The sequence below is a fragment of the Bradyrhizobium sp. Kon37 genome, assembly GCF_055807535.1.
Genome location: NZ_JBVVOY010000003.1, coordinates 57672 through 113434 on the forward strand (window position 1 = coordinate 57672; position 55763 = coordinate 113434).

The 55763-nt window shown below is 64.7% G+C and carries 57 protein-coding genes (2 of these 57 cut by a window edge); 33 read left to right on the forward strand and 24 right to left on the reverse strand.

Going from position 1 to position 55763, the window contains the following annotated elements; all coding sequences use genetic code 11:
• The 3 genes from AC0L3J_RS08260 to AC0L3J_RS08270 form a co-directional block, all read right to left on the reverse strand.
• On the reverse strand, positions 1-866 hold the 5' portion of the coding sequence (locus tag AC0L3J_RS08260; protein WP_456769668.1) for an MFS transporter. 325 nt of this gene lie to the left of the window's left edge; 866 of the gene's 1191 nt are visible here — the first part of the coding sequence; its start codon is at positions 864-866; its stop codon lies beyond the left edge, outside the window.
• Positions 867-981: 115 nt separating this feature from the next.
• On the reverse strand, positions 982-2349 hold the full coding sequence (locus AC0L3J_RS08265; RefSeq protein ID WP_456765160.1) for an NAD(P)-binding domain-containing protein: 1368 nt from the start codon (positions 2347-2349) through the stop codon (positions 982-984).
• Between the two features lie 51 nt (positions 2350-2400).
• Positions 2401-2718 carry an ArsR/SmtB family transcription factor gene (locus AC0L3J_RS08270; RefSeq protein ID WP_456769669.1) on the reverse strand — a complete coding sequence of 106 codons (318 nt, stop codon included), beginning with the start codon at positions 2716-2718 and terminating at the stop codon, positions 2401-2403.
• Positions 2719-2844: 126 nt separating this feature from the next.
• On the opposite strand from AC0L3J_RS08270, the gene AC0L3J_RS08275 reads away from it, so the two are divergent.
• From AC0L3J_RS08275 to arsC, 3 genes are read left to right on the forward strand one after another with little or no spacing between them, the layout of a single operon-like run.
• The gene (locus AC0L3J_RS08275; RefSeq protein WP_456765161.1) at positions 2845-3207 is read left to right on the forward strand and encodes an ArsR/SmtB family transcription factor; all 363 of its coding nucleotides are present in this window, start codon (positions 2845-2847) and stop codon (positions 3205-3207) included.
• Positions 3200-3904 (forward strand): aquaporin, encoded by a 705-nt coding sequence (locus AC0L3J_RS08280; RefSeq protein WP_456765162.1) that lies wholly within the window; start codon positions 3200-3202, stop codon positions 3902-3904. The genes AC0L3J_RS08275 and AC0L3J_RS08280 overlap by 8 nt, the downstream gene beginning before the upstream one ends.
• Positions 3901-4302 (forward strand): arsenate reductase (glutaredoxin), encoded by a 402-nt coding sequence (arsC, locus tag AC0L3J_RS08285; protein WP_456765163.1) that lies wholly within the window; start codon positions 3901-3903, stop codon positions 4300-4302. The genes AC0L3J_RS08280 and arsC overlap by 4 nt, the downstream gene beginning before the upstream one ends.
• Before the next feature lie 16 nt (positions 4303-4318).
• Here arsC and AC0L3J_RS08290 read toward each other — a convergent pair whose 3' ends face one another.
• From AC0L3J_RS08290 to AC0L3J_RS08300, 3 genes are all read right to left on the reverse strand, one after another.
• Positions 4319-5296: a tripartite tricarboxylate transporter substrate binding protein gene (locus tag AC0L3J_RS08290; RefSeq protein ID WP_456765164.1), complete on the reverse strand. Its 978-nt coding sequence runs from the start codon at positions 5294-5296 to the stop codon at positions 4319-4321.
• Positions 5297-5372: 76 nt separating this feature from the next.
• Complete coding sequence (locus tag AC0L3J_RS08295; RefSeq protein ID WP_456765165.1) at positions 5373-6278, reverse strand: VOC family protein; 906 nt, start codon at positions 6276-6278, stop codon at positions 5373-5375.
• Positions 6279-6294: 16 nt separating this feature from the next.
• Entirely contained in the window at positions 6295-7287 is a 993-nt protein-coding gene (locus tag AC0L3J_RS08300; protein ID WP_456765166.1) for a zinc-dependent alcohol dehydrogenase family protein, read from the reverse strand.
• Between the two features lie 111 nt (positions 7288-7398).
• Here AC0L3J_RS08300 and AC0L3J_RS08305 point away from each other — a divergent pair, with 111 nt between their 5' ends.
• The 3 genes from AC0L3J_RS08305 (at position 7399) to AC0L3J_RS08315 (ending at position 9688) form a co-directional block, all read left to right on the forward strand.
• Positions 7399-8100 carry a GntR family transcriptional regulator gene (locus AC0L3J_RS08305; protein ID WP_456765167.1) on the forward strand — a complete coding sequence of 234 codons (702 nt, stop codon included), beginning with the start codon at positions 7399-7401 and terminating at the stop codon, positions 8098-8100.
• A gap of 94 nt (positions 8101-8194) precedes the next feature.
• The gene (locus tag AC0L3J_RS08310; protein WP_456765168.1) at positions 8195-9058 is read left to right on the forward strand and encodes a fumarylacetoacetate hydrolase family protein; all 864 of its coding nucleotides are present in this window, start codon (positions 8195-8197) and stop codon (positions 9056-9058) included.
• A 9-nt stretch (positions 9059-9067) separates the two neighbouring features.
• Positions 9068-9688, forward strand: a complete 621-nt coding sequence (locus AC0L3J_RS08315; RefSeq protein WP_473346775.1) for an amino acid synthesis family protein — start codon at positions 9068-9070, stop codon at positions 9686-9688.
• Positions 9689-9782: 94 nt separating this feature from the next.
• On the opposite strand, the gene AC0L3J_RS08320 is transcribed toward AC0L3J_RS08315, so the two are convergent.
• Positions 9783-10544 carry a hypothetical protein gene (locus AC0L3J_RS08320; protein ID WP_085395547.1) on the reverse strand — a complete coding sequence of 254 codons (762 nt, stop codon included), beginning with the start codon at positions 10542-10544 and terminating at the stop codon, positions 9783-9785.
• Positions 10545-10559: 15 nt separating this feature from the next.
• Positions 10560-10748 (reverse strand): hypothetical protein, encoded by a 189-nt coding sequence (locus AC0L3J_RS08325; protein WP_027516916.1) that lies wholly within the window; start codon positions 10746-10748, stop codon positions 10560-10562.
• A 254-nt stretch (positions 10749-11002) separates the two neighbouring features.
• Between AC0L3J_RS08325 and AC0L3J_RS08330 the strand changes: the two genes are divergently transcribed.
• The gene (locus AC0L3J_RS08330; RefSeq protein WP_456765169.1) at positions 11003-11989 is read left to right on the forward strand and encodes a DUF2336 domain-containing protein; all 987 of its coding nucleotides are present in this window, start codon (positions 11003-11005) and stop codon (positions 11987-11989) included.
• On the opposite strand, the gene AC0L3J_RS08335 is transcribed toward AC0L3J_RS08330, so the two are convergent.
• The 3 genes from AC0L3J_RS08335 to AC0L3J_RS08345 all read right to left on the reverse strand — a co-directional run bounded on the left by AC0L3J_RS08335 (position 11986) and on the right by AC0L3J_RS08345 (position 15028).
• Positions 11986-12330 carry a DUF1491 family protein gene (locus AC0L3J_RS08335; protein ID WP_456765170.1) on the reverse strand — a complete coding sequence of 115 codons (345 nt, stop codon included), beginning with the start codon at positions 12328-12330 and terminating at the stop codon, positions 11986-11988. The two genes, AC0L3J_RS08330 and AC0L3J_RS08335, sit on opposite strands and share 4 nt — an antisense overlap.
• 69 nt (positions 12331-12399) lie before the next feature.
• Positions 12400-13110 carry a peptidoglycan-binding domain-containing protein gene (locus AC0L3J_RS08340; RefSeq protein WP_456765171.1) on the reverse strand — a complete coding sequence of 237 codons (711 nt, stop codon included), beginning with the start codon at positions 13108-13110 and terminating at the stop codon, positions 12400-12402.
• Entirely contained in the window at positions 13103-15028 is a 1926-nt protein-coding gene (locus tag AC0L3J_RS08345; protein WP_456765172.1) for a PAS domain-containing sensor histidine kinase, read from the reverse strand. Before AC0L3J_RS08345 ends, AC0L3J_RS08340 begins: the two co-directional genes overlap by 8 nt.
• A gap of 384 nt (positions 15029-15412) precedes the next feature.
• Between AC0L3J_RS08345 and AC0L3J_RS08350 the strand changes: the two genes are divergently transcribed.
• Both AC0L3J_RS08350 and AC0L3J_RS08355 read left to right on the forward strand, forming a co-directional pair.
• The gene (locus AC0L3J_RS08350; RefSeq protein WP_456765173.1) at positions 15413-15838 is read left to right on the forward strand and encodes a DUF5330 domain-containing protein; all 426 of its coding nucleotides are present in this window, start codon (positions 15413-15415) and stop codon (positions 15836-15838) included.
• A 68-nt stretch (positions 15839-15906) separates the two neighbouring features.
• A complete protein-coding gene (locus AC0L3J_RS08355; RefSeq protein WP_456765174.1) occupies positions 15907-16338 on the forward strand; it encodes a SufE family protein in 432 nt (143 codons plus the stop codon).
• Positions 16339-16342: 4 nt separating this feature from the next.
• Here AC0L3J_RS08355 and AC0L3J_RS08360 read toward each other — a convergent pair whose 3' ends face one another.
• Both AC0L3J_RS08360 and AC0L3J_RS08365 read right to left on the reverse strand, forming a co-directional pair.
• Entirely contained in the window at positions 16343-16759 is a 417-nt protein-coding gene (locus tag AC0L3J_RS08360) for a Ros/MucR family transcriptional regulator (protein ID WP_027569063.1), read from the reverse strand.
• 173 nt (positions 16760-16932) lie between these two features.
• Positions 16933-17799: a DUF308 domain-containing protein gene (locus tag AC0L3J_RS08365; RefSeq protein ID WP_456765175.1), complete on the reverse strand. Its 867-nt coding sequence runs from the start codon at positions 17797-17799 to the stop codon at positions 16933-16935.
• A 313-nt stretch (positions 17800-18112) separates the two neighbouring features.
• Here AC0L3J_RS08365 and AC0L3J_RS08370 point away from each other — a divergent pair, with 313 nt between their 5' ends.
• Both AC0L3J_RS08370 and AC0L3J_RS08375 read left to right on the forward strand, forming a co-directional pair.
• On the forward strand, positions 18113-19762 hold the full coding sequence (locus AC0L3J_RS08370; protein WP_456765176.1) for a glycosyltransferase family 39 protein: 1650 nt from the start codon (positions 18113-18115) through the stop codon (positions 19760-19762).
• 181 nt (positions 19763-19943) lie between these two features.
• Positions 19944-20723 (forward strand): class II aldolase/adducin family protein, encoded by a 780-nt coding sequence (locus AC0L3J_RS08375; protein WP_007593534.1) that lies wholly within the window; start codon positions 19944-19946, stop codon positions 20721-20723.
• Between the two features lie 205 nt (positions 20724-20928).
• Here AC0L3J_RS08375 and AC0L3J_RS08380 read toward each other — a convergent pair whose 3' ends face one another.
• The 3 genes from AC0L3J_RS08380 to AC0L3J_RS08390 all read right to left on the reverse strand — a co-directional run bounded on the left by AC0L3J_RS08380 (position 20929) and on the right by AC0L3J_RS08390 (position 25466).
• Complete coding sequence (locus AC0L3J_RS08380; protein WP_456765177.1) at positions 20929-22323, reverse strand: M20/M25/M40 family metallo-hydrolase; 1395 nt, start codon at positions 22321-22323, stop codon at positions 20929-20931.
• A 52-nt stretch (positions 22324-22375) separates the two neighbouring features.
• Positions 22376-23704, reverse strand: coding sequence for a glycosyltransferase family 87 protein (locus AC0L3J_RS08385; protein WP_456765178.1), 1329 nt, complete (start codon positions 23702-23704; stop codon positions 22376-22378).
• Positions 23705-23837: 133 nt separating this feature from the next.
• Positions 23838-25466, reverse strand: a complete 1629-nt coding sequence (locus AC0L3J_RS08390) for a helicase HerA-like domain-containing protein (protein WP_247359878.1) — start codon at positions 25464-25466, stop codon at positions 23838-23840.
• A 346-nt stretch (positions 25467-25812) separates the two neighbouring features.
• Here AC0L3J_RS08390 and AC0L3J_RS08395 point away from each other — a divergent pair, with 346 nt between their 5' ends.
• The 15 genes from AC0L3J_RS08395 to AC0L3J_RS08465 all read left to right on the forward strand — a co-directional run bounded on the left by AC0L3J_RS08395 (position 25813) and on the right by AC0L3J_RS08465 (position 40613).
• Positions 25813-26178 (forward strand): DUF2267 domain-containing protein, encoded by a 366-nt coding sequence (locus AC0L3J_RS08395; protein WP_247399217.1) that lies wholly within the window; start codon positions 25813-25815, stop codon positions 26176-26178.
• A 26-nt stretch (positions 26179-26204) separates the two neighbouring features.
• Entirely contained in the window at positions 26205-26612 is a 408-nt protein-coding gene (locus tag AC0L3J_RS08400) for a DUF4332 domain-containing protein (RefSeq protein ID WP_007608193.1), read from the forward strand.
• Positions 26613-26846: 234 nt separating this feature from the next.
• Positions 26847-27707, forward strand: coding sequence for a dihydropteroate synthase (gene folP / locus AC0L3J_RS08405; protein ID WP_456765179.1), 861 nt, complete (start codon positions 26847-26849; stop codon positions 27705-27707).
• A complete protein-coding gene (gene folB / locus AC0L3J_RS08410; protein ID WP_027516901.1) occupies positions 27704-28072 on the forward strand; it encodes a dihydroneopterin aldolase in 369 nt (122 codons plus the stop codon). The genes folP and folB overlap by 4 nt, the downstream gene beginning before the upstream one ends.
• 1 nt (position 28073) lies before the next feature.
• Positions 28074-28565, forward strand: coding sequence for a 2-amino-4-hydroxy-6-hydroxymethyldihydropteridine diphosphokinase (gene folK / locus AC0L3J_RS08415; protein WP_456765180.1), 492 nt, complete (start codon positions 28074-28076; stop codon positions 28563-28565).
• An 82-nt stretch (positions 28566-28647) separates the two neighbouring features.
• Positions 28648-30519, forward strand: a complete 1872-nt coding sequence (locus AC0L3J_RS08420; protein ID WP_456765181.1) for a methylmalonyl-CoA mutase family protein — start codon at positions 28648-28650, stop codon at positions 30517-30519.
• Positions 30516-30980, forward strand: a complete 465-nt coding sequence (locus AC0L3J_RS08425) for a GFA family protein (RefSeq protein WP_456765182.1) — start codon at positions 30516-30518, stop codon at positions 30978-30980. The genes AC0L3J_RS08420 and AC0L3J_RS08425 overlap by 4 nt, the downstream gene beginning before the upstream one ends.
• A gap of 23 nt (positions 30981-31003) precedes the next feature.
• Positions 31004-33160, forward strand: a complete 2157-nt coding sequence (gene scpA, locus AC0L3J_RS08430; protein ID WP_456769670.1) for a methylmalonyl-CoA mutase — start codon at positions 31004-31006, stop codon at positions 33158-33160.
• A 53-nt stretch (positions 33161-33213) separates the two neighbouring features.
• Entirely contained in the window at positions 33214-33981 is a 768-nt protein-coding gene (locus AC0L3J_RS08435) for an RsiV family protein (protein ID WP_456769671.1), read from the forward strand.
• 129 nt (positions 33982-34110) lie between these two features.
• Positions 34111-35103: a tripartite tricarboxylate transporter substrate binding protein gene (locus AC0L3J_RS08440; RefSeq protein ID WP_456765183.1), complete on the forward strand. Its 993-nt coding sequence runs from the start codon at positions 34111-34113 to the stop codon at positions 35101-35103.
• A gap of 231 nt (positions 35104-35334) precedes the next feature.
• Positions 35335-35829: a tripartite tricarboxylate transporter TctB family protein gene (locus tag AC0L3J_RS08445; protein WP_456765184.1), complete on the forward strand. Its 495-nt coding sequence runs from the start codon at positions 35335-35337 to the stop codon at positions 35827-35829.
• Positions 35830-35833: 4 nt separating this feature from the next.
• Entirely contained in the window at positions 35834-37348 is a 1515-nt protein-coding gene (locus AC0L3J_RS08450; RefSeq protein ID WP_456765185.1) for a tripartite tricarboxylate transporter permease, read from the forward strand.
• 51 nt (positions 37349-37399) lie between these two features.
• Entirely contained in the window at positions 37400-38389 is a 990-nt protein-coding gene (meaB, locus tag AC0L3J_RS08455) for a methylmalonyl Co-A mutase-associated GTPase MeaB (RefSeq protein WP_456765186.1), read from the forward strand.
• Positions 38386-39042 (forward strand): pyroglutamyl-peptidase I, encoded by a 657-nt coding sequence (locus AC0L3J_RS08460; protein ID WP_456765187.1) that lies wholly within the window; start codon positions 38386-38388, stop codon positions 39040-39042. The genes meaB and AC0L3J_RS08460 overlap by 4 nt, the downstream gene beginning before the upstream one ends.
• Before the next feature lie 200 nt (positions 39043-39242).
• Complete coding sequence (locus AC0L3J_RS08465; RefSeq protein WP_456765188.1) at positions 39243-40613, forward strand: TIGR03808 family TAT-translocated repetitive protein; 1371 nt, start codon at positions 39243-39245, stop codon at positions 40611-40613.
• 30 nt (positions 40614-40643) lie between these two features.
• On the opposite strand, the gene AC0L3J_RS08470 is transcribed toward AC0L3J_RS08465, so the two are convergent.
• From AC0L3J_RS08470 to AC0L3J_RS08485, 4 genes are all read right to left on the reverse strand, one after another.
• Positions 40644-41285: a TIGR03809 family protein gene (locus AC0L3J_RS08470; protein WP_456769672.1), complete on the reverse strand. Its 642-nt coding sequence runs from the start codon at positions 41283-41285 to the stop codon at positions 40644-40646.
• Positions 41286-41794: 509 nt separating this feature from the next.
• On the reverse strand, positions 41795-43501 hold the full coding sequence (locus AC0L3J_RS08475; RefSeq protein WP_456765189.1) for a S8 family serine peptidase: 1707 nt from the start codon (positions 43499-43501) through the stop codon (positions 41795-41797).
• A 15-nt stretch (positions 43502-43516) separates the two neighbouring features.
• Complete coding sequence (locus AC0L3J_RS08480) at positions 43517-44212, reverse strand: hypothetical protein (protein ID WP_456765190.1); 696 nt, start codon at positions 44210-44212, stop codon at positions 43517-43519.
• Positions 44209-44778, reverse strand: a complete 570-nt coding sequence (locus tag AC0L3J_RS08485; protein WP_007593582.1) for a sigma-70 family RNA polymerase sigma factor — start codon at positions 44776-44778, stop codon at positions 44209-44211. Before AC0L3J_RS08485 ends, AC0L3J_RS08480 begins: the two co-directional genes overlap by 4 nt.
• Before the next feature lie 435 nt (positions 44779-45213).
• Here AC0L3J_RS08485 and AC0L3J_RS08490 point away from each other — a divergent pair, with 435 nt between their 5' ends.
• Both AC0L3J_RS08490 and AC0L3J_RS08495 read left to right on the forward strand, forming a co-directional pair.
• A complete protein-coding gene (locus AC0L3J_RS08490; RefSeq protein WP_473346777.1) occupies positions 45214-46371 on the forward strand; it encodes a GGDEF domain-containing protein in 1158 nt (385 codons plus the stop codon).
• A gap of 63 nt (positions 46372-46434) precedes the next feature.
• Positions 46435-47538 (forward strand): DUF2336 domain-containing protein, encoded by a 1104-nt coding sequence (locus AC0L3J_RS08495; protein WP_456765192.1) that lies wholly within the window; start codon positions 46435-46437, stop codon positions 47536-47538.
• 10 nt (positions 47539-47548) lie between these two features.
• Here AC0L3J_RS08495 and AC0L3J_RS08500 read toward each other — a convergent pair whose 3' ends face one another.
• Entirely contained in the window at positions 47549-48187 is a 639-nt protein-coding gene (locus tag AC0L3J_RS08500) for an NrsF family protein (RefSeq protein WP_456765193.1), read from the reverse strand.
• 2 nt (positions 48188-48189) lie between these two features.
• Positions 48190-48735, reverse strand: a complete 546-nt coding sequence (locus tag AC0L3J_RS08505) for a sigma-70 family RNA polymerase sigma factor (RefSeq protein ID WP_027516883.1) — start codon at positions 48733-48735, stop codon at positions 48190-48192.
• A 287-nt stretch (positions 48736-49022) separates the two neighbouring features.
• Here AC0L3J_RS08505 and AC0L3J_RS08510 point away from each other — a divergent pair, with 287 nt between their 5' ends.
• From AC0L3J_RS08510 to AC0L3J_RS08525, 4 genes are all read left to right on the forward strand, one after another.
• Entirely contained in the window at positions 49023-49688 is a 666-nt protein-coding gene (locus AC0L3J_RS08510) for a hypothetical protein (protein ID WP_456765194.1), read from the forward strand.
• 151 nt (positions 49689-49839) lie between these two features.
• Positions 49840-50619, forward strand: a complete 780-nt coding sequence (locus tag AC0L3J_RS08515) for an enoyl-CoA hydratase (protein ID WP_456765195.1) — start codon at positions 49840-49842, stop codon at positions 50617-50619.
• Positions 50620-50803: 184 nt separating this feature from the next.
• On the forward strand, positions 50804-52234 hold the full coding sequence (locus AC0L3J_RS08520; protein ID WP_456765196.1) for a TolC family outer membrane protein: 1431 nt from the start codon (positions 50804-50806) through the stop codon (positions 52232-52234).
• A gap of 256 nt (positions 52235-52490) precedes the next feature.
• Positions 52491-53390, forward strand: coding sequence for a hypothetical protein (locus tag AC0L3J_RS08525; RefSeq protein ID WP_473346778.1), 900 nt, complete (start codon positions 52491-52493; stop codon positions 53388-53390).
• 148 nt (positions 53391-53538) lie between these two features.
• On the opposite strand, the gene AC0L3J_RS08530 is transcribed toward AC0L3J_RS08525, so the two are convergent.
• Together AC0L3J_RS08530 and AC0L3J_RS08535 are read right to left on the reverse strand one after the other, a co-directional pair.
• Positions 53539-54051: a hypothetical protein gene (locus AC0L3J_RS08530; protein ID WP_473346779.1), complete on the reverse strand. Its 513-nt coding sequence runs from the start codon at positions 54049-54051 to the stop codon at positions 53539-53541.
• On the reverse strand, positions 54048-54794 hold the full coding sequence (locus AC0L3J_RS08535) for a hypothetical protein (RefSeq protein ID WP_456765200.1): 747 nt from the start codon (positions 54792-54794) through the stop codon (positions 54048-54050). Before AC0L3J_RS08535 ends, AC0L3J_RS08530 begins: the two co-directional genes overlap by 4 nt.
• Before the next feature lie 90 nt (positions 54795-54884).
• Here AC0L3J_RS08535 and AC0L3J_RS08540 point away from each other — a divergent pair, with 90 nt between their 5' ends.
• On the forward strand, positions 54885-55763 hold the 5' portion of the coding sequence (locus AC0L3J_RS08540) for a hypothetical protein (RefSeq protein WP_473346780.1). 414 nt of this gene lie beyond the right edge of the window; only the first 879 of its 1293 coding nucleotides appear in the window; its start codon is at positions 54885-54887; its stop codon lies off the right edge, out of view.

Consider the following 55763-nt stretch of genomic DNA (forward strand, 5'->3'; position numbering starts at 1 on the left):
GCCGGCGCTGTCGCGTTGAGGCCGATGATGAGCGCGACGCAGGCCGACGCGATCATCACGACCGTGATCGCGCGATGGCGGCCGAACTTCAGCGCGGCCTCGTTGCCGAGGATGCTGGCCGGCATCGAGATCACCGCGAAGCAGAAGCTCAGCACGACGGGGCTCAACCATGACGGCGCGCCTTGGTGGGCGACGACGAAGGTCCAGAACCCGACCAGCCAGGTGCGGATGCCGTAGAGCTCGAAGCAATGAGCGCCGTAGCCGAAGATGTATCCGAGCGCCTCGCGGTTGGCGAAGACGGGCGCGAAGTTCAAGAGGCGTCCCGTCTTCGGCGCGGGCCGCTGCGCCTGCATCAGAAGGCACGCGACGACCATTGCGATAGGTCCAAAGCCGGTGACAAGGAAGGCGGTCCGCCATCCCCAGCGGTCGGCGATCACTTGCGCGACCAGGAACGAGAGGCCGACGCCGACCGAGAAGCTCGACGTGTACAGCGTGACGGCGCGCGAGGTGTCGCCGGGGGGAAGCCGGTCCGTCAGCGCCTTCAAGCCCGGCATGTAGGCGCCGGCAAATCCAAGCCCTGCCAGGGACCAGATCGCGGTCGCGGACCAAAACCCTTGCGCGAAGAGTCCGAACGCTGCGGTCGCCAGCCCGCTGACGATCGAGCCCCAGAGCAGGACGAGCCGCGCGTCGATCCGGTCGGTCAACGTCGTCAGCACGGGCACGGCGAGCATGTAGCCGAACGCGTAACCGCTCGCCATCAAGCCGCCTTCGGCCGCCGACAGTCCCCACGCCGGCATCAGATGCTGCGCCAGATTTGCGGACAACGTCACATGCGGCAGCAGATTGCCGACCTGGCCGATGCACATCACCGCGATCAGAGACCGCCCGCTCAAGTTACGAATGCTGTCCTCCCGCCCCCGAGCCGACACGGCGCACCAACCACAATGGGCAACTCTCCGGCTGCAGCTGCAAGACCCAACTTCATGAACAACCGCACCCCGAAGCGCGGGCCTTCTTCGCCGCTTCGTCGTCGGCGCAACAGGCCGTCGGTTGCTGCTTCGCCGGCCCACCGCAACATCCCGATGCGGCTCCGGCGGCTTCGACGCCACCGCGCGAGCAGACGCCGGTCTCCGGTAGCACGAGCTCCACCCTTGCGGCGGCTTTCTTGTCGCCGGCGAGATCGGCTGCAATCGAGCGCACCTGCTCATAGCCTGTCATCATGAGAAAGGTTGGGGCGCGGCCATACGACTTCATGCCCGCCATGTAGAAGCCTGGCTCATCGTGCGCGAGCTCGCGCGCGCCGTGCGGGCGGACCGTGCCGCAGCTGTGCTCGTTGGGATCGATCAGCGGCGCCAGCACGACCGGCGCTTCGATGGCGGGATCGAGCCGCAGGCGCAATTCGGACAGGAACGAAAAGTCGGGACGAAATCCGGTCGAGACGATCAGCTCGTCCACGATCACGCTTCGCGCACCGCAACCCGAGCCGGCCGCGATCTCGAGGCGGCCTTCGGAGTCCGACAGATGCGTGACGGCGAATTCCGTTTCGACCCTGATCTTCCCGGCGACAACGAGCGCAGCGAACGCGCTGCCGAGCTCTCCGCGTGCAGCGAGCTTGTCATTCCGGCCGCCGCCAAACGCCTTGGCGGGATCGGCGCCGCGCAACAGCCAGATCGCTTGCGTCCCCGGCGCCTCGTCCGCGAGATGCACGAGATCGATCAGGGTGCCCACCGCGGAATGACCGGCGCCGAGCACCGCAACAATCTTCCCGGCATATCTGGCGCGGCCGGCACCACGGACATCGGGCATGCCATAGGCGATGTGGCCGGCGCATTCACGCTCGCCGATCGCGGGCAGACCATTGCCTCCGGCGGGATTGGGCGAGAACCATGTGCCTGACGTATCGATCACGGCATCCGCGTACAGCACTTCGAGACCTTTGCCGTTCTGGTAGCGGATTTCGAACGGCGCCTGCTCACGTCCCTTCGTCTTCGCCTTGTCGAAGCCGACGCGGCTGATGGCCGAGACGCGGCTGGATGTCCGGATCACCTCGCGCAGTGGCGTTCGCGTCGCAAGCGGCGTCAAATATCGATCGATCAGCTCGCCGCCGGTCGGATAGGCGCTCGGGTCCGGCGAATTCCATCCCGTCGGCGCGAGCATGCGCGCGGCGGCCTTGTCGATATTGTACTCCCACGGCGAGAAGAGCTGGACCTGCTGCCACTGGCGAACCGCGTGCCCCGCTTCGGGTCCTGCCTCCAGCACGGTGGGGGACATGCCACGCTCCAGGACGTGCGCGGCTGCTGCGAGGCCGACCGGCCCTGCCCCGATGATGGCGACCGTTCTAGCGTTCATTCGGCTTCTCCCATGCTTCTAGAATCATCGAACAAAACGAGCCAAAAAAGATCACGCCGCCGTTTGCGTCGTCTTGCATCCGACTTCGTCTGCGCAGCACTCCGCCGCCAGGAAATCGACCAGACCCCGCATCGCGTCGAAGTTTGCGTGGCAGACGAGGCTCGTCGATTCCCGGACCTGGCTGACGAGCCCGACCGAGACCAGGGTCTTGATATGATGCGACAGCGTCGACGCCGGTATCTTCAGCTTGTCCTGCAAGCGGCCGACAGGCATGCCGGAGTGCCCGGCCCGGACCAGGGCCCGGTAGATCTGGAGTCGGGTCTGATTACCCAGGGCCTCCAAACGTGCTGCTGCGTCGGCAATCTTCATGGCCGCGATGATGCGCCTGCTGGTCCGCGCCGTCAACTATACTTCTAGAATATTCGAAATAGTGAGCCGGCGACGCGCTTCCGATTCGGATTGACGGAGCTTCTACACTTCCATAAATCTGGATATATGGAAACAGAAGAAGCCGTTCTCGCGCTCGCCGCGCTGTCCCAATCGACCCGGCTGGAGGCCTTCCGGGCACTGGTCAGGCACGAGCCTGACGGTCTCGCTGCCGGCGATCTCGCCCGGCTGCTGGAGGTCCCCCAGAACACGCTCTCGGCGCATCTGTCGATCTTGACGCGCGCGCGCCTCGTCACCTCCGACCGGCGCAGCCGTTCGATCGTCTACCGCGCCAACCTTGTCGAACTCCGGGACGTCGCGGTCTTCCTGCTCCGGGATTGCTGCGGAGGGCGGCCGGAAGTTTGCGAGCCGGTCGTCGAAACCCTCCAAGCCTGCTGCTCTCCGAAACGAAAGGAGAAAAGCCGTGCCTGATCAATTCGATCTTCCGCGCCGCCTCGCGGCCGAGGCGCTCGGCACGGGCATTCTCGTCGCCACGGTGGTCGGCTCCGGCATCATGGCGGAATCCTTGACCAAGGATGTCGCGCTTGCGCTTCTCTGCAACACGCTGCCGACGGGAGCCATTCTGGTTGTCCTGATCACGATGTTGGGCCCGATCTCCGGCGCGCACTTCAATCCGGCGGTCACGCTGGTCTTCACCGGCAAGCGCGAGCTGCCGGTGAACGAGGCCGCTCTCTATGTGATTGCGCAGATCGCCGGCGGCATCTCGGGAACGATGGCGGCGCATCTGATGTTCGGACTCCCCCTGCTCGACCTCTCGGCGAAGGTGCGAACCGGAGGACCGCAATGGTTCGCCGAAGCCGTCGCCGCTTTCGGTCTGGTTGCGACGATCCTGGCCGGCATCCGGTTTCAGCGCACGGCCGTCCCTTGGCTGGTCGGCCTCTACATCACGGCGGCCTATTGGTTCACGGCCTCGACCTCGTTTGCCAATCCTGCCGTGGCCATTGCGAGATCGCTGACAAACACATTCACGGGCATACGTCCCACCGACCTACCCGGATTCATTGTCGCGGAGCTCTGCGGAGCCCTTGTTGGCATGCTGTTGATGAACTGGCTTCTCGGACACTCCCGCGCGGCCGGCCCCATCCCAATCGTGGAGACAACCCGATGACCGTCACGATCTATCACAACCCCGGCTGCGGCACCTCGCGCAACACGCTGGCGATGATCCGGCAGAGCGGCGTCGAACCCGTCGTGATCGAATATCTGAAGACGCCGCCATCCCGCGAAACGCTGGTCGAGCTGGTCAAGGCCCTCGGCATCTCCGTTCGCGCGCTGCTGCGCGAAAAAGGCACGCCCTACAAGGAGCTCGGCCTCGATGACCCCAAATGGTCCGACGACGAGCTGATCGACCGGATGCTCGCGCACCCCATCCTGATTAACCGCCCGATCGTGGTGACCCCCAAGGGCACACGCTTGTGCCGGCCTTCGGAAGCCGTGATCGATCTCCTGGACAATCCCGTCGGCCGCTTCGTGAAGGAAGATGGCGAGGTGGTCGAAGCGCGATAGGCTTACGGGGCCGGGATCAGATCTTCGGGATCTTCGCCCGCTCCACCACGCCGGTCCATTTGCTGATCTCGGTCTCGATCAGCTGCTTCATCTCCTCCGGCGAGCTGCCGCGGACTTCGCCGCCGACGGCGGTCTCCAGACGTTGCTTGAGGTCGGGATCCCTGAGTGCGTCCAGCGTCGCCGCATTGAGTGCAGCCATGATGGCGGGCGGCGTTCCCTTCGGGGCCAGCAGGCCGGCCCAGGTGCGCACGTCATATCCCTTGATCCCGGCTTCCTGAACCGTCGGCACGTCGGGCAACAATGCGGTGCGCGTCGGCGAGGTCACCGCCAGACCGCGGATCGCACCGCCCTGGATTTGCGCGGCGAGCAGGACCGGCGTGCCGACGATCACCGGAACCTCTCCGCCGAGCAGCGCGGTGACCGCTTGAGAATCGCCGCGATAGGGCACGTGCACGATCTCGACGCCGGCGGCCGCGTTCAACAGCTCTCCTGCAAGATGGTGCGTGCTGCCGAAACCGACCGATCCGAAGGAGAGCGCACCGGGCTTCTGCTTTGCCATGGCGACGAGCTCGCCCAGCGATTTCGCCGGATAATCGCTACGCACGGCAATGACGAGCGCGTAATAGACCAGCGTCGAGATCATCTCGAAGCTCTCGGCCGGCTGGTAGGCGAGGCTCTTGTAGGTCGCCGCGGAAATGGCGTGAGCGCCTGTGACGAGCCCGATCGTGTAGCCGTCGGGCGCCGCTTTCGCGATGGCATCCGCGGCGATGTTGCCGCCGGCGCCGGGCTTGGCCTCGACGATGATCGGCTGCCCCAGCTTTTTCGAGAGCCCGTCGGCGATGATGCGCGACAGCGTGTCGGCCGCGCCGCCGGCGGCAAATCCATGAAGCAGCCGGATCGGGCGCGACGGATAATTGTCCGCCGACGCCGAAGTGGTTGCGAGACAACCGCCAAACAGAAAAATCGCCGCAGCAAGCCGCTTCATCCTTCGCATGGATGCGTCCTCCCCTTTTGATTGTTCTATCGTTGGCCGCGACGAGGCGGCGTTCTTCAAGTCGAGTTTGAATCCGCTAGCGGGCGAACTCCGTGCATTCAGGCGATGGAGGCATGCCCCAGACGTCGCGCGGCAGACCGACCCAGACTTTTGGCCGCTGCGGTCGATCGCGATGCCAGGGACGCGGCTCGAAATAGCCGAGCTCCTCGTCGGTCATGCGGTCGAGGTCGTGGAACAGCTCGACCAGATGCCCGTCGGGATTGCGATGATAGATCGCCGTGTTGTGGCCGGGGCCGTGACGTACCGGTCCCCAGAGCACCGGGAGCTTATGTCGGGCGAGATGGTCGCACGCCTGCTGCATGTGGGTCGGCCCCCGCAGCTCGAACGCGACATGATGCAGGCCGCGGCCGGGCGCGCGCGCGAAGTTCAGCGTGTGATGTTCATAGCCGCTGCGCATGAAGACGAAGCGGTCCTCGATCCAGTCGGAGACCCGCAGGCCCATCATGTTCGCGTAGAACTCCGAGGCCGCGCGCGGATCGGGCGTGCGAAGGGCGACATGGCCGAGCTTGGTGACGGCAAGCGCACCGATCCGCTCCTGCGCGGGCGTCGGCTTCCAGCCCTGGATCAACTCGAAGCGTGTGCCTTCGGGATCGCTGAACGACAGCAGCCTGGAAACGCCAGGCAGGGGATCGCTCTGAAGTTCGGGCCGCAGATCAGCCTGCTTCAGCGCGGCGCCCAGCGCCTCGATCTGGACATCAGGAGATATCTCGAAGGCAATGCTCGTCAGCGCCGCGTCGCCGGGTTCGATCACCAGCGAAAGCTGCTCGGAATCGTTGGCGAGGAAGATGCGGTTGCCGTCGCGGCCGACGAGGCCAAGACCGATCACGGCGCGGTAATAGTCGAGCAGCCGCTCAGGATCGGGCGAGGCGAAGCTCGCATGCCGCAGCCGGGTGAAGCGTGCAATGGGTGCTTGTGTCGTCATCGTGCAATCCACCCCCTCATGGCGTCATGATGATCTTGCCGAGCGCGGAGCCCTGCTCGAGCAGCGTGTGGGCCTGCCTGACCTCGTCGAGTTTCAGGACCGCCGAGATCGCCGGCTTGATCGCATTGCGGCTCAGCGCGTCGATCACGTTGCGCATGAGCGCGCGACGCCCGTCGCGATCGTGGTCGTAGATGTGGAAGGAGAAGCAGCGTATCGCCGGGCAGATGTCGAGATGGTCGCGCATCGCCGCCATCAGGTTTTCTTCCGGCAATCCGGCGAAGGCGTTGTACGACAGCAGCGTCCCCCATTTGCCGAGCGCGCCGAGATAGCCGGTGAACTCGGGCCCACAGACGTGATCGAGCACGAGGCCAACGCCCTCGCCATTGGTCAGCTCGCGGGTCCGCGCCACCACGTCTTCGCGGCGGTAGAAGATGATCTCATCGGCGCCGTTGTCCCGCGCGAATGCGGCCTTCTCTTCGGTGGAGACCGTGCCGATGACATTTATCTGCGCGAGCTTGGCGAGCTGCACCAGCGCGGTGCCGACACCACCCGCCGCCCCGATCACCAGCACGCTCGCCGGTGCGCGCGGATGGCGGCACTCGTTCAGCAGCGCGTAGGCCACCTGGTAGTTCGACAGGCACACGGCCGCTTGCAGATCGACATTGTCGGGCAGCACGTGAATGGCGTCGGCGGGCGCGACCACATAGTCGGCATAGCAGCCGCCGCGCTGCGACAGGTCGCGCGCGCTCAGCAGCACCTTCTGGCCAATCGCAAACCCTTCGACGTCCGACCCGAGCGCGGCAATGCGGCCGGCGACGTCGTTGCCGGGATTGGCCGGCAGCGGCGGCATCCATTTGTAGACGCCACGCCGGATCAGCACATCGGGCTGCCCCACCCCGAATGCTTCGGCGCGGATCTGCACTTGGCCGGGTCCGGGCATAGGCACCGGAAGCTCGACCAGTTCGAGTGCATCCGGCCCACCCGGCTGACGCACCAGCACCGCTCTCATGATGTCACACGCCTCCCAAGCCGTATTTTCGAAAATCATACCGATTACGAAAATTATTGCAAGATGCTCGTTAGCGCGGCATGTTGAGCCATCGATTCAATGACGGAAACCATGTCCGACAGCGCCATTCGCCCCCGCAAGGAATTCGGCAAGACCGTTGCCGCCGACATCACCCATCGGCTGCGCGAGGAGATCATTGCCTGCGGCCTGGCGCCGGGCGAGCCGCTGCGATTCGACGTCCTGCGCGAACGATTCGGCGTAAGTTTCACGACGCTGCGCGAGGCGCTGACGGCGCTTACGGCCGAAGGCCTGGTCGACGCGCAGGAGCAGCGCGGATTTCGCGTAGCGCCCGTCAGCCGCCAGGATCTGGTGGAGGTCACCGATGCGCGGGTGCTGATCGAGGTGGAATTGATCCGCCGCGCGATCGAGCGGGGCGACGACGATTGGGAAATCGCCGTCATCTCCACACTGCATAGATTGAAGCGAATCGAGCAGCGCGATCCCGAACATCCGCTGCGCGATCCCGAATGGAAGATCGCCCACCGCCAATTCCACCAGGCGCTGGTCTCCGCCTGCGGCTCGGCGACACTGCTCGCCATTCGCGCCGAGCTGTTCGATCGCGCCGAGCGCTATCGGCATCTCTCGGCCAATTTCCGGCCGCGTCCGCGCGACAAGGCCGGCGAGCACCAGGCGATCATGCAGGCCGCCATCTCGCGCAATCCGGATCTCGCTGTGCAGCTGATCGAGACGCATATCCGCTCGACCGCCGACAACGTGGCAACCTACGCCGCGCATCTGCTCGATATCGAATAGGCGGCAACGGCTTTTTACCGCCGTGGGCTTGCGCGCCGCTCCATTTTCGAAAATAATAGACAAGATCGAAAATGCCAACCTTTGAGGCGTGACCATGAAGCTGCTGTCGTTCTTGGACGGAAATCGGGAAAGCTGGGGCGCCGTTGTCGAAAATGGCGTCGTGGATCTCGGTCGCGCCCTGCCCCAGTACCCTGTTCTCGCGGACTTCCTCGGCAGCGACGACTATGCGCGGCGCGAGGCCATCGTCGCCGGGCACAAGCCCACGATGGCGCTCAGTGACGTCAAATATCTTCCGGTGATCCCGCGTCCGGAGAAGATCGTCTGCGCCGTGCGCAATTATCTCGACCACCACAATGAAGCCGTGGCGTTCGGCATGAAGCGCGAGATCACGGAATTTCCGCCGATCTTCCTCCGGGTCTGGCGCTCCCAGGTCGCGCACGACGCGCCCGTGATCCGGCCGAAAGTCTCGGACAATTTCGACTGGGAGGGCGAGCTGGCTGTCGTCATCGGCAAGGGCGGCCGTCACATCAGCCAGGCCGACGCCTGGGATCACGTGGCGGGCTACTCGATCTACAACGACGTCAGCGTGCGCGACTGGCAGCGCCACGCCCAGCAGATCGCTTCCGGCAAGAACTTCGTCGGCACCGGCCCGTTCGGTCCCTGGCTGGTGACGCCGGACGAGATCGGCGATCCCACCAAATTGAAGCTCGAGACGCGCGTCAACGGCGCGGTGGTGCAATCCTCCGACACCTCGATGCTGATCTTCTCGATCCCGCGGCTGATCGAGTACAGCTCGACCATCTTCGATCTCGTCCCCGGCGACGTCATCGCCACCGGCACGCCGGCCGGCGTCGGCTTCACCCGCAAGCCGCCTGTTTTCCTCAAGCCCGGCGACGTGGTCGAGGTCGAGATCGAGAACATCGGCGTGCTGCGCAATCCCGTCGTCGACGAAGCATAGAGCCTGCGCATGTCGTCCCAAGACTTGTCGTCCCAAGAAGTGGCCCAAGACGTGTCCTATGACATCCGCAAGACCGCGCTCAGCGTCGAGACCATCTGGCACGAGCGCGGTCCCCGGCGGGAGAAGCCGCTGCTGGTCGGAACGGCCATTGCGGTGATCCGCAATCCCTTCGCGGGCCGCTTCGAACCTGACCTGATGCCGTTTCAGGCATCCTTGCGCGAGCTCGGGCGCGAGCTCGCGACACGGCTGATCGCGCAGCTCGGCGGTGCCGCGCAGATCGAAGCCTATGGCAAGGGCATCATCGTCGGCGAGGACGGCGAGCTCGAGCACGGCGCGGTCTGGCACGAGGCCGGCGGCCAGGGCATGCGCGAGGTGCTCGGTCAGCCCAAAGCGATCGTCCCGGCGGCGAAGACCATCGGCGGTCCGGGCACGCGGCTCATGGTTCCGCTCGGGCACATTCACGCCGCCTATGTCCGCAGCCATTTCGGCACTGCCGAGATGACGCTATGGGATTCACCACGGCGCGACGAGATCGCCTTCGGTCTCGTGATGGCGACCGGCGGCCGCCCTCACGCGCGCATCGGCGGCCTCGCGGCATCCGCTATCTCCGTGCACGACGGACAGCGCTGACGGGCGCACGATGCGCTGAAGAATTTTGCGGAAAGCCGCAGAAGCAGCGCGCCAACCCGACGCAATCAGGCCCCGGTGCGCAGCCGTAAGATGATCAGCCTTTCGAGACCACCGCGCGGCCGTAGGGCGGCTGGGCCGCGACCGGCGGGTTGGCGGTCTGGGCGGCGAGTTCGCCGATCAGGCGGTCGGCATCGGCGGCCATGCCGTCGGGCGCCTGGATCACCAGCCGCTCCAGCCCCCAGCGATAGGACGAGACGCGCTGCTCGAGGCACTGCTGCACCCACTGAATGATCAGCGAATTCTCCTGCATGCGCTCGACCGCGTCCTCCTTCTCCTTCGGCGAGAGGGAGGAGACACGCGCCATGCTGGCATTGCGCTTCTTGTCGAGGTCGATGACGCGGATCGCGGAGGCGAAGAACGGCTCGAAGCGGGTGATGTCGTTGCGCACGTCCTCCATCAGCTGCGTATAGCGCGAAGAATGCGAACGGTGCGGCTCGTCGATCAGCGTGCGACCGTACATGGTGCGGTCGAACACGATCTTTTGCCGCCAGGGCGAGGGCAGCGCCTTGTAGTCGCCGAACACGCTCTTCCAGGCGGGCCGCGACAGCGGCGGCTCGATCAGCGGATAGGCGAGGTCGCGAAGCTGGCGCTCCTCGTCAGTGAGCTGGAACTGGGATGGCTTCAGCCCGACGCTGGAGGTGACTTCCGCGCCCAGCCAGCGATGCATGTCGTCGCTGCGCATGTCGGCGCGGGTCCGGCCGAAATCGCCGCCGCTACAGGCGGCAAGCGTCGCGCCCAGCACTGCGAGCATGATGGCCGTTACGACGGGCCGGATCTGGCGGAGGTTCTCCGGCATTGCAAAGGCCGAAGGCTAGCGGCGACGACGACGGCGCCCCGGCGCTGTGCCCTGCTCCGGCCCGTGATCGCCGCTGGTTTCGTCGCTCTCGCGCTCGATGCGGATCACGGGAAGGATCAAAATCGTGCCCATGTCCGCGCGCGGAGCCACGTCCCCCGACGCGCTCACCCGGCGACCGGCCGGAAATTCGATGATGGTCCCCATATCAGCTCTCTTCAATTGCCGCGCGACCCGGCGCGCCTCTGCAACATGGAGATCATTAAGATCAGTTCATGGTTAACGGGGTGTAAACGTGCCGGCGGGACCGTAACCGCACGGGCGGGATCCGCCGTCCCGTTGCGGCACGAGAACGCTTCAAATTGCCCGTTCGGCTTCACGCCTCGTTTTCCTTAACGAGCCTTTAAAGGAGCCCGCGATAGGCTGGCGGCGAGTATCTCTTCCAGGTCGCGTATCTCTCCATGACCAAGTCGTTGTTTCCAGGATTCGACGGGCTGATGACCCTCTCCCGTCGCGAAGGCGTCGATGTTCGTCCGACGCTGCTGCGCGTGCTGACCGACCTCTATGTCCAGTCGAGCACCCATAGCGACGACGAGCAGCGCCAGTTCGTCGAACTCGCCACACGACTGATCGACCAGGTCGACGACGCGACGCGCGCGGCTGTCAAAGCGCGGCTTGCGATCTATCCCTCGACGCCCGCCCCGATCATGCAGAAGCTCGGACTGTCGGCCGCGCAGGAGGGTCGCAGGGTTCCGCTTGCGCGCGAAATCCCGGCGCCCGTCCCTGCTCCCGCTCCTGCCCCCTTGCCGGTTCGCGCGTCAACCGACGCCGAGCTGCGCATGGCCTCGAACATGGCGATGCAGCCAAAGGACGCGGCCGATATCCACGACATGTTCTTCCGCGCCGGCGCCGCCGAGCGCGCGCTGATCCTGCACAATCTGGCGGAGACGCCGCTGAAGGCCGCGCCGCGGATTCCGACAGTGCGCGCCAAGCGCGCGATCCAGATCCTCGAGATGGCGGCGATCGCGGGCGACTTCGAGAATTTCACCTTCGAGCTCGGCGATAGCCTGATCCTGCCCTCGCGCGTCGCAGCCCAGATCGTCGACGATGCAAGCGGCGAAGCGCTCGCGGTCGCCGCGCGCGCACTCGACATGCCAAGCCCGGTGTTCCAGCGCATCCTGCTGTTCTTCAAGCCGGAGATCGGCAACTCCGTGACCGACGTGTACCGGCTGTCGCGGCTTTACGATCGCCTCAGCGACCGCGCGGCGCTGGTGATGCTGGCCGCCTGGCGCGGCTCGACGCTTGCCGTCACCCGTGCCAAGTACCAGCCGTCGCTGCACGACAGCGAGCGCCAGCGCGCGCGCATGGGCGCAAGCCAGACGCGCCCGGGCGTGCAGCCCGGCTCCGCGCCCGCGGTGCGGACGGGGACCGACGGATCGGATCGTTAGGCCTTCGCCAATTCGAGAAAATGCCGCCCGGCGCGGTCTTCAGTCTCGACGATCCAGATGTCGGAGTCGAAGCGGATCTCCTTGGTCAGACGCTCCTCCACCGCGGGCTCCGGCATCGGCTGCGGCGCAAGCGGCACGAAGAAGCGATCGACCGGCCGACCGTCGTCATAAGAGGTCTGCGGCGCGGGCACATAGAGCATCGCGTTGCCGTCGAGCAACGAGACCTTCACGAACACCGCACCCGCCTCCTCCGCGCCGCGACGACGCACCACGCCGTACACGCCCTCGGTCTGGCACCGGCGCAGATAAGCAGAGACCCAGATGTTTGATTTCAAACGCATGGGCGCACGATAAGCCAGTGCGGCAATGAGCACCAGCTTTCAGGCTTCCGTCTCGGGGAAGCGTAACGACTATTCGACGGGGTGGCCGATCGCGGCGCCGAGCTCGCGGAGCAGGCGGTCGGACAGCTGGCCGGTGACCTGCATCTTGTGCTCGCGCTCGAATTTCTGAATCGCGGACTGGGTCTCGGCGCCCATCGCGCCGGTGATCTTCAAATTCCCGTAGCCGTATTCGGAGAGAGCGCGCTGCACGCCGGCGATGCGCCGCGCGGCCGGGCCCTGCTGCACGGGGATCGGCGCCGGCGGACGCGCGACGGAGGGCGGCGCCGAAATCGTTTGCTTGACCAGATTGGTCATGGGATCGCCCGAGCGCGGCGTCGATGCAGTCGCCTCGACGGGCCTCTCCGGCGGCTTGTCTGCAGATCTGGGCTCGGCAGGTCTGGGCTCGGCACGAAACTCCGTCGCTCTCGGCTCTAGCGGCGAGGTATCGGCGCCGACGGGACGCGGACGGGGCAAGGGGTTCGACAGCGCCATGGACGACGGTGCGGGAAGATTGATCACGGTGCCGAACATCGGCGCCGGGTGTCGGCCGGTCTGCAGGAACAGCGCATTGGCAACGATTGCGCCGATGGCGGCAACGGCGACGAGACCGGCCAGCGTATCCTTGGGGCTATGCAACAGCACGCGCAGCACGAGATTGCGCTCGGTCTCGACATCGATGACTGCGGCCTTGGCGCCACGGCGGCGCGGAGCGGCTTGGTCCTTGGCAGACTTCTTAGGCACTTTTCTTCACCAGAGCGGGTTGGTCCTGAACTTGATCGTGAGGATGGTCCTGAAGTTCGTGATCCTGAAGTTCGTGGTTCTGAAGTTCCTGGCGCAGCACCGGCGTCAAGGTCGCGATCTTGCTCGCCCTGCTGTCGGACATCTTGCCATCAGAAGTTTTGGCTTGCGGCATGTAGACGAGCGGCAGCTTGACGGTGACTGCAGTGCCCTCGCCGAGCCTGCTTTGTACCGTCAATTCGCCGAGATGCAACGCCACCAGGCTCTTCACGATCGAAAGTCCGAGGCCGGTGCCTTCGTGACGGCGCTGATAGGTCTTGCCCGCCTGGAAGAACGGCGCGCCGATGCGCTTGAGATCGTCAGGCGCGATGCCTATACCGGTGTCGCTGACACGCAGCGCAAGCTGCGAGCCCGAGACCGCGGCTGTGACGGTGACCTGACCGCCGCGCTCGGTGAACTTGACGGCGTTGGCGACGAGGTTGAGCACGATCTGCTTGAAGGCGCGCGGATCGCCGGTCATGACAGGCAGGTCCTGCGGCGCATCGGTGACGAGATCGACGCCGTTCTCCCGCGCCTTGAGCGCCAGCAGATTGCAGCAATGCATCAATGATGCACGCGGCGCGAACGGTTCCGACGCCATCTCGAAATTGCCCGATTCCATCTTGGACATGTCCAGGATGCCGTTGACGACCGAGAGCAGATGCTGGCCGGAATCGTTGATGAGCTGGGCGTATTCCCTCCGCTGGGCCGCGCCCAGCATCAAGGTCTGCTCCTGCGTGATCATCTCGGAGAAGCCGATGATGGCGTTGAGCGGCGTGCGCAGCTCATGGCTCATGGTGGCGAGGAAGCGCGTCTTGGCGGCGTCCGCCGCCTCTGCAGCGCTGCGCGCCTGATCGAACGCCTGCTCGGAGAGCTTGCGGTCGGTGACATCGCGCATCACGGCGACGACATCGGCCTCGCGCGTGGCATCACGGCCCATATCCTGATCGAGCGGGCGGCAGCGCATCTCGACCCAGATGAAATCAACCTGGCCGCGCTCCGAGCCGGCCCGCTCCCGGCGCAACCGGAACTCGACGCTGCGCACGTCGCCGCGCGCAGCATCGGACAGCGCCGTCAGATACGCCGGCCGATCGGCGACATGGACGCGATCGAACAGGCCGTGGCCGAGCAGTTGCGCGACGGGCACGCCGAGCATCGCTTCCACCGCCGGTGAAATGAACTGCACCGCGCCGTTACGCTGATGCCGCGAGATGACGTCGCTCATGTTCCGCGCCAGGAGGCGGTAACGCTCTTCCTCACGCAACAGCAGCGCAACGCTGGTGCGCGCAAGCGATTCCGCACCGAAGGCCAGACCTGCGGCATAGAGCGTCGCCGAGGCGACGCCGAACGCCATCAGCACGCTGCGTTCCGCAGCGCTGGTGTCGCCAATCGGCAGCCAGCCGAGCTGGCTGACGAGGATCAGGATTCCGGCGCAGGACAGCGCCAGCAGCGAGGCAAAGGCCGCGACGCGGCGCGAGGCCGACAGCGCAGCTTCGAGGGGAACCACGACCAGCCAGATCGCGGCGAATGATTCGATGCCGCCGGTCGTCACCGCCACCGCCATGATCAGGCCCGAGAGCGCCAGCGACGACAGCACATGCGCGCCTTCGTAACGGCCGGTGCGCGACAGGAACCAGGACAACAGGATCGGCGCAATCAGCCAGGCGAAGGCCGCGACCTCGATCGCGCTCGGCGCGCCGCGCATGGCGAGATAGACCGGGAATGCGGCGAAGGCGGCCAGGCTGCCGAGCAGCCGCGGGGCCATGAAGGCACGATGGCGCGCTCGCGTCAGCGCGTCGTAACGCGCGGAGGGATGCAGCAGCGCATCGAGACAATCGCGGATGATACTCAAAACTGTCACGGGTCTCGCGCTTCGGCTCATTCGTCGGGAAGACGCGCCGGAACGCCTCCTTATCGTTGAGCCACCGTGTCAGAGCGACCTTAAACGAACACTAAGGCAGCGCGGCGCGCCGCCGGCTCCCCCGTCATCGCAGGGCTTTTTAGACGATTTGACGACGTCATCGGCGAGGATGGTGAACACAGGGTTTCCCCGTGATCCGCATGGTTTCGAAATGGTGGACGGGCGTGGCGGCAGAGCTCACGGCACGGACGTCAATCGAAAATTTACGACACCGCCGATTGCAAAGATTCTTGAGTCAATTTTCCGCGAATTAAGCGGAAGGCAATCACTTGCGATTTATCGAGAGTTGCTAGGTCCGACATCCGCGGAGATCGCCGCGGCGGGATCTAACATACAGGTCGCAAGATGCGCTTTCTGCTTCGCATCACATTCTGGCTCGGGCTGGTGCTGGTGCTCCTGCCGCGGGACAAGACGCCCGAATCGGACAAGCTGCCGCAGATCGGCGCTGCCGACGCGGTGCAGGCTGCGACCGCGGCCGTCTCCGACATGACCCAGTTCTGCAAGCGCCAGCCGGCGGCCTGCGAGGTCGGCGGACAGGCCGCGACCATCATCGGCCAACGCGCGCAGGACGGCGCGAAGAAGATCTACCAGATCATCAACGACAAGAAAGAGCAGCTCGAGAAGCCCGACAAGAAGGCGCCCGACCACACCGGCTCGATCGCGCTGGCCGGCGAAGGCGATCTTGCCACGAGCGAGGCGCCGCGCGACACCCTGTCCCAGGACGACCTCGCGCTGGAATGGCGCGGCCCGGCGCTCGCACCGGCGAATTAGCGCCCAAACCCTATCGATTTCGGCGCTTTGCGTCCCTATATTGGCCTGAACGGGAACTTTGGGCCAGCATGACGACGATCGACGAAATCAGGGATAATTTCGAGATTCTGGATGAGTGGGACGACCGCTACCGGTACGTCATCGAACTTGGCCGCACCCTGGAACCGATGTCCGAGGCCGAGCATTCGGCCGAGAACAAGGTGAATGGCTGTGTCAGCCAGGTTTGGCTTCAGAAGCTGATCGATCATCGCGATGGCGGCGCGCCGGTCCTGACATATCGCGGCGACAGTGACGCCCATATCGTGCGCGGGCTGGTCGCGATCGTGCTGTCGCTTTACTCCGGCCGCACGCCGCAGGAGATACTTGCGACCGACGCCATTGCCGTATTCGACGAGTTCGGCTTTCGCGATCATCTGACGCCGCAGCGTTCCAACGGCCTGCGCTCGATGGTCGAGCGCATCAAGACCGACGCGAAAGAGGCGCTCGCGGAAGCGTCGTAGAAAGCTACTTCCGCTTCCGCTGCTGCTGTCCCAGTCCCATCTGCTTCGCAAGCTGCGAGCGGGCCACCGCATAGTTCGGCGCGACCATGGGATAGTCGGCCGGCAGGCCCCATTTCTCGCGATATTGCTCGGGCGTCATGTTGTACTGGGTGCGCAGATGGCGCTTCAGCGACTTGAAGCGCTTGCCGTCTTCCAGACAGACCAGATAATCGGGCGCGATCGACTTCTTCAGCGAGACCGCCGGCTTTGCGGGCTCGAGCGGCACCGTCTCGGTGCGGCCCGACGAAACGCGCACCAGCGCGCCATGCACCTGGCTGATCAGGTTCGGAATCTCAGCCGCAGGCGTCGGATTATTGCTCAGATAGGCCGACACGATGCCCGCCGTCAGCTCAATGAAATTCTTAGCCCCGGCATCCGACATCAGCCCCGCCTTTCTCCACCTTGCGTCTCACGGGAGAGACGACGTCAGAGTATTCCGTGTCAACAATACGTTTGGCTGAAATGGGACGACTGAGGAATATGGGCCGATTTACTGAGAACCAACAAGAACGCCAGCGCTTTACTTGGCTGCGCCAGATTTGCCTGCGCCAGCTCTCAAGCGCCCCGCTGGTCAAGGTGGGAGCGCAGCTCGTCGATCGAGGCAAAGCGCATCATCCCCTCCGGCATCTGGGCTTCGATCGAGCCGTCGGAATAGAGCGAATAGGCCATGCCGTCGACGATGCCGGATTTGAGCACGGTCACGGGCGCCTGCTCGGCCGCGGCCGCCGGCTCCGGTGCGGGCGGCGGAGCAGCCTCCGCGAAGGTCGACGGCGAGCGCGGTGGCGGGCGCCGCGAGGCGGCCGGCGGCTCTGCAGGCCTCATGCGGTCCGGCTTCGGCCAGGCGTCGTCAAAGCTCGCAGGCGGCGCCTCCGGGGCGGCAGGCTCCGCCGACGGCTCGGCATGCGGCAGCAAGCTCTCGCCGGTCTTCGCCTCCGCGCGCTCGCGCTCCTTGCGCGAGGTCGAGGCGAACAGCAGGTTGCGCCGGCGCGGCGGTTCGGGAACCTCAGGCGGGCTCGGAGCTTCCGGCGGTGGCGGAGGCTCGACGCGCGGACGCTCGCGCGCGGCTGCTTCGTTCTGCCAAGGGGGCGGTCCTGCGGCCGGCAATGGCGGCGCCGGCTCGATCTTCTCTGCGCCCGGCTCAGGCGCGGGGGCAGGCGTTCCAGCCATCCCGAGACCTGGCAGCACGGGCCTGACCCGAACGTCGGATGGGGCGATTGATCCAGCGAGCCGGCGGGCCATGCCCTTCAATTCCGCGACCACGACGTAGAGGCCGGCCAGTAACATTCCGGAGCAGACGCCGATGGTGCCGGAGATTATGAGGGTACTGCCGAGACTGAATTCCCTGACGGTGAAGCCGAACAGGATCGCAAGGAGGCCCGCCAAAACGGCGAAAATCCCCGCGATCAACAATGCCAACGCCATCGAACTCACCCCCGGCCGCGCAGCCACACGCGACACTCGTCACGCCACGATACCGTCATCCGGTGTTCCACGCCAACGTCGAATTATAGCCTGCGTTCCTAAAGGAAAGGAAATCAGGGACTTATTCACATTCCCTTCAGCTACGGCTCGCTACTTCTAAGCTGCTCTCGATGTGGTCGGATTTGCTGCGTTGCATCAGGAATTTAGCCATAATGCCCAATTACTTGGTAATGGAACTGCGCTATAGGGATTCCGGGGAGCAGGCCCGCGCGCACCAGCAGGGCCAAGAGGGGATTCCGGGTCACCAATAGCCATGACATCCATCACGACTTCGGCGATCGACACGCCTCTGCGGCGCTCGGTTGAACGGACTTGCGACGATCTCGCCATGCTGGTGCTGGCTGCGGTCGCCGTCATTGCAGGCTTGACCTTCCGGGACTACGGGCTCGGCTGGGACGACTACACCCACGCCGAATATGCCGACCTGCTGCTGCGCATGTTCGGTTCCGGTTTCAAGGACACCGCGGCACTCTCCTTCGCCAACCTCTATATGTATGGCGGCGGCTTCGACATGGTCGCGGCTCTCCTGCACAAGGTGATTCCGCTCGAACTGTTCGAGACGCGCCGTCTGGTCGGCGCCGTCGTCGGCGTGATCGGACTTGCGGTGACGTGGCGGCTCGGCCGCCGTGTCGGCGGCCCCCTTGCGGGACTTGCCTCGCTCCTGCTGCTCGCGCTCTGCCCGATCTTCTACGGCCACATGTTCATGAACCCGAAGGATGCACCCTTCGCGGTGGCCATGATCATCCTGATGCTGGGTCTCGTCCGCCTCGCCGAGGAATATCCGCAGCCTTCGCCGCGCACGATCCTGATCGTCGGCCTTGGTGCCGGCCTCTCGCTCGGCACCCGCATCCTCGGCGGCCTTGCGCTGGTCTATGCCGTGATCGGCTTCATGCCGCTGTTCCTGGAGGAACTGCGCAGCGAGGGCCTGCGCGAGTCGGTCCGCCGCTTCGCTTATGTCGTCTACGTGCTGCTGCCCGGCCTCGTGCTCGGCTACCTCGTGATGGGGCTGATCTGGCCGTGGTCGATCATGGAGCCCGGCAATCCCTTCGAGGCGCTGACCTACTTCTCGCACTTCTTCGAGAAGCCCTGGAAGGAGATGTTCGACGGTGCGATCGTATCCGTGCCCGACATGCCCTGGTCCTATCTGCCGACGCTGTTCGCGCTTCAGTTGCCCGAGGTGATGCTGGTGCTGATGTTCGGCGCCGTGATCGGCACCTTCGCACTGCTGCCGCGTCGCGAGGTTCCCGCCCGCCGCAAGACCATCATGCTGATGCTCACGCTCGCGGCGACGCTTCCGCTGGCGATCGCGATGGTGAAGCGGCCGGCGCTGTACAACGGCATCCGCCATTTCGTGTTCGTGATCCCGCCGATGGCGGTGCTGGGCGGCGTCGCCTTTGGCTGGGCCATGGAGCGGCTGCGCGCCAATCACCGCACCTGGCAGCCGGTCGTGCTCGCCACCTTCTGCTTTGGCTTGGCGCTCTCGCTGGCCGAGATGATCCGCCTGCATCCCTATCAATACACCCATTTCAACCACATCGCCGGTACCGTACGCGGCGCCGACGACCGCTTCATGCTGGATTATTGGGGCCTGGCGCTGAAGCAGGCCTCGGACGAATTGCGCGAGCAGCTGGTGGAACGCCAGGAAGTGCCGCCGCGCAACCGCAAATGGAAGGTCGCCGTGTGCGGTCCGCAGCGCCCCGCCCAGGTCGCGCTCGGCCCCGACTTCACCATCGGCTGGGATTCCAATGCCGCCGATTTCGCCATGACGCTCGGTGAATTCTACTGCAAGGGCCTCACCGCGCCCGTGCTGGTCGAGATCAAGCGCGACGACGTGGTATTCGCCCGCGTCTACGACATCCGCGGCAGCAGCATTTCCAGCCTGCTCTCGATCCCGGCACCGTAATAAACTCCTCCGGACCGTAAGCCCGGATGAGCGCAGCGACATCCGGGGTCTATCAAGCGGCCCCGCATGTCGCTTCGCTCATGCGGGCTACGCTGGACTGCCGCGCTTTGTGTGCCTTGCTGGCAGCTCGCGGCAGGACTACCCTCCCTCCCCGCAACAACGATGTTCGGAGAGATCAACCATGTCGCCAGCGGAAGCGCGCCTGAAGGAAGTGCCGTCGAACATGACGGAGGCCGAGTGGCAGCAACGGGTCAATCTCGCCGCCTGCTATCGCCTCGTCTCGCTCTACGGCTGGGACGATTTGGTCGACACCCATATCTCCGCGCGCGTGCCCGGCCCTGACCATCATTTCCTCATCAACCCCTACGGGCTGATGTTCGACGAGATCACGGCGTCGAGCCTGGTCAAGGTCGATCTGCACGGCAACCAGCTCTCCGAGAGCGAGTACAGCATCAACCCCGCCGGCTTCACCATCCACTCGGCGATCCACGAGGTGCGCGAGGACGCCATCTGCGTGCTGCATCTCCACACCCTCGACGGCACCGCGGTCTCGAGCAGCGCCGAAGGCCTGCTGCCGCTGAACCAGACCGCTCAGCTCGTCACCCACGACCTCGCCTATCACGACTACGAAGGCATCGCGCTCGACCACGACGAGCGGCCGCGGCTGCAGAAGGACCTCGGCGACCACAACCACATGCTGCTGCGCAACCACGGCACGATGACGGTCGGCCGTTCGGTGGCCTCGGCCTTCGAGCGCATGTATCACCTCGAGCGGGCCTGCTCGATGCAGGTGCGTACGCGCGCGCTGGGCACGCCGGTCTATCCGGTCGACGATGTCGCGATCGACAAGAATACCGAGCTGCTCGCCAACCGCGACCGCGCCGAGTTGCGCGCCACCAACCTGGTGTGGCCGCCGCTGCTGCGCAAGCTGGACCGCGAGCTTCCGGGGTACCGGTCTTGAGATTTTCGGGATTTGGTGTAGAGTAGCGGTCAACTAACCTCTACGCCCTTTGGAATGAAACGCCGCCCAATTCCGGGCGGCGTTTTTATTTGTAAGGTCTCGTAGGGTGGGCAAAGCGAAGCGTGCCCACCATTACCGATCGCGATCCGGGACAGATGGTGGGCACGGCGCTTTGCGCCTTTGCCCACCCTACGCACCGCGCCCGCTACTTCACCTCCGCCAGCGCCGCGAGGATGCGCGCCCAGGAACGGATGCCTTTCTGGAAGCTGCGGAGGTCGTACTTCTCGTTCGGCGAGTGGATATTGTCGTCGTCGAGGCCGAAACCCACGAGCAGCGAATCGAGCCCCAGCGTGCGCTTGAAGTCCGCGACGATCGGGATCGACGCGCCCGAGCCCATCAGCACGGTCTCCTTGCCCCATTCCTCGGTCAGCGCGGTTTTGGCCGCGGCGAGCGGCTTCATGTTCCAGTCGAGCGCAATTGCAGGCCCGGCGGAGTGGTCGCCGAACTCGACCTTGCAGTCTCCCGGAATGCGCGCCGTCACGTACTCACGGAAAGCCTTGCGGATCCTCGCGGGATCCTGCCCTTCGACCAGCCGGAACGAGACCTTGGCGGATGCGTGCGACGGGATCACCGTCTTCGAGCCCTCACCGATATAACCGCCCCAGATGCCGTTGACGTCGCAGGTCGGACGCGTGGAAGCCTGCTCGACCAGGAGCCTGCCCTTCTCGCCGGCCGGTATCGATAGCCCAACGGGCTTGAGGAACGTGTCCGGTGTGAAATCGAGCTTCTTCCACTGCGCGAGAATGTCCGGTGGGGTGTCCTTCACCCCGTCATAGAAGCCCGGAATGGTGATACGGTTGTCATCGTCGAACAGCCCGCCGAGAATTTTGGTCAGCACCCGGATCGGGTTCATCGCGCTGCCGCCGAACACGCCAGAGTGCAGGTCGCGATTGGCGGCGGTGATCTTGAGCTCCTCATAGAGCAGGCCGCGTAGTGAGGTCGTGATCGCCGGCGTGTTGCGGTCCCACATGCCGGTGTCGCAGACCAGCACGTAGTCAGCCTTAAACTCGTCCTTGTTGGCTTCGATGAAGGGCACGAAGTTCTTCGAGCCGACTTCTTCCTCGCCTTCGATCAGGAACGTGACGTCGATCGGCAGCGACCCCGTCACCTTCTTCCAGGCGCGGCAGGCCTCGACGAAAGTCATGACCTGGCCCTTGTCGTCCTCGGCGCCGCGCGCCACGATGATCTTGCGGCCGTCGGCATGGTCGGTCACAACAGGCTCGAATGGCGGACGGTGCCAGAGCTCGATCGGATCGACCGGCTGCACATCATAGTGGCCGTAGAACAGCACATGCGGCCGGCCGCCCGCGACGCTCTTGCCGACGACCGCGGGATGGCCGGCGGTCGGCCTCACTTCAGTCGCAACGCCGAGGCTCGCGATGTCCCTGGCAAGATGCTCGGCCGCCGCCTTGCAATCGGCCGCGAAGGCCGGATCGGCGGAGATCGACTTGATCCGCAACAGCGAGAACAGACGCTCCAGGCTGTTGTCGAACTCCTTGTCGATGTGGTCGAGCACGGATTGAAGCTGCGCATTTGCCATTGTCGTATTCCCTGCGTTCGAATCCCAAGACGTCGGGGCTCAAGCTGTCTTCTCAAGAACTATCGGCTTTTAGCGCTGCCGCGGCGTTGGGGCCAGCCGCAACCGGCGGATGCCGGATGTGCCATGCGAGACTAGCTGCGAGGACCGCTGTGGCGACGAGGTTATTGCCCCAGGCCTGGAAGACATTGGGAAACCACGGCAGCGCCAGCAGCATGAGGATGCCGGCGGCGCCAAGGGAAAGCCAGGTTCCCAGGCGCACCTTCGCCCGCTCGTCGAAGGCGGCACGATGCATCAGCACCGTCATCGGGAAGAACAGCCACATGAAGTAGTATTGCCGCGCCAGGGGCGATGCCACCGTCATCAGGCAGAACAGGATGCCGAGCTCCTCGGCGTCCGAGCGCGCCGTACGGCGCGCTTGCCGTGGCATGACCGCGACGAAGCCCAATCCGAGCAAGGCCGACAGCGCCAGCACGATCCAGTTCGCCGTCCTGTAATCGACGTCGATGACATTCATCGTGCGCGGCGGCTTGTTGGGATCCTCCTGATTGTAATTGATTGGCCGGACCAGCCGGTGCGTGACGGCAATGAGCGACTGGTTCACCCACGACCAGTTCTGCTCGTCGCGCTGGCCAAATCCTTGTTCCGAGCTCGACCCGACCATGCCCTGATACCACGTCTTGAGCTCGGCGGCGTTGCGCTCGAAGCCGCGAATGGGGGCCGGCACGATATAGAGAAGCATGCCGGTGAAGGCGACCGTAGCGACGGCGGCTGCCCAGTTTCGCCGCCAGACCAGATAGGGCAGCACCGCAATGGGAAACACCTTGATGGCGGTGGCGAGCGCGAACATGAAGCCTGCGAGCCAGGAGCGCTGATGCTGCAAGCTCCAGAAGCCGTAGAGCATCATCGCCAGCAGCACGAGGTTCGGCTGGCCAAGATCGAACATGTCGAACACAAAGGTCACGGTGACGAGAGCCGGCAGCGCCTCCAGCCAGGGGCCAGGCGTGCGGCCCGAACCGGTCATGGCGTTGGAGAACATCCCGGTGTACCACCACGCCGCAATATTCAGGATCGACAGCAGGCTGTAGAGCGCGATCTTGCCGAACCAGCTCGGGATCGCCAACAGGATCGCCGGCAGCGGTGGGTAGATGAACTCGAAGTACGCACGGATGTCGCCGGGATAGAGCGGCCCACCCTTTAAGACCTGCTGCCCGGCCCAGTACCACAGGCCGTAGTCCTTGGTTTTGCCGTGCCCGAAGATCTCGGGTCCGAGGACATCGGCAGCCAGGATGAAGCAGCAGAGCAGGAAGAGCAGGTCGAGCGGCGCACGCAACGACAGGTTTCGGAATGCGCCGGGTCGCACGAAAGATTCAGGTGAGGTCACGATGTGGTCCAGTCAGGGGCCATAGCACCTAGCAGACCAACGGACGCTTGGAGAGTCCTGATCACCCGAATTTGTACCCGCCGCGCACAAGCGGCGGGTCCGCGGACGAATTGCCTCAAACGAGGCTTTCTGCCTACCTGCGCAGCAAGCCGCCGAGCGCGCCGCGGACCAGCGTGCGGCCGATCGAGCCACCAAGCTGGCCGGCGACAGACTTGCCGATATTGGCGGCCATCCCCCCGATCACCTGATTGGTGACCGATCGAGTCATGTCGCGCGCGATGACCTGCCCCGTCGAGAGGCGGCCGCGCTTGACGTTGGTGCCGAAGATGGTGCCGACGATCGAGCCGATCTGGCCGAGGATGCCGCCGCCTCCATTTCCGCCAGCCGCGCCGGGATCGGCAGTCGCAGCCGTGCCGGCAATGCGCTTCTGAATCATCTCGTAGGCGGACTCTGCATCGACGGCGGTGTCGTATTTGCCCTTCACCGGGCTTGCATCCATGATCGCCTTGCGCTCTTCCGGCGTGATCGGTCCGATCCGGGCCGATGGCGGCCGGATCATCACCCGCTCGACCATCGCCGGCGTGCCGTTGCCTTCGAGAAACGAGACCAGCGCCTCGCCCTTGCCGAGCTCCATGATCACCTTGGCAGTATCGAGCTTCGGGTTGGGCCGGAAGGTCTGGGCCGCGGCGGCGACCGCCTTCTGGTCGCGTGGAGTGAAGGCGCGGAGCGCGTGCTGCACCCGGTTGCCCAATTGTCCGAGCACGCGGTCGGGCACGTCGACCGGGTTTTGCGTGACGAAATAAACGCCGACGCCTTTGGAGCGGATCAGGCGCACCACCTGCTCGATCTTGTCCATCAGCGCCTTGGGCGCGTCGTTGAACAGCAGATGCGCCTCGTCAAAGAAGAAGACCAGCTTCGGCTTGGGCAGGTCACCGGCCTCGGGCAGCTCTTCGAACAGCTCCGACAGCATCCACAGCAGGAATGTCGCGTAAAGCCGTGGGCTCTGGAGCAGCTTGTCGGCAACGAGGATGTTGACCATGCCGCGGCCGTCGCGGTCGGTCTTCATGAAGTCTTTCAGCGTCAGCGCCGGCTCGCCGAAGAATTTGGTGGCGCCCTGGTTCTCCAGCACCAGAAGCTGGCGCTGGATGGTGCCGACAGTGGCCTTGGTGACGTTGCCAAAACCCTGCGCCGCCTTCTTGATCTCGGCAAGCGGACTCTCCTCGGCATCCGCCCCCTTCTTGCCGGCGTCGGGCACGATGGCATCGAGCAGCGCGCGCAGATCCTTCATGTCGATCAGCGTCAGCCCGTTGTCGTCGGCGACGCGGAAGGCGACATTGAGCACGCCTTCCTGCACGTCGTTCAGGTCGAGCATACGTGCGAGCAGCAGCGGGCCCATTTCCGTGACGGTCGCCCGCACCGGGTGGCCCTGCTCGCCGAACACGTCCCAGAACACCGTCGAGAACTGGTCGGGCTGGAACGTCAGTCCCATCTCGGTGGCGCGCTTGACGATGAAATCTTTGGCTTCGCCGACCTCGGAGATGCCTGAGAGGTCGCCCTTGATGTCGGCCGCGAACACTGGAACACCGGCGCGCGCAAATCCTTCTGCCATCACTTGCAGCGAGACCGTCTTGCCGGTTCCGGTTGCACCCGTGACGAGGCCGTGGCGATTGGCGAACGCCAGCGTCAGCCATGCCTGCTCGCTTCCTTTACCGACAAAGATCTTGTCGTCGGTATCACCGAGCTTGCTGTCCTGTGCGGTCATTATTCCCTGATCTCTCTGCCCTGTTTCGCATATCGAAACTCGAATGCACCAGTTCCGTAGTTTAACGCATATCGCGCGCTGATTGAAACCATTCAACGCGCTCCGGGCATGCGACATCGTCGGAAACATGCGAGTGACATCCGCCGAAAGTAGGAACGACGCATTCGCATCGCGGCATTTTTCTGCCGATTTCATCTCCGCCCTTGCATCGCTGCAACACTTCTCGCGCGTTCGAGAATGAATCGGAACGTTGATGGCGTTCATCGCTTGTATTTCACATCACACCGGCTCAAGATCATTTTCGAAAGCAATACTCCGGCATGTGAACCGGCTGAGGGGCGGCCATATGGACGAGCTGATCGGGCGGCTGGCGACAAACGCCAGCATAGATAGTGCTGTCGCCGAAAAGACCGTCGGCATTATCCTGGGCTTCCTCCGCAACGAGGGTCCTTCCGACAGCGTCCAGGTCCTGATCGACCAGATTCCGGGTGCAGAAGCGGCAATCGAGGCGTCCCGTAGCGGCGGAGGACTGTCGCGGCTGATGGGCGGCGGCCTGATGGCGGTCGGCACGCGCCTGATGGGCCTGGGACTCGGCATGTCCGAGATTCAGAACATCGCCCGTGAACTTTTTCGCTTCGGCCGAGACAAAATCGGAGCGGATCAGATGGGCAAGATCATCGCGGGGACCCCGGGCCTCAGCCAGTTCGCCTGACGCCTGCGCATTTCACATCGAGTATCATGACATATCCGATCTCCGAGATTGAGGGCCTGTCGGCCTTTGCCGCCAACAAGTTGAAGGCGCAGGGTATCCGCACCACCGATGCGCTGCTCGAGGCGGCATCGACTGTGAAGGGCCGCAAGGCGCTCTCCGCCAAGACCGGCATCAGCGAGCAGTTGCTGCTGGAATGGGCCAACGTCTCCGACTACATGCGCATCCCCGGCATGGGCAGGGCCAAGGTCGGCCTGGTCCGCGCCGCCGGCGTCACCACCGTGCGCGAGCTCGCCTACCGAAATCCAGCAAGGCTCGCCCAGAGCATGCGGGACGCCAACGAGAAGAAAAAGCTGCTCCGCATCCTGCCCTCGGAAAAGTCGGTCGGCGACATCATCGCCAAGGCGAAAAAGCTGCCGCCGAAGATTTCGTATTGATCCAGCGACAAGGCTGGGCAGATAGAGCACCGCTCCGACCCGGTCGTCATTGCGAGCGCAGCGAAGCAATCCAGAGTCTCTCCGCAGCGGCAGCCTGGATTGCTTCGCTACGCTCGCAATGACGGAGTGTGGGCAAGAGCATCGCGCCCTCACGGGCCCCGGAGTGCATTGGGCGACTGGATCGCCCCCAATCCTGCCTTGAATCCCCCCTCCCCGACCGCTAAAGCGGGCCGCATGAATGCCTCGCCCTCTCCATCTGTTCCGACGGCCGGTTCAGTCGGGCCTGACGTGCTGCGGACGCTGCTGGAGCGGCCGATGCCGGCGGTGATGGGCGTGCTCAACGTCACCCCGGATTCATTCTCCGACGGCGGCGAATTCATCGCGCCCGCGCAGGCGCTCGCGCGGGCAAGGGCGATGATCGAGGCCGGAGTCGACATCATCGATATCGGTGCCGAGTCCACCCGGCCCTACAAGGGCGCGCGGCCGGTCACGGCGGAAGACGAACTGGCGCGGCTGAGGCCGGTGCTATCGGACATCGTGGCGCTCGGTGTGCCGGTCTCGATCGACAGCATGAAGGCGGAGGTGGTGGCCTTCGCGCTCGATCAGGGCGCGGCGATTGCAAACGACGTCTGGGGCCTGCAGCGCGATGCCGCCATGGCGCCGCTGATTGGCGCGCGAGGCGTCCCTGTCATCGTCATGCACAACCGCGACAGCGTCGATCCCGGCATCGATATCATTGCGGACATGAAGGCGTTCTTTCAGCGCTCGCTGGATATCGCCGCACAAGCGGGCATCGCCCGCGACAGGATCGTGCTCGATCCCGGCATCGGCTTCGGCAAGACGGCCGAGCAGAGCATGATTGCGCTGGCGCGGCTTCGCGAGCTCGACATGTTTGGCCTGCCGATCCTCGTTGGTGCCTCGCGAAAACGCTTCATCGCTTCGGTGTCGCCGTCGGAGCCGACAGAGCGGCTCGCCGGCTCGATCGCCGCGCATCTGATCGCCGCACAGCGCGGCGCGAAAATCATCCGGACCCACGACGTCGCCGAGACCTTGCAGGCCCTGCGAGTGGCGCACGCAATCGAGAGCAAGCCATGACCGATACGATCTTCGTGAGCGGCCTGTCGATCCATGCCCGCCACGGCGTGATGGAGCACGAGACCGAGGTCGGCCAACGTTTTGTCATCGACCTCGAGCTCTATACCGATCTGTCGGAACCTTCGCGCAGCGACCGGCTCGCCGACACCGTGTCTTACGCCGACGTCGTGGCGACGACCACCGCGGCTTTCAAGAACACCAATTACAAGCTGCTGGAGCGCGCGGCCGGCGCGGTGGCCGATGCCATCCTGTCGCACTTTCCGCGCATCCGTGCGGTCAAGATCACCGTGCACAAGCCGCATGCGCCGATCGCCGCGATCTTCGACGACGTCGGAATCATGCTGACGCGCTCGCGGCACCCCTGACATGGCGAGCGTGCTGATTGCACTCGGCGGCAATGTCGGCGATGTCCGTGCGACATTCGGAAAGGCGATCGCCCATATCTGCGGCATGGCGCAGGCCGCGTTGGTCGCGCGCTCGTCGGACTATGCGACGCCGCCCTGGGGCGACGAGGACCAGGCTCCCTTCATCAACGCCTGCGTCGAGATCGAGACCGATCTCGATCCGCATGCGCTGCTGTTCGTGATGCAGAAGATCGAGCAGAAATTCGGCCGCACCCGCGATAAAGAGCGGCGCTGGGGCCCGCGCACGCTCGATCTCGACATGATCGCCTATGACGATGTGTCGATGCAGAAGCCTGACCTGACCCTGCCGCATCCGCGCCTGTTTGAGCGCGCCTTTGTGCTGGTGCCGCTGGCCGAGATCGCGCCCGACCGCGTGATCGCAGGCATTCGTGTCCATGACGGTCTCGCCAGCGTCTCGACACAAGGCATTGAGCGGCTTCCGGATACCGGTTAACCAAAAACAACCGTTTGCAGGGACGGCCGGCCGTGGCAATTTCGCCTGCGAACAACAAGATTTTTCGGGAGCCCTTCGCCGCATGACCTCCGCGACTGACGACCTGCCGCTGGCGGCGGATTTTCCCAAGGCTACCGTCGAAGACTGGCGCAAGCTGGTCGATGGTGTGCTGAAGGGCGCGCCATTCGAGAAGCTGGTCGCCAAGACCTATGACGGAATCAGGATCGATCCGCTTTATCCGCGCGCCAAAGGCGTTGCGCCCGTGGTGGGTCGGCCGGCGGCGGCGCCCTGGCAGATCATGCAGCGGATCGACCATCCCGATGCAAGTGCGGCGAATGCGCAGGCACTGACCGATCTCGAAAATGGCGCGACAGGGCTTGCGCTGGTGTTCGCCGGCGGCAATGCCGCTCACGGTTTCGGGCTGGAACCGACCGCGGACGCAGTCGCAAAGATCTTGAAGGATATCCATCTCGATGCCGGCATCGGGCTGGAGCTCGAGATCGGTCCGCAATCGCGGATGGCGGCGATCCACGTCGCGGAATATGTGAAGAGCAACGGCATCGATCCCGCGGCCTGCGACATCCGCTTCGGGCTCGACCCGCTCGCGGCCGGCGCGGTGTGGGGCCACAGCCCCTATACCTGGGACGAGATCGTTCCGGCGGTCACCGGCGGCATCAAGGGCCTCGCCGCGCTCGGCTTCAAGGGACCGTTCGCATCAGCCGACGGACGCGTCGTCCACGATGCCGGTGGCTCGGAGGCGCAGGAGCTCGCCTTCGTGCTCGCCTGCGGCATCGCCTATTTGCGCGCGATCGAGGGCGCGGGCGTTCCGCTGGAGCAGGCGCAGGGCATGGTCTATGCGCGGCTTGCCGCGGATGCAGATCAGTTCCTCACCATGGCAAAATTCCGCGCCTTGCGGCTGCTATGGGCGCGTATCGAGACGGCGTGCGGGCTCACGCCAAGACCGCTGTTCATCGCCGCCGATACCGCCTGGCGCATGCTGACGCAGCGCGATCCCTATGTGAACATGCTGCGCGCGACCATGGCGACGTTTGCGGCCGGACTCGCCGGCGCGAGCGCGATCACCGTGCTGCCGCATACGCTGGCGCTCGGCCTGCCCGATCCGTTCGCGCGGCGCGTGGCGCGCAATACGCAAGCCGTGCTGCTGGAAGAGAGCAATCTCGCCAAGGTCAGCGATCCCGCGGCGGGCGCTGGCGGCATCGAGACGTTGACGGGCCAGCTCTGCGACGCGGCCTGGGCGCTATTCCAGGAGAGCGAGAAAGCCGGCGGCGCCTTCACAGCGCTTCAGCAGGGCCTGTTCCAGAGCAAGGTCGCGGCCGCGCGAAAAGCCCGCGACGCCAACATTGCAAAACGCCGCGACGTGCTGACCGGCGCCAGTGAGTTTCCGAACCTGCACGAGAACGAGACTGCGGTGCTGGAGGCGACGCCGATCGCGCTGGCGCCTTATGGCGAGCAAAAATACAAGTTCGACGCGCTGCCGCCGATCCGGCTTGCGGAACCGTTCGAGGCGCTGCGCGACAAATCCGATGCGGCGTTGAAGGCACATGGCGCGCGGCCGAAAGTGTTCTTGGCCAATCTCGGCACACCCGCCGATTTCACGGCGCGCGCGAGCTTTGCCAAGAGCTTGTTCGAGACCGGCGGCATCCAGGCCGTCGACAGCGAGGGCTTTGCCGATCCGGCCACGCTCGTAGCCGCGTTCACGGCCTCCGGCGCCGGGCTCGCCTGCCTTTGTTCCAGCGACAAGGTCTATGCGGAACACGCCGAAGCCGCGGCGCAGGCCCTGCAAACTGCCGGGACGCGACTTATCTATCTGGCAGGCCGCCCGACCGATGCCGAGGCGGCGCTGCGTGCAGCCGGCGTCACCGGTTTTGTCTTCGCCGGAGGCGACGCGCTTGCGACATTGCAAGACGCCTATCGACGAATGGAGCAGGCATGACCGAAGCCAGCAAACCAGTTCTCACCGGCGGCTGCCAATGCGGGGCAGTGCGCTTTGGAGTCATGACGGCGCCGAACAGGGTTTCGATCTGTCACTGCCGGATGTGCCAGAAGGCCAGCGGCGCGCCGTTCGCCTCTTTTGCCGACATCAACAAGACGGACTTTGCCTGGACCAAGGGGCAGCCGTCGTTCTTCCGCTCCTCCTCCATCGCCGAGCGCGGCTATTGCGCCGCCTGCGGCACGCCGTTGAGCTTCGGCCGCATCGACGGCGACCGCATCGAGATCATGACCGGCGCGTTCGACCGCCCCGACCACGTGGTGCCGACGCGGCAGTTCGGCACCGAGTCCCGTCTCGGCTGGGTGGTCGGGATCGCCAATTTGCCAAGCCAGACCACGCAGCAGAATTACGGCCCGGAGAAGATGGCGACCATCGTCAGCCATCAGCATCCGGATCATGATTGAGCGCCTATGATATGGTTGAAACCATGAGCCGCATTCCTGATTTCGCAGACATCGCCTTCGAGCGCACCACGAGCGCCGCGCCATCAGGCAGCGCCGAGCCGTGGCTGACGCCCGAGGGCATTCTGGTGAAGCCCGCCTATGGTGAAGGCGACCTGGCCGGGCTCGACTTCCTCGAGACTTATCCGGGCATCGCGCCTTATCTGCGCGGCCCCTACCCGACCATGTATGTCAACCAGCCCTGGACTGTGCGGCAATATGCCGGCTTCTCCACGGCGGAGGATTCCAACGCGTTCTACCGCCGCAATCTCGCGGCCGGACAGAAGGGCCTTTCGGTCGCCTTCGATCTCGCCACCCATCGCGGCTATGACAGCGACCATCCGCGCGTCGGCGGCGACGTCGGCATGGCCGGCGTTGCCATCGATTCCATCTACGACATGCGGACGCTGTTCGCGGGCATTCCGCTCGACCAGATGAGCGTGTCCATGACCATGAACGGCGCGGTGCTGCCGATCCTCGCGCTCTACGTCGCTGCTGCCGAGGAACAGGGCGTGCCGCCGGAGAAGCTCTCAGGGACCATTCAGAACGACATTCTGAAAGAGTTCATGGTGCGCAACACCTATATCTATCCGCCTGCGCCCTCGATGCGGATCATCTCGGATATTTTTGCGTATACCTCGCAAAAAATGCCGAAATACAATTCGATCTCGATCTCCGGCTATCACATGCAGGAGGCCGGGGCGACGCAGGACCTCGAACTCGCCTATACGCTGGCCGACGGCGTCGAGTATCTTCGCGCCGGCCTTGCGGCAGGCCTCGATGTCGACCGCTTCGCGCCGCGGCTGTCGTTCTTCTGGGCGACCGGGATGAACTTCTTCATGGAAGTCGCCAAGATGCGCGCCGCGCGGCTGCTCTGGGCGAAGCTGCTCAAGCCCTTCAACCCCAGGGATCCGCGCTCGCTGTCACTGCGCACGCATTGCCAGACCTCCGGCTGGTCGCTGACCGCGCAGGACGTCTTCAACAACGTGATGCGCACGACTGTGGAAGCGATGGCGGCGACGCAGGGTCATACCCAGTCGCTGCATACCAACGCGCTCGACGAGGCGCTCGCTTTGCCGACCGATTTCTCCGCGCGTATCGCCCGCAACACCCAGCTCTTCCTGCAGCAGGAGAGCGGTACCACCCGCATCATCGACCCCTGGGGCGGTTCGTATTATGTCGAGCGTCTCACCCGCGACCTCGCCGCCAAGGCCTGGGGCCACATCCAGGAGGTCGAGGAGCTCGGCGGCATGGCCAAGGCGATCGAGGCCGGCGTACCGAAGCTGCGCATCGAGGAAGCCTCGGCCAAGACCCAGGCCCGCATCGATGCCGGCAAGCAGGCGGTGATCGGCGTCAACAAATACAAGCCGACGGACGAAGCTCCGATCGACATCCTCAAGGTCGACAATACCAATGTCCGCCGGCTCCAGATCGACAAGCTGACGCGGCTGAAGTCCGAACGCAACCAGAAGGACCTCGAGGCCGCGCTCGCCGCGCTGACGCGCTCGGCCGGCGAAGGCAACGGCAATCTGTTGGCGCTCGCCATCGACGCTGCGCGCGCGAAGGCAACCGTCGGCGAGATCTCGGACGCGATGGAGAAGGTGTTCGGCCGGCACCGCGCCGAAATCAAATCCATCACCGGCGTCTACAAGCGGGAGGCGTCCAGCATGGGTAATCGGGTCGAGAAGGTTCAGGCGCTGATCGATGCCTTCGAGGAAGCCGAGGGCCGGCGTCCGCGCATCCTGGTCGCAAAAATTGGCCAGGACGGTCACGACCGCGGCCAGAAGGTGATCGCATCGGCCTTCGCCGATATCGGCTTCGACGTCGACATCGGGCCGCTGTTCGCGACCGCCGACGAAGCCGCGCGCCAGGCTGTCGAGAACGACGTCCACATCCTCGGCGTCTCCTCGCTCGCGGCCGCCCACCTCACCGCCGTGCCGGAGCTGAAGGCCGCACTGAAGAAGCAGGGCCGCGACGACATCATGATCATCGTCGGCGGCGTGGTGCCGCCGCAGGATTACGATGCGCTTTACGCCGCCGGCGCCGAAGCGATTTTCCCACCGGGCACGGTGATTGCGGACGCGGCCGAGGAGCTGATCCGCAAGCTGAACGCCCGGCTCGGGCATAGCGAGGCGGCAGCGTAGCTCGCCATCGCTCTTCGAAAGGATAGTGCGTGATATTTTCCGCGCCGGCGTTCATGCGCGCGCTAGCTGTGGTCGCAGCCTGCAGCGCGTTGTTGGCTACTGCCCATGCCGCCGACCCCAAGCCCGACGCGGTGATCAAGACCAAGAGCATCGAGGCCCGCGTCTTCCTCGACGACAAGGTCAAGGTCGATGCGGCGCTGGCGGCCGACTGCCTGACTGAAGGCAAGAAGTGGCTCGACAAGAACGCGGCAGAAGCCGCCGCCTCGCGCAAAGAGGATCCGCAGTTCTTCAAGGAAGGCGGCTGGGACTTTGAGCCCAAATATGCGGTTCGCTCCGTCGTCGCCGACCGCTATGTCAGCATTCTCCGCAACGACTACATGGACACCCACGGCGCACATCCCAATTCCGACGTGAACACGGTCCTGTGGGACAAGGCCGAGAGCAAGCGCATCTCCATCCGCCCGTTCTTCACCGAGACCGCCGACAACGGCCCGGCCATGAAGGCAATGGTGAAGGCGGTGATCGCATCGTTGAAGATCGAGAAGAAGAAGCGCGATACCAGCGAGACCGCGACCGACGAATGGTTCAAGAGCGTGGAGCCGAGCCTGCTCAAGATCGGCGCGGTGACGCTCGCGCCTTCAACCGACGCGGGCAAGAGTTCCGGCCTCACTTTCCACTACCCGCCCTATGTGGTCGGACCCTACGCCGAGGGCGAATATGTCGCGTTCGTGCCGTGGGAAATGCTGAAACCCTATCTCACCGCGGAAGGCACCCGCATCTTCGGCGCGCGGCCGAAGAGCGACGCGGACGAGCCGCAATGATCGTGTTGAACAGCGACAGCTTGCTCGCAGAGCGCTGGTAGCGCTGCCTTGCAGCCGCGCTGCAAAGCCGACTAGAATGTCGCCATTGACAAGAGCGCCCGAAATCATGGGCGCCGCTGGGAGGCATTGATGTCCAAGATTACGCGCCGCAGCTTTGCGGCTTCATCTGCCGCAGTCGCGGCATCCGCCGCATTCGGCCTCACACCCGCATTTGCGCAAGCCTATCCGGCGCGGCCCGTCACCGTGATCGTGCCCTGGGGCGCGGGCGGCGGCACCGATGCGACTGCACGCATTGTCGCAGCGCTTCTGGAGAAGGATCTCGGCCAGCCCTTCAACGTGGTCAATCGCACCGGCGGCTCCGGCGTCGTCGGCCATACCGCGATCGCGACCGCGCAGCCCGATGGCTACACCATCGGCATGCTCACCGTCGAAATCTCGATGATGCACTGGCAAGGGCTGACCGAACTGGCGCCGAAGAGCTACACCCCACTGGCGCTGATGAACGAAGATCCCCCGGGCATCCAGGTCTCCTCCTCCTCGCCTTACAAGACGGTGAAGGAACTCGCCGAAGCCATCAAGGCGGCCCCTCCTGGCAAGTTCAAGGCCTCCGGCACCGGCCAGGGCGGCATCTGGCATCTCGCGCTGGTCGGCTGGATGCAGGCGATGGGCCTGCCCGCCAACCAGGTCGCCTGGGTGCCGTCGAACGGCGCCGCCCCCGCGATGCAGGACCTCGCCGCCGGCGGCCTCGACCTCACCACCTGCTCGGTCCCGGAAGCCCGCGCCATCATCGAGGCCGGCAAGGCCAGGAGCCTTGCCATCATGGCGCCGGCGCGCAATCCGATCTTCAAGGACGTGCCGACGCTGAAGGAGGCGATGGGCATCGACTACGCGACCGGCGCCTGGCGCGGCATCGGTGCGCCGAAGAACCTGCCGCCGGAGATCGCAACGAAGCTCACCGCGGCGCTGAAGAAGGTCTACGACTCCGCCGAGTTCAAGGACTTCATGGGCAATCGCGGCTTCGGCACCGTGTGGGGCGATGCCGGCCAGTTCGCAAGCTTCATGGACAAGGGCGACGCCCAGATGGGCGAAGCCATGAAGGCGGCGGGTCTGAGCAAGGCGTGATCTCCTGCGGCTATCACGCGAGGCGATAGTTGATTGAAGTGGCCGGTCCGCACGCTCAATTCACCTCGCCCCGCTTGCGGGGAGAGGTCGGAATGCGTGCGAAGCGCGGATTCCGGGTGAGGGGGACTCTCCGCGAATCCAGCTTTCACCTCCCCCGCGGAGAGCCCCCCTCACCCCGACCCTCTCCCCGCGCGCGGGGAGAGGGAGAACATCTCTTGTAGGACTTTTCCCATGCGCCTTCCCGACTCCGTCACGGGATCGTTTCTCGTCGTGCTCGGCACAGCAGCCGCCTATGGCGGCTGGCTGCTGCCGCCGGTGCCCGGACAGCCGGTCGGCCCCAACGTATTTCCGCTCGTGATCGGCATCGGGCTTGCGCTGTGCGGGCTCGCGATCGTGTTCGGGATCGGCCACACCTTCGAGGAGGCGGAAGAGTTGATCCCGCTCGAGGACGGCCAGGCAGCGGCTGCGCCGCCGCCGCAGGGAAAGTTGTACGGCCTGCGCGCGCTGCTGCCGCCGGCCCTGCTGCTGTTCTACGTGGCCGCGGCCGACCGGCTCGGCTTCATCATCACCGCGGCGATCATGGTCTACGTCACCTCGACCGCGTTGGGGGCGAAGTGGAAGCTGGCGCTGCCGCTCGCAGCGCTGGCGCCGTTCGCCATCCACCTGATCTTCGGCAAGCTACTGCGCGTGCCGCTTCCCGCCGGCCTGTTGCCGACGCTCTGGTGATCCCATGCTGAAAACCCTGATTGAAGCGTTCGCACTGATCTCCACCTGGGAGGTCATCATCGCGATGTTCGCAGCCTCCGTGTACGGGCTCGTGATCGGCTCGCTGCCGGGCCTGTCCGCGACGATGGCAACCGCCCTGCTCGTCCCCGTCACCTTCTATCTCTCGCCGATCGCGGCGATCGCGACCATCGTCGCCGCGTCCTCGATGGCGATCTTCTCCGGCGACATCCCCGGCGCGCTGCTGCGCATCCCGGGAACACCCGCCTCCGCCGCCTATGCCGATGAGGCCTACGCCATGACCCGCAAGGGACAGGCCGAGCTGGCGCTCGGGGCCGGCGTGTGGTTCTCCGCTGTCGGCGGTATCGCCGGCGTGCTGTCGCTGATGATCCTGGCGCCGCCGCTGGCCGAGATCGCGCTGTCGTTCTCGACCTTCGAGTATTTCTGGCTGGCGCTGCTCGGCCTGATGTGCGCGACGCTGGTGGCGCGCTCCTCGCCGGTAAAGGCAATCGCCGGCATGTTCCTCGGCCTGCTGGTCTCCTGCGTCGGCATCGAAAATCCCGGCGGCGTGCCGCGCTTCACCTTCGGCTTCACCGATCTGTTCGGCGGCATCGAGCCGATCCCCGCGCTGGTCGGCGTGTTCGCGGTGGCCCAGGTGATGCGCGCGATGCTGACGCCCGAGCCGCCGCCGCTGCCGCGGCGCAAATTCGGAAGCATCATGGCCGGCCAGTGGAAGCTGACCAAGAAATACCATTGGCAGATGACGCGCGGAAACATCGTCGGCATCATCATCGGCGTGCTGCCCGGCGCCGGCGCCGACATGGCCGCCTGGGTGTCCTACGCGATGTCAAAGCGCTTCTCCAAAGAACCGGAGAAATTCGGCACCGGCCATGTCGAGGGCCTGGTCGAGGCCGGCGCCAGCAACAATGCCAGCATCGCCTCGGGCTGGGTGCCATCATTGTTGTTCGGCATCCCCGGCGACACCATCGCCGCGATCGCGATCGGCGTGCTCTACATGAAGGGACTCAACCCCGGGCCGACGCTGTTCACCGAGAAAGCGTCGAGCATGTACGCGATCTATCTGATGTTCATCATCGCGAACATTCTGATGATCCCGCTCGGCATCGCCATGATCCGGGTTGCCGCCTACATCCTGCTGGCACCGCGCTCCGCCATCATGCCGATCATCATGCTGTGCTGCGCGGTCGGCTCGTTCGCGATCGGCAACAACATGTTCGGCGTCGTCACCGTCGCCGCCTTCGGCGTGATCGGCTATGTCATGGAAGCAAACGGCTATCCCGTCGCCGCCATGGTGCTCGGCATCGTCATGGGCACCATGGTCGAGCAGGCTTTTGTGACCTCGCTGATCAAGTCCGACGGCAGCATCCTGCCGTTTTTCGAGCGCCCCGTGGCCGCGATCCTCGCCGCCATGGCGATCGGGGCGCTGCTGTGGCCGGTGATGGTCTGGGCGTGGCGAAAGCTGAAACCGGTGCGGACGGGGGTGGCGGCGACATCCCGGTGATATCGGGCGAGCGGCCCTCGCCTGCCCCGCGCGGGCGTTGTAAAGCAGGGCATGGTTGAGAAAAAGCCTTCACTGGACATCAAATCCCTCGCCCAAGACCTCCGCGCCGGCAGCCGCGCGGCGCTGGCGCGGGCCATCACGCTGGTCGAGAGCCGGCGCAGCGACCATCAGGCGCTGGCGCGCGAGCTGGTGCAGATGCTCTTGCCCGATACCGGCAGGGCAGTCCGCGTCGGCATCACCGGCTCGCCCGGCGTCGGCAAATCCACCACCATCGACGCGCTCGGCACCCATCTCATCGAGCAAGGCCACAAGGTCGCGGTGCTCGCGGTCGATCCGTCCTCGGCGCGGAGCGGTGGCTCGATCCTCGGCGACAAGACGCGGATGGCCCGGCTCTCGGCGTCCGACGACGCCTTCATCCGGCCCTCGCCGTCCTCGGGCACGCTCGGCGGAGTCGCGGCCAAGACACGGGAGGCGATGCTGCTGTGCGAGGCGGCCGGCTTCGACGTCGTGCTGGTGGAAACGGTCGGCATCGGCCAGTCCGAAACCGCGGTTTGCGACATGACCGATTTCTTCCTGGCCCTGATGCTGCCGGGCGGCGGCGACGAATTGCAGGGCATCAAGAAGGGCCTGGTCGAGCTCGCCGACATGATCGCGATCAACAAGGCCGACGGCGACAATCTCAAGCGCGCCAACATCACCGCCGCTGATTATCGCGGCGCGCTGCACATCCTGACGCCGCGCTCCGAGCACTGGCATCCGCCGGTCGAGACCTATTCGGCGCTGACCGGCGACGGCATTGCGAAGATCTGGCAGAAGGTCCTCGATCACCGCAAGGCGATGAATGCATCCGGCGATTTCGCCGCACGGCGGCGCGAGCAGCAGGTGAAATGGATGTGGTCGATGCTGGAGCAGCGCATGCTAGCGCGGTTGCGCAGCGAGGCGTCGGTGCGGACCAAGGTCCGGAAGATCGAGACCGAGGTCGCCGACGGCCATCTTACACCGGCGCTCGCCGCCGAAAAGATCCTGGAGTTGCTGCAATGAGCGATAAGCTCCGCATTCTCCTCACCGGCTTCGGCCCGTTTCCCGGCGCGCCCTACAATCCGACCCAGCCGTTGGTCGCCCGGCTGGCGCAATTGCGCCGTCCCGCACTCGACGATGCCGCGATCTCCAGCCACATCTTCCCGGTCACCTATGCCGCGGTCGACCGGCAATTGCCGGAGGTGCTCGCGAAAGAGAAGCCCGATGCGCTGCTGATGTTCGGCCTCGCCGCACGCACGCCCTATCTGCGCATCGAGAGCCGCGCGCGCAACGCCGTCACCATGCTGTGGCCCGATGCCGCCAACACCCGCTCGAGCAAGCGCGGCATCGCCGCCAATGCGGACGCGATGAATTTCGGTCCGCACACCGCCAGGCTGCTGCGCGCCGCGCGCCTCACCGGCATCGACGCGCGTCCCTCGCGCGATGCCGGCGCCTATCTCTGTAACTATCTGAGCTGGCGCGCGATCGAAAACGTCAAGGCCGGCGGGCCAAAGCTCGCCGCGTTCATCCATATTCCCCTGCTCGCGCGCAGTGGCGCCGCGCGCCGCAAGGGCGCGCCGCGGATCACGCTGGAGGAACTGGTGGATGCGGGGGAAGCGATGCTGATGGAGATGGTGCAGTTGGCACGGAAGAGACGCAACACACCGACTTCGTAGGGTGGGCAAAGGCGCGCTTGCGCCGTGCCCACCAACTTGTTCCGATCTGCCGCTGAATGGTGGGCACGCTTCCGCTTTGCCCACCCTACGGACCGTCTCTCCGGTAAACATTTAACCCTACCGCGAACAATCCTCACGCGACCAGCCGCCCTGCGCTACCTAACCGCTGCGGACCCCCGCGGCCGCCGGAGGACGCGTCCATGGACCTCAATCGCCGCCATCTCATCGGAGCATCGACCGCAGGCATCGCCGGCGCGCTCGCGATACCAGCCGACGCCGCGCGCGCAGCGCCGCTGACGTCGCTGCTCGGCCGCGATGCTACGCAATATGGCGTGCGGCCCGGCAGCAGCGAGGATCAGACCCGCGCGCTCCAGCGTGCGATCGACGAGGCCACGCGGGCGCAGATGCCGCTGGCGCTGCCACCCGGCATCTACCGCACGGGACTGTTGCGCCTGCCAAATGGCGCGCAACTGGTCGGCGTGCGCGGCGCGACAAAATTCGTCTTCACCGGCGGGGCGTCGGCGATCCAGAGCGACGGCTCGGATGCAATCGGCCTTTCTGGCATCACCTTCGACGGCGGCGGCATTCCGCTGCCGACGCGGCGCGGGCTGATCCAGATCCTCGGCGGACGCGACGTCCGCATCACCGATTGCGAAATCACGAGGTCCGGCGGCAGCGGCATCTGGCTCGAGCAGGTCTCCGGCGACATCTCGGGCAACATCTTTACCAACATCGCGGTGACGGCAGTGGTGTCGTTCGACGCCAGGGGTCTCAGCGTCTCCCACAACACCATCACCGGCACCAACGACAACGGCATCGAGATCCTGCGCACGGCTATCGGCGATGATGGCACGCTGGTCACTGATAACCGCATCGAGGACATCAAGGCCGGTCCCGGCGGCTCCGGCCAGTACGGCAACGCCATCAACGCGTTCCGCGCCGGCAATGTCATCGTGCGCGGCAATCGCATCAAGAACTGCGATTACTCCGCCGTGCGCGGCAACTCGGCCTCGAACATCCACATATCAGGCAACAGCGTCAGCGATGTGCGCGAGGTCGCGCTCTATTCGGAATTCGCGTTCGAGGCCGCGGTGATCGCCAACAACATTGTGGACGGCGCCGCCGTCGGCGTCTCCGTCTGCAATTTCAACGAAGGCGGCCGCATCGCCGTGGTCCAGGGCAACATCATCCGCAATCTGATCCCGAAGCGGCCGATCGGCACCGCGCCGGATGACGATGCCGGCATCGGCATCTACATCGAGGCGGATTCATCGGTCACCGGCAACGTGATCGAGAACGCGCCGTCCTACGGCATCGTCGCCGGCTGGGGCAAATATCTCCGCGACGTCGCCATCACGGGCAACGTGATCCGCAAGGCACTGGCCGGCGTCGGGGTGTCCGTCGTGCCCGGCGCAGGCACCGCGCTCGTCAACAACAACATGATCTCGGAAACGCCGCGCGGCGCCGTGGTCGGGCTCGACCACGCGCGCGCGGTAACGTCGGATCTGTCGGCGGACGGCGCTCAGCGGTTTGCGCAATTGGTCGTCGGCGGGAATGCGGTGCGGCGGTAGGTGCCGTTCCTCGCCTCTGGCTCTCGAACGCTAGAACGCGTTCCGCAGCAGCGGGTACTTCGCTTCGAGGCCGTCGAGGCTGAAGGTGAACTCAACCAGACGTTCGGGGGCTGCGACAATTTCGGCTGCCGGCGGAGAGAACTGCGGCAGAAGCGCCGCCATTGCGGCCAGTGCCTTGGGCGCTGCCGTCGCGGCCGGCACCTTGGGCCCCGTCATCGCGACGGGCGCGGTGGGCGGCGCCATGGCAGCCGGCACTCTGAGCGGTGCCATCGGGGCAGGCGCGGCGACCGGCGCGGCCGGGGCTTCGGAGATTTCGGCGAGAACGCCCGGCTTGGGATCGAGCCTGACCGGCACGGCGCTCTCCGGGGCGATGTGCACGGCCTTCGGTTGCACGGTCTGCGCCTGGGGCTCGCGCGGAAACATGCGGGGCATTGTCGCCGGCGACCAGCCGAAGGCGGGCGATACGCTCGCGGCCGCCGTGGCGACATCGGCGCCGGTGGCAAGCGCGCGCCAGGTCTGAACGGCGAGCTTGGCTTCCTGGATGTTTTCGAGAAATGCGATCTCGGAGTGGTAGCGGCGCCAGCGCCCGGTCTCGAACATCTCGGAGAGATGCACCAGCCGCTGCTCGGCGAGAGCGCACCAGCGTGCCGCAACGTCGCGGCCAATAGCAATGTCGCGAATAGCTTCTTGGCGATGTGTCATAAATCAGCCCGTCAGGAGACAATACGGACGCGACGCAACGCACACGAATCAATTTAGACGCGACGTGAATATTTTGTGGAAAAGTTTTGACTTGTCCAGCAACGACGATGTTTTCGTCACCAAACTCCGTAGTCGTGCGGAGATTCAAGGGGTTTTGGAGTCAAGCTTCGCACAAGCATAGCGCGCTTGCGGCGTGCCGGCGGAGCGGTCGCGCTGAGTGAGCTACGATCTCTCAACCGGAAGCTGATCTCGCGTAGGGCTTCGAGGAATTGGACGTCCAAAAAGAAAAGACCCGTCCGGGGGGACAACCGGACGGGTCGAGCCATATGGGCGCTTGGGGTGGATGGGCGCTCGCGCCTAATATGACTTATGGGGAGGGATAACCGCTCCCACATAATTTGGTCGTGGCAGCGGGCCGAACGTTCAACGCGGCGTTTGATTTTTCGACCTTCGCGCCGCGCGCAAAGTTGTCGCAGCCGCTATCGCGTCGTCGGCTTATCCGCTTGAGAAACCGTGGCTTTATCCTCGGTGCTCGACAACGAAGGTTGCTCTAATGCGCGGACGCCAGGCTCGTCGCGACGCTTCCCGATATCTTCACGTTTTGTTGTACCGGAGGCGGCCGCGACCGGCGTCGCGCCGGCGGCAGGAACGGCCATGACCGCGGCAAACGCGTCTGCCTCACCGTCGCCGAACAGATCATCACGGCCGGGTGAACCGAGGTCGCGCGCCGTCTTCGCCAGCGTCGTGCGCAGCGCTTCCGGCTTCAAGGCGTAGTTGCGCTCGAGCAGCAGCGCCGCGACGCCGGAGACATAGGCGGCCGAGAACGAGGTGCCCGACGTCATCTGGTATTTGCCGTCAGGCGCCGGCAGGAAGATGTCGACGCCGGGTGCCGCGACCGCGATGTAGTTGCCACGGTTGGAGGCGGAGAATAGCCGGTCCTGCTGGTCGGTCGCGCTGACCGCGATCACGTTGGGATTGGCGGCCGGATAGAGCGGCGGAGACTTCGCCCCGGCATTGCCGGCGGCCGCGATCAGCACCAGGCCACGCGCGGCCGTCGCCGCGATAGCGCGCTCGATCACCGCGTCTTTGGGACCGGCAAAGCTCATGTTGACGATCTGCGCGCCGTGCTCGGCGGCATAATTCAGCGAGCGCAGGATGATGTAGGACGAGCTCTCGGCCCCGCCGGTGGTGCCGCCGAAGGCGCGGATGGCGATGAGGCGCGCCTCGGGCGCGCTGCCCATCAGCTTGGCATGCGCCACGATGGCGCCGGCAATGCCGGTGCCGTGAATGTGCGGGCCGTCGGCGCTGCCAAGCGCATCGAAATTGTCGGCAATGGAATTGGCAAGTTCCGGATGTTGGACGTCGATGCCAGAGTCGATCACGGCGACCGTCACATTGGCGCCATGCGCGAGAGTATGTGCCTGCGGCAGGCGGAGCTTGGCCAGCGCATATTGCGCGGGATCACCCTCGGTCGGCACCGACGATTTCTGGTCCTGGAGCAGGTAGCGGAAGTTCGGCTGGACCGAGCGCACGCTGCCGTCGGCCGCGAATTCACGCCGCACCGTCGCGGAGGGCCGGCCGTCGGTGATGCGGAACAGTCCGAACGTTGCCCCGATCAGCGGAAAATTCTCGGAGGACACGCGGGTCAGGCCATGGCGGCGCGCAAGCTCGTCGGCTTGGCTCAACGACAGCCCGCCGTCGATTTCGGCGACGAATTCGCCGGCGAAGGTGCGCAAATCCGCGGCGACGGGCGTGTTGTTGCCGCGCCCCTTTCCAGCGGTCTTCTTGCCCGATTTGCCCGAGCCATCGCCGCCTGCGTTCTGCTGCGCCAGGCACTCGCCGGCGGCGTCGCGATCGGGCGCAGTACAGGCGGGATAGAGGTTCGGGGAGTAGCGCGCATAAGGCAGCACCGGCGTCGGTCCCATCCGCGCCGAAATCCTCGTCGTCACAATCGGACCGGGACCACGGCCAACGGCCACCGCTCTGGCGGCAACACCGGGACTGACGCGTGCGGCGACGCCAGGAGAAATCGTCGGCATTCGGGAGGGGACGCTGATCGTCGGCGTGCGCATGATCGCCTGCGCCTGCGCAACCTCGACGCCGAGACAGGCGGCGAGCAGAAGCGCGGCTGCGACCGACGAAGCGCAGGCCCCGGCTCTTACTCTACTTTCAAACTTGCGCGTCATTGGTTTGGAAGCGCCTTACGGCGCTGCGACGGCGAGGTTGACGAACTTCTCGCGCTGCATCTTGCCGAGCAGCGAGGCGAGTTCGTCCCGGCTCATCGCCTTGTCGAACTGGAGGCGGAACATGCCGCCCTTGGCATCACCAATGATCGAAGCCTGGTAGCCGTCGAGCAATGCCGTGATGTCAGCGACGCGCGCCTCCGGCGTGAAGCGTACCAGCGCGCGCGCTGGCGGGACGGTCGTGCCGAGGTCGCGGGTGATCGGAGCGCTGGTCGAGAGCGAAGCAGTCTGGAAGGTCGCAGTCTGGGTCTTCGTCAACACGGCGCCGATGATTCCGGCCTGCAGCACCAGCGCCATGGCGCCAAGGCTCGCCGACCAGGCCAGAGTGCGCGGCGACAGGCTCGCAAAGAAGCTGGCGATGCGCGCCGACAGCGGCAGCGAACCGGCCGCCCGCGCGGGCTCAGCGTCGATCGCGGCGAACAGCTTCTGCATCGCACGCGCCGACGGAGCACCCAGGCTCTCGTTCAGATGGATGGTCTCTTCATACTCGCCGCGGATCGCGGCATATTGCTTCGCGAGCTCCGGATCGCGCGCCAGCGCCTCGTCGACGCGGCGCGCATCGCGCGGGTTCAGCGTGCCGGCGGCGTGCCACGGCAGCAGCAGTTCAATTTCACCGGGCTCTTGCTCCAGCATCTTCTTGCTCAAAGCCATCATGGCCAGCCTCGCTCAATGCCGGCTGCCTTCAGCAGTTCGGCCAATTTCTTGCGCGCATAGAACAAGCGCGTCTTCACAGTGTTCTCCGGGATGCCAACGATTTCGGCCACCTCTTCCACGGATTTCTCGTGGTAGTAGACGAGATCGACGATTTCCCGATGATCCGGCGAGAGGCCCGTCAGACACTCCCGCAACGCTTCACTGGTATCCTTCTTCTGCACCGCCGTTTCCGGATTGTCGGACGTATCCTCGATCGCGTTCGCGGCGTCGTCGTCCAACTCAAAATCCTTCCTGCGCCGAAGCGCAGACAGGGCCTTAAATCGGGTAATGGCCAGCAGCCAGGTGGAAACGGCGGATCGGCCCTCGAATTTGCCGGCTTGACGCCAGACGTCGAGAAACACCTCGCTGATGAGGTCTTCCGCCGCCTGCTCGTCCCGCACGAGCCGGAGGCCGAACCGATACACCCTGACATGGTGCCGCCCGTACAGCACCTGCATGGCGAGCCGGTCACCTTGAGCGATCCTGGCGATCAGGATCTCGTCCGAAGCCGCTTGTGTCACGCTCAAAGACCGTCTCGCAAGGTTGGTCGGGTCGATGCGGCAGACGGTTCGACGGGAGGGGTAAAATTGTTCAACCTACCGCAGTCATACGGGAGGCTGTGTGATCTACCCCACATACGCGAAATTTCCTGTTGCCACCCGCGGCTGGGCGCTTCGCTCAAGAACGGTAACATAGTAATGAAGCACTTTCCTGAGCAATGCCGTCCCAGTAGAGACGGCCCGACGTGCATGGAACCTTAGCAGCCTAGCACGACATATGTCTTCCGAAGCCCTGCTTTGGCTCGACCGCGTCGCACACGATACCTAATCGCCGGCAAATTCCTGGAGCGATCGACGTCCCCTGCTGCCGCGCTGCACAGCGTGGATTCGGTTTCGAAGGATACCAAACCTAAAGGCTTGCGACGTAGATTTTTAGGCTGACATCCACCACTGGCGGGGACCATGAGCACGGCTGCGACGTCCTTTCCCGAGAGGAATGCCGCTGAGGCCGCGGATCTCGCCTTGACGACCGAGGCAGCGGCACCCGAGGTCCTGGCGCGCCGGATCCGGCAGCGGCGCCAGATGTATGTCGGCCAGGTGGCGAGCTACTCGCTCGGCGCCTCCGTCCTGCTGCTCTACGCCTTTGACGGCGTGATCTCCGCGGGCGTTCCGTCACTGTTCTGGCTCGGCGGCCTTCTGATCATCGGGACCTTCACCGTGCTGTCGGAAGCGGGCTTCGGCGACCGGTTCGAGGATCATTACCTCACCGTCTTCCAGATCTCGGCGCATATGACGCTGCAGCTGCTGTTCCTGCTCGCGGTGCCGACAGTCGGAGTCGCGTTCCTGGCCGTGCTGTTTCTGATCTTCGCCTTCGGCACGCTTCGTATGACATCGAGCCAGGCCATGCTCACCTGGGGTCTCACCACTTGCGGGCTCGCGCTTGTCTTCCTCGCCTCGGACTTGCCAATCGGACTGCCGGTTACGACCCAGCTGCAACGGGCGGCATCGATGCTGTGCTTCGTGCTGGTGATCGGCCAGTGCGCCTTCCTCGGCCTGTTCGGCGCCACGCTGCGCAAGATCCTGTACCGGCGCAGCATCGAGCTGAAGGCCGCCTATCGGCGCATCGAGGAGCTGGCGGAGCTCGACGAGCTCACCGGCTCCTACAACCGCCGCTGCATCATGCGGCTTCTCGACGACGAGATCGAAAAATCGCGGCAGACGTCGACCCCTTGCGCGATCGCGCTGATCGATCTCGACTGGTTCAAGCGCATCAACGACGCCCATGGCCATCCCGTCGGCGACGAGGTGCTGCGCACCTTCGCGATCACCATTTTCGCCAACATCCGCCCGGCCGACTGCTTCGGCCGCTACGGCGGCGAGGAATTCTTGCTGCTGCTGCCGGGGATGGACGGCGATGCGGCGTCGCGCATGCTCGATCGGCTGCGCGGCATCGTCGCCGATCTGGACTGGAGCGCATTCTCCCCGGGCATGCGCGTGACCATTTCCGCGGGCGTCGTGACGCTGCGCGACAACGATACTGCCGACACGTTTCTCGTGCGCGCCGACAGCGCGCTCTATTCCGCCAAGGCACAGGGGCGCAACCGCATTGCAACCAGCTGACCAATCCATTTTCTCCCGGCGCGACAGAAGCCGCGGCCGGGCCGAACGCTCCAGGACAGGGCAATGAGATCCAAATCCGCAAAATCATCCGAGAGTCTGCTCGAGGAATTGCAAACTGCGCTCTCGCACGGCACCGTTGCGCACCGGGTCGAGACGTTGCGCCGCGTCACCGATCTGTTCGTGAACAACGCGGTGGACTATTCCGACGACCACGTCCGCGTGTTCGACGACGTGTTCCAATGCCTGATCGAGCGGATCGAGACGTCCGCCAGGGCGCTGCTCGCCGACCGCCTCGCATCAATCGCGGCTGCGCCGCCGAAGATCATCCGCACGCTCGCGCTCGACGAGGTGATCGAGGTTTCCGGCCCGGTGCTGTCGAAATCCGAACGGCTGGACGAGGCGACCCTGATGGAGATCGCGCGCACCAGGGGCCAGGCCCATCTCAAGGCGATCTCGCTGCGGCGTGTGCTGTCGGAAGCGCTGAGCGACGTGCTGGTGACCCGCGGCAACGAGGACGTGGTGCAATCGACCGTCAGCAATCCGGGCGCGCAACTGTCCGAGGGAAGTCTCGCCGACCTCGTGACCCGCGCCGAACGTGACGACGACCTCGCCAGCTGCATCGGCCTGCGGGCCGACCTGCCCCGCCATCATTATTTGAAGCTGGTCGCGAAGGCTTCCTTGACCGTGCGCCGGAAGCTGGAGGCCGCGCATCCGGAACTCGCGGACGACGTGTCCAGCGTGGTTCAGGAAGCGGCTCAGCGGATCCGCGCCGCCACCACGACCCGGCAGACCGAGATGGCGCGGGCGCTGGTGAAGTCGCTGCACGAGGACGGCCGCCTGACCGAGCTCCAGGTCGCCACCTTCGCAGAGCAGGGCAAGTTCGACGAGACCAATGCGGGGCTTGCGGCGCTTGCGGGCGTCGCAGTCGAGACCGCCGAGACCATGATGATCGAAAGCCGGGTCGAGGGCGTGATGATCCTCGCCAAGGTCGCGGCCATGCAATGGTCGAGCGTCCGCGCCATCATCGCCCTGCGCGAGAAGCTCTCAGGCGGCCCGGAGACCGACATGCTGACGCTGCGCGACGCTTACGAGGCGCTGCGCAGCTCGACCGCGCAGCAGGTGCTGCGCTTCCACCGCATGCAGCAGGGCGCGGCGCCGGTGGCGTGAAGCCGGCGAGCTAGTAGCGTAGGACCCTCGCCCCCACCAGCGCGCCAATTGCCGTCACCAACGCGGTGGCGAGCGTGTACCAGGTCGCGACGAACAGCGGCGAGTCATCGGTGCAGTGCGAGGCGTACAGGGTCGCGGCAAGGCCCGCCGACACCAGGCCGGCGAGCGCACCGGCGAGCGCGGGATGCGACGGCGCGCCGTGGCGCAGGCCGAACAGGGCCCCCGCAAGCAGCGGCAGCGACATCGCGGGGATTGCGAACAGGCAAACTCTGGAATTCTTGCCCATCAATCGCATCGTCACCGGCATGGCCGGCGCCATCATCGCCTCGCTGCCGATCGCCACCGCGAGCAGCCCGACGGGCAGCAGCAGCAGCCAGCCCCAGCCACGCAGCAAGGCTTCGGGACGCGACAGATGCAGGCTGACGATGATCGCCGGGATCGCGAGCGACAGCGTGACCGCGAACTTCATGTCGAAGAACGGGTTGTGCATCGCGCTCATCACGTCGTGACGCACACCGAGGAAGGTGGCGAAGATCAGGATCGACAGCGGCGCGGCGACCAGCAGCGCCATGGTCAGCACCGCGCCGACGCGCGGCGGGCGATGGGCGTTGTCGGCCGCGAGCGAGCGAATGAGTTGATCGGTATCCATGACTAGTGGTCCCGCAGTTTGGCTGTCAGCGCCGCAAGTCCGCGATGCAGCGCGACCCGCACCGCGCCCTCGCTCATCGAATATTTCGCCGCCGTGTCCTTGATCGAGGTGCTGTCGACCGCGATCGACTGCAACACGTCGCGCTGGCGTTGCGGCAGCGTATTGAGCTGGCTGGCGACTTCGCCCGCCGAGGCCGTCTCCTGCGGCGCCTCGCCCGGCAGGATCTCGGCGAAATCGTCGATGTTGACGAAAATCCGCCTGCCCCGTCGCCGCAGCATGTCGATCAGCTTGTTGCGGCCGATCGCAAACAGCCACGGGGCGAAGGGGGCTTCGCTGTCCCAAGTGTGCCGCTTCAAATGCACCGCCAACAGAATCTCCTGCACGATATCCTCGGCCTGGTCGGGAGGCTGCCCGGCCCGCGCCAGGCCGCGCCTCGCGGCAGCGCGCAGCACAGGCGTGACCGCCTTCAACAGACGATGATACGCCGCGTCATCGCCTGCCATGGCCGACCGCATCAGGTCGGTCCACTCGTCCTCACGTCCGCGCACGCGCGCCCTCACCATGCAATTCGGCCGTTCTTTCAGTTTGTTACGCCGGCGGCAGTATGATCACGAATTCGTGATCATACTTGGCCACGCAACCGATACGGCCGTCAGGATCTGCGACGGCTCATAACACCGATCGGTCCCGTACGCACCCGCGGCCGGCCAAGACGGCAAGGGTTTGCCGCGCTTTTGCCCGGTGTGGCCCGAAGATTCCCATTTTCTGCCCCGCTGTCGTCACGCCCCAGGGTCTCTGTTCGGTCCGGGACGGGCGGACTTGGGGAGATGTCAACATGATGAAAGCCAGCGGGCGCGCGGCCCTGATTCTCCTGGCCGGGCTTTTCGTGCTGTTCGGGGGCGTTGCACAGGCGGCGCCGAGTTCAGCCGCTAGCAGCAAGCCGGACAATGCAGGCAAACAGGCGGACGAGGTCAAGCCGAGCAAGCAGCGGCGTCACACGTCGCGCCACCGCGACAGCACCAAGACGGCGCAGAAATCCGACGACAAGGCCGACAAGAAGGACGCCGTGGCGACGGCCGACGAGGCCAAGGCCGACAATCGTGACATACCGGCCTCAAGCCAGATGCCGCCGGAAGTCGCCAACGCCAATGCGCAGCTCGCCGCCGCCGATACGCCGACTGCGGCAGCCGCCTCCGCAATGACGGGACGCGCCAACGACAACGTCCAGGCCGCGGCCGATAATACCGCCGCCCCGAACGCCGAGGGCCAGGTCGTCCCACCCGATCAGCTCAACGACATCGACCGCGCCCTGCAACAGGACAACGCGCCGGTACAGAAGGCGGTAATTGCCGCGATCGACGCGCAGCCGCGTCCGGCACCGGTGATGGCAAGCAGCCAGCAGAGCTCGGCCTGGGACCAGAGCTCCCTGATTGGAAAAATCTTCATCGGCGTCGGCACGCTGCTGACGCTGGCCTCCGCCGCGCGCATGTTCATGGCGTGACTTTGGCTTGATCTCCGGTCCGCGGGACCTCGGCCGGAACGCGCATCTCACCGCGTGTTCCGGCCGTTCCTGCTCCGATGGCTTTAGCGCCTCTTGAAGCCCACCGCGCCAGCGGGCACATTGCCCGCTCAACCAAAAGCGTGGGTGGAGCATGAGCACGTTCGAACACATCATCGTCGAAAGCAAAGGCGCGGTCGGCATCATCAAGCTGAACCGGCCGAAGCTGCTCAACGCACTCTCCTTCGGCGTCTTCCGCGAGATCGCCGCGGCCGTCGACGATCTCGAAGCCGATGACGCCATCGGCTGCATCGTCGTGACCGGCAGCGAGAAGGCATTTGCCGCCGGCGCCGACATCAAGGAGATGCAGCCGAAAGGCTTCATCGACATGTTCTCGGAGGATTTTGCCGCGATCGGCGGCGATCGGATTGCACGCTGCCGCAAGCCGACGATCGCCGCAGTCGCGGGTTACGCGCTCGGCGGCGGCTGCGAGCTCGCGATGATGTGCGACTTCATCATCGCAGCCGACACCGCCAAGTTTGGTCAACCCGAAATCACGCTCGGCACCATCCCCGGCATCGGCGGCACCCAGCGCCTGACCCGTGCGATCGGCAAGTCCAAGGCGATGGACCTTTGCCTCACCGGCCGCATGATGGATGCAGCCGAAGCCGAGCGCAGCGGCCTCGTCAGCCGCATCGTGCCGGCCGACAAGCTGATGGACGAGGTGATGGCCGCGGCCGAGAAGATCGCCGCGATGTCGCGGCCCGCGGTCGCGATGGCCAAGGAAGCGGTCAACCGCGCCTTCGAGACCACGCTCGCCGAGGGCATGAGCGTCGAGCGCAACCTGTTCCACTCGACCTTCGCGCTGGAGGACCGCTCCGAGGGCATGGCGGCGTTCATCGAGAAGCGGAAGCCGGTGAACAAGAACCGGTAAGGAGGCGAGCGGTCAGGCTGGTGTAAGACTCTGCCCTTCCCGCAGAATCCCTGTGATGTAGCTGCAACAAGCACGGAATACATGGGGGTTTCCCCCGCGGCAGTTTGCCTGCGAGACCTTGGCTGGTTAAACAGTTAAGAGAGCCGCCGTCGGCGGGGGCGGACAGCCGGGATTTGCGGATTACATGATTGGGCGTGCCGCCAGAGCTGGTCGCGTGATGACGCGGCGTCGATCGGGCGTGGCTCCTGTGCTCGCGACATGGACCACGCTGGCACTCTGTTGCGCCCTGCCCTCCGCCGCACGGTCGGAAGCGCTGCCGGAGGCGCTCGCCAAGGCCTATCAGACCAATCCGCAGCTCAATGCCGAACGTGCGCGGCAGCGCGCCACCGACGAGAACGTGCCGCAGGCGCTCGCCGGCTACCGGCCCCAGATCGTGGCAAGCCTCAGCGCCGGGCTGCAATCGGTGCGCAATCTGCTGCCCGACAACACCATCCAGACCGCCAATCTGAAGCCATGGATCATCGGCGTCACCGTGTCGCAGACCCTGTTCAACGGTTTCCGCACCGCCAACAACGTGCGGGCCGCCGAACTCCAGGTGCAGTCGGGCCGCGAGGCGCTGCGCAACGTCGGCCAGGGCGTGCTGCTCGACGCGGTCACCGCCTACACCAATGTCCTCGCCAACCAGTCGCTGGTCGAGGCGCAGCGCTCCAACGTCGCCTTCCTGCGCGAAACGCTTTCGGTCACCCAGCGGCGCCTCAACGCCGGCGACGTCACGCCGACCGACAGCGCGCAGGCCGAGGCGCGGCTCAACCGCGGGCTCTCCGATCTCAACGCCGCGGAAGTCGCACTGGCGGTGAGCCAGGCGGTTTACGCGCAGGTGATCGGCAATGCGCCGTCGCAGCTTCGGGCCGCCGAAGTCGTCGACCGCTATCTGCCGAAGAGCCGCGAAGACGCGCTGACGATGGCGATCCGCCAGCACCCGGCGGTGATGGCGGCGGGCTTCGACGTCGATGTCGCCTCCACCAACATCCGCGTCGCCGAAGGCGCGCTGCTGCCGAGCGCCAGCGTCCAGGGCAGCGCCAGCAAGAGCCGCAACAACGACCCGACGCTGGGCACCTTCGCCGAAGATCAGGCCTCGATCGTCGCCAATGTCACCGTACCGATCTATGACGGCGGCCAAGCCGCCGCACAGACCCGGCAGGCCAAGGAAATCACGGCGCAGAGCCGGCTCGTGCTCGACCAGGTGCGCAACCAGGCGCGCACGGCGGCGGTCAGCGCCTGGGTTGCCAACGAAGGCGCCAAGATCGCGGTCTCGGCCTCGGAGTCTGAAGTGAAGGCGGCGACCGTCGCACTCCAGGGCGTACAACGTGAAGCCGCCGGCGGGCAGCGCACGACGGTGGACGTGCTGAACTCGCAGGCCGATTTGATCCAGGCCAAGGCCCGCCTGATCGGCGCCAATCGCGACCGCGTGATCGCCTCCTACACGCTGCTCAGCGCCGTCGGCCATCTCGACGTCAAGACCTTGAGCCTGAACACGCCGGACTATCTGCCCGAGGTGCATTATCAGCAGGTCCGCGACGCCTGGCACGGCCTGCGCACGCCGTCCGGGCAGTAGGCCGTTGGCCGCGTAAGCAAAGCGCCGGGTATCTTGCCGGCGGGCACCAACAAAAATGTCGAAAACAACCCCATGCCCGTAGCGATACATCTACGGATTTTACGAATCTATTGACGCGTCGGGCAAAATAGGGTCACAAAGTCATCATGGCGATGCGTGGGGAGGTACAGCCGCGGAACCTCTCCATACAGGACTAGCCTAACCTCTTCCGGTCGAAGGAGGTGAAACAGCATCGTATGTTGCTGGATGCTCAGCCGTGACCTCAAAACCACCCATCGACTTGCTGGCCACAGTCGCGCGCTTCGGCCGCGAACAACGAATGTCATTGCGCGATCCGAAGTTCGCGGAGACATTCACGGGCGCGGCCACTGCAAAATTGGCGGAAGCCTTAGATAACGACATTCTTCTTCATGGCCAGCGCACCGAGAATATGTTCGAGGCGCTCGTCGTCAGCCTTGGTTACTACAAGCTGCTGAAGCGCGAAGACATCGGCGTCGTGCATCCGGGGGGCATGTACACAGCTCCCGATTTTCGCGTCCATCTGCACGATGGCGCCCAGTGGTTGATCGAGGTCAAGAATGTTTATGATGCTGATCCGGGGCGTCAGCGCTTCCGGATTCGGCAGCAGGATTTTGATCACCTTAAGAACTATGCGTTGGCCATAAACTGCCCGCTGAAATTCGCGCTGTATTGGGCGCGCTGGCGCGTATGGACGCTGGTCGATGCTGACGATCTGGCCCTCATAGAAGGCAAGCTCACCATCGACATGTTCAAAGCTTCGCCCTTGAACGAGATGGCCCGTCTTGGCGACCGGATGATCGGAACGAAACCGCCGCTCAAGCTGCGCCTTTTCGCAGACGAGTCGAAACCTCGCTCAATCTCAGAAGAGGGCGAGGCCTCCCTTACCGTCTCGCATGCCGCCTTGTTCTGCGGCGACATCGAAATTACCGATCCAGTTGAGCGGAACATCGCATGGATCTTTATGGAGTTCGGCGATTGGGAATGCGGAGAGCCGCAAGCCGACATGAACGGAAGTGCATTGAGAGCGATCCAATTTGAGTGGACGCCACGCGAACGAGCAAATGAACGTGGGAATTTCGAAATAATCGGTACCCTTAGTTCGATGTTCTCGCGCTACTACGCGACGCAACGTTGACCGAAGAAGGAGTTGTGCAGACTGAAGCGGAACTAACACCCGACTGGTTTGCGCCGTTGGTAGGTAATGATCAACGCGGCGGCGGGCTACCACTGTGGCGCTTCATCCTCCAAGTCGATCGTCCGACGCCGAAAGCATAAGTTTGGCGTTAGCCAGAATGGCCGTTGTGAACGAATAAGAACAAATGCTCGTCGGGGCGGCGCTTGGACTGCCAATCCACGCCATCGCGTTCGAAGCCACACCCGTTCAGCGCCTTGTGCATCGCGATTCGCGTGGTTATAGAAGTGGCAAAAATCTTTCGGCCGTTCGCGCAGGCGACCAATGCCTCTGCAACGTGCCGCGAATATGAATGCCCCCGATGAGCCTTTTCGACCACTACCCATCCTAGTTCGAGGCCGAACTCGTCGGCCAGCTTCTTGGCGCCAGCATTCTTAAAGACGCCTCGCGAATATTCGCGACCAGGTCTCTTTAACGCGCCGACGCCGACAATCTCTCCGCCGACCCGCAAAAAGACCAGGATTTCGGCTCTCGCCATTCGGTTGTCAAATCCAGCTGCCTGGACTTCTCCCGCTTCAAGGACCATTTGGCGAAAGCGATCAAGTTGGTGCCTTGAACATTCAGCCAGCAGCTTCGGCGTGACTATCGGCTCTTGCCCCGTCATATTTCGATCTTCCAGTAAGCCAGAACCTTGCGGACATCGTCGTGAGGATAGTGACTTCCGGCGTGCTTCAGGTCGTTGCGGATATTCTTCAACCGCAGCGCCGCGCTTTCGCGGATACCGGCATCAAGCCTCATGACGCCCATAGGTAACGAAGCTCGATCGGCTTTAGGCCAGCTCTCGGGATACGCGCCCCAGTCCGCCCATCCTTCGACGGCGGCCAGTCCATCGGCAGCGCCTTCATGCTCGCAGTGCCAGCCATAGAGGTACCGCGCGCAAATCCGCAGCATGGCTTTCACTTCCAGCATAGTGTCGGTGAAAGCCTTCAGCGGCGTCGGCAGCAGCACCATATTGGCGACGCATGAAAAATAACGGCGATCCTGGACGATCGCATTAGCTTCCTGATACTGCGCGTCATCAATCCCCCAGATGTGGCAGCAGGACCAGTTCGGCCGGTCATCGGAGCGCAGGCCCAGCGCGTGAGTAAGGGCCTTATTGGCGTGGACGTTGCCCTCGCGCTTGTGCTCCGTGTGACCCGTTTGCCGGTTCTTGTTCATCAATGGCTCGGACCAATTTTTCTTGTAGAAATAGGTCCGCCTGGCGTGCTCGGGATACCATAGCGGCAACAGCCGGAAGGTTTCGGGATCAACCCAACGCGCCGTATGTTCGATGAGCCGCATCACCTCACTTAGCTGAAGCACGCCGCGCAGCGCGATTAGTCCATCCGGTAAAGGCGTGCCTGACATTTTCCTCCAACCCTGCTTATGCAGTGAAGTTCTATCCTAGTTTAAATGCAGTCAATTCGGCCCGTCGAAAAGGCTTTGCAGGCGCAGAATATGGTTGCAGGATCATCCCGCGAGCGGGGCTTTGAAAGCAACGGCATGAACGGGATTGTTGTTCCGACGGAGCTTGAGGGGGTGCGGGAGGCGGCAAGGCGCGCCCTTGCGCCTGTCAAACCGGCTGGCGCAAACAGCCAAGCCGCCCCCAACTTTTTGTTTGCGGCCGAGCGCGCGGATGCGAGCCGCAATCTGCCCCCGTACTATCTGATCTACTTCCTGCTCGTCGATTTTCTTGGCTTTCGGAATCTCGGCCGCTTCGAAAAACTCGATTGGTCGATCCCGGTTGATCTTGAAGGGCAAGCCTATCTGATCGAATATCGCAAATCCGGCGTGGGGATTTTCGCGCACGATGCCGCGGGAGAAAAGCAACAGGCAGAGCGCATCGTCGCCCTGATCAGAAAAGGCGTCAAAGCCGCAGCTCCCTTTTTCAAGTGGATGGCCGACAACGCGGTCCGCGACTCCAAATTCAACGTCAGGAACGTCGGGGGCAAGCTCTTCGCGCGATATATCTATTTTCGGGACAGTTTCAGAACCGCCTCCGTCGACGCAGAGAAAAGCAAACACGACCACGAAGCCTCGCAGAAGCAGCGGGAGCTTCCTGTCGCTGGCTACTCCGTCAAAGACCGTTCGAGCGCGACGACATCCGAGCTGGCCGCCATGTTTACGTTCCCGTTTGCGCATATGGAGGATCGTTCGGGTTGGCTTGCGCTGGCGACAATCGATGCGTTCTTCTCTTGGACTGAGCATATTTTTATCCATCTCGCGATCTTGCAGGGACGCATAACAACGGGCGAGGAAGTCGCGAAGCTTGTCGATACGGAGTGGAAGGAGAAATTCAAGTCCGCCCTCGATATAACGGAAAACGTCGCCAAAAAA

Bases quoted from the DNA above. Each gene is read 5' to 3' on its own strand.
- AC0L3J_RS08265 (WP_456765160.1), bottom strand. From the start codon at position 2,349: ATGAACGCTAGAACGGTCGCCATCATCGGGGCAGGGCCGGTCGGCCTC.
- AC0L3J_RS08270 (WP_456769669.1), bottom strand. From the start codon at position 2,718: ATGAAGATTGCCGACGCAGCAGCACGTTTGGAGGCCCTGGGTAATCAG.
- AC0L3J_RS08275 (WP_456765161.1), top strand. From the start codon at position 2,845: ATGGAAACAGAAGAAGCCGTTCTCGCGCTCGCCGCGCTGTCCCAATCG.
- arsC (WP_456765163.1), top strand. From the start codon at position 3,901: ATGACCGTCACGATCTATCACAACCCCGGCTGCGGCACCTCGCGCAAC.
- AC0L3J_RS08290 (WP_456765164.1), bottom strand. From the start codon at position 5,296: ATGCGAAGGATGAAGCGGCTTGCTGCGGCGATTTTTCTGTTTGGCGGT.
- AC0L3J_RS08295 (WP_456765165.1), bottom strand. From the start codon at position 6,278: ATGACGACACAAGCACCCATTGCACGCTTCACCCGGCTGCGGCATGCG.
- AC0L3J_RS08300 (WP_456765166.1), bottom strand. From the start codon at position 7,287: ATGAGAGCGGTGCTGGTGCGTCAGCCGGGTGGGCCGGATGCACTCGAA.
- AC0L3J_RS08305 (WP_456765167.1), top strand. From the start codon at position 7,399: ATGTCCGACAGCGCCATTCGCCCCCGCAAGGAATTCGGCAAGACCGTT.
- AC0L3J_RS08310 (WP_456765168.1), top strand. From the start codon at position 8,195: ATGAAGCTGCTGTCGTTCTTGGACGGAAATCGGGAAAGCTGGGGCGCC.
- AC0L3J_RS08315 (WP_473346775.1), top strand. From the start codon at position 9,068: ATGTCGTCCCAAGACTTGTCGTCCCAAGAAGTGGCCCAAGACGTGTCC.
- AC0L3J_RS08320 (WP_085395547.1), bottom strand. From the start codon at position 10,544: ATGCCGGAGAACCTCCGCCAGATCCGGCCCGTCGTAACGGCCATCATG.
- AC0L3J_RS08325 (WP_027516916.1), bottom strand. From the start codon at position 10,748: ATGGGGACCATCATCGAATTTCCGGCCGGTCGCCGGGTGAGCGCGTCG.
- AC0L3J_RS08330 (WP_456765169.1), top strand. From the start codon at position 11,003: ATGACCAAGTCGTTGTTTCCAGGATTCGACGGGCTGATGACCCTCTCC.
- AC0L3J_RS08335 (WP_456765170.1), bottom strand. From the start codon at position 12,330: ATGCGTTTGAAATCAAACATCTGGGTCTCTGCTTATCTGCGCCGGTGC.
- AC0L3J_RS08345 (WP_456765172.1), bottom strand. From the start codon at position 15,028: ATGAGCCGAAGCGCGAGACCCGTGACAGTTTTGAGTATCATCCGCGAT.
- AC0L3J_RS08350 (WP_456765173.1), top strand. From the start codon at position 15,413: ATGCGCTTTCTGCTTCGCATCACATTCTGGCTCGGGCTGGTGCTGGTG.
- AC0L3J_RS08355 (WP_456765174.1), top strand. From the start codon at position 15,907: ATGACGACGATCGACGAAATCAGGGATAATTTCGAGATTCTGGATGAG.
- AC0L3J_RS08360 (WP_027569063.1), bottom strand. From the start codon at position 16,759: ATGTCGGATGCCGGGGCTAAGAATTTCATTGAGCTGACGGCGGGCATC.
- AC0L3J_RS08365 (WP_456765175.1), bottom strand. From the start codon at position 17,799: ATGGCGTTGGCATTGTTGATCGCGGGGATTTTCGCCGTTTTGGCGGGC.
- AC0L3J_RS08370 (WP_456765176.1), top strand. From the start codon at position 18,113: ATGACATCCATCACGACTTCGGCGATCGACACGCCTCTGCGGCGCTCG.
- AC0L3J_RS08375 (WP_007593534.1), top strand. From the start codon at position 19,944: ATGTCGCCAGCGGAAGCGCGCCTGAAGGAAGTGCCGTCGAACATGACG.
- AC0L3J_RS08380 (WP_456765177.1), bottom strand. From the start codon at position 22,323: ATGGCAAATGCGCAGCTTCAATCCGTGCTCGACCACATCGACAAGGAG.
- AC0L3J_RS08390 (WP_247359878.1), bottom strand. From the start codon at position 25,466: ATGACCGCACAGGACAGCAAGCTCGGTGATACCGACGACAAGATCTTT.
- AC0L3J_RS08395 (WP_247399217.1), top strand. From the start codon at position 25,813: ATGGACGAGCTGATCGGGCGGCTGGCGACAAACGCCAGCATAGATAGT.
- AC0L3J_RS08400 (WP_007608193.1), top strand. From the start codon at position 26,205: ATGACATATCCGATCTCCGAGATTGAGGGCCTGTCGGCCTTTGCCGCC.
- folP (WP_456765179.1), top strand. From the start codon at position 26,847: ATGAATGCCTCGCCCTCTCCATCTGTTCCGACGGCCGGTTCAGTCGGG.
- folB (WP_027516901.1), top strand. From the start codon at position 27,704: ATGACCGATACGATCTTCGTGAGCGGCCTGTCGATCCATGCCCGCCAC.
- folK (WP_456765180.1), top strand. From the start codon at position 28,074: ATGGCGAGCGTGCTGATTGCACTCGGCGGCAATGTCGGCGATGTCCGT.
- AC0L3J_RS08420 (WP_456765181.1), top strand. From the start codon at position 28,648: ATGACCTCCGCGACTGACGACCTGCCGCTGGCGGCGGATTTTCCCAAG.
- AC0L3J_RS08425 (WP_456765182.1), top strand. From the start codon at position 30,516: ATGACCGAAGCCAGCAAACCAGTTCTCACCGGCGGCTGCCAATGCGGG.
- scpA (WP_456769670.1), top strand. From the start codon at position 31,004: ATGAGCCGCATTCCTGATTTCGCAGACATCGCCTTCGAGCGCACCACG.
- AC0L3J_RS08435 (WP_456769671.1), top strand. From the start codon at position 33,214: ATGCGCGCGCTAGCTGTGGTCGCAGCCTGCAGCGCGTTGTTGGCTACT.
- AC0L3J_RS08440 (WP_456765183.1), top strand. From the start codon at position 34,111: ATGTCCAAGATTACGCGCCGCAGCTTTGCGGCTTCATCTGCCGCAGTC.
- AC0L3J_RS08445 (WP_456765184.1), top strand. From the start codon at position 35,335: ATGCGCCTTCCCGACTCCGTCACGGGATCGTTTCTCGTCGTGCTCGGC.
- AC0L3J_RS08450 (WP_456765185.1), top strand. From the start codon at position 35,834: ATGCTGAAAACCCTGATTGAAGCGTTCGCACTGATCTCCACCTGGGAG.
- meaB (WP_456765186.1), top strand. From the start codon at position 37,400: ATGGTTGAGAAAAAGCCTTCACTGGACATCAAATCCCTCGCCCAAGAC.
- AC0L3J_RS08460 (WP_456765187.1), top strand. From the start codon at position 38,386: ATGAGCGATAAGCTCCGCATTCTCCTCACCGGCTTCGGCCCGTTTCCC.
- AC0L3J_RS08465 (WP_456765188.1), top strand. From the start codon at position 39,243: ATGGACCTCAATCGCCGCCATCTCATCGGAGCATCGACCGCAGGCATC.
- AC0L3J_RS08475 (WP_456765189.1), bottom strand. From the start codon at position 43,501: ATGACGCGCAAGTTTGAAAGTAGAGTAAGAGCCGGGGCCTGCGCTTCG.
- AC0L3J_RS08480 (WP_456765190.1), bottom strand. From the start codon at position 44,212: ATGATGGCTTTGAGCAAGAAGATGCTGGAGCAAGAGCCCGGTGAAATT.
- AC0L3J_RS08490 (WP_473346777.1), top strand. From the start codon at position 45,214: ATGAGCACGGCTGCGACGTCCTTTCCCGAGAGGAATGCCGCTGAGGCC.
- AC0L3J_RS08495 (WP_456765192.1), top strand. From the start codon at position 46,435: ATGAGATCCAAATCCGCAAAATCATCCGAGAGTCTGCTCGAGGAATTG.
- AC0L3J_RS08500 (WP_456765193.1), bottom strand. From the start codon at position 48,187: ATGGATACCGATCAACTCATTCGCTCGCTCGCGGCCGACAACGCCCAT.
- AC0L3J_RS08510 (WP_456765194.1), top strand. From the start codon at position 49,023: ATGATGAAAGCCAGCGGGCGCGCGGCCCTGATTCTCCTGGCCGGGCTT.
- AC0L3J_RS08515 (WP_456765195.1), top strand. From the start codon at position 49,840: ATGAGCACGTTCGAACACATCATCGTCGAAAGCAAAGGCGCGGTCGGC.
- AC0L3J_RS08520 (WP_456765196.1), top strand. From the start codon at position 50,804: ATGATTGGGCGTGCCGCCAGAGCTGGTCGCGTGATGACGCGGCGTCGA.
- AC0L3J_RS08530 (WP_473346779.1), bottom strand. From the start codon at position 54,051: ATGACGGGGCAAGAGCCGATAGTCACGCCGAAGCTGCTGGCTGAATGT.
- AC0L3J_RS08535 (WP_456765200.1), bottom strand. From the start codon at position 54,794: ATGTCAGGCACGCCTTTACCGGATGGACTAATCGCGCTGCGCGGCGTG.